General features: G+C 68.6%; 47 protein-coding genes and 4 tRNA genes (1 of these 51 running past the window's edge). 27 read left to right on the top strand and 24 right to left on the bottom strand.

The features are described 5' to 3' along the window. Positions 1-331, bottom strand: partial view of an ABC transporter ATP-binding protein gene (locus ML01_RS20260; protein WP_058557205.1) — the 5' portion only. Its footprint begins 614 nt before the window's first position; the window shows 331 of its 945 coding nt (coding positions 1-331); it begins with the start codon at positions 329-331; its stop codon lies beyond the left edge, outside the window. Continuing rightward, entirely contained in the window at positions 328-1302 is a 975-nt protein-coding gene (locus ML01_RS20255; RefSeq protein ID WP_058557204.1) for an HlyD family secretion protein, read from the bottom strand. The genes ML01_RS20260 and ML01_RS20255 overlap by 4 nt, the downstream gene beginning before the upstream one ends. A 571-nt stretch (positions 1303-1873) precedes the next feature. On the opposite strand from ML01_RS20255, the gene ML01_RS20250 reads away from it, so the two are divergent. The 6 genes from ML01_RS20250 (at position 1874) to phbB (ending at position 10012) form a co-directional block, all read left to right on the top strand. Continuing rightward, on the top strand, positions 1874-3166 hold the full coding sequence (locus ML01_RS20250) for a paraquat-inducible protein A (protein ID WP_058557203.1): 1293 nt from the start codon (positions 1874-1876) through the stop codon (positions 3164-3166). Next, entirely contained in the window at positions 3117-4865 is a 1749-nt protein-coding gene (locus ML01_RS20245) for an intermembrane transport protein PqiB (RefSeq protein ID WP_082674476.1), read from the top strand. Before ML01_RS20250 ends, ML01_RS20245 begins: the two co-directional genes overlap by 50 nt. Next, entirely contained in the window at positions 4865-5569 is a 705-nt protein-coding gene (locus ML01_RS20240) for a membrane integrity-associated transporter subunit PqiC (RefSeq protein ID WP_254045331.1), read from the top strand. Before ML01_RS20245 ends, ML01_RS20240 begins: the two co-directional genes overlap by 1 nt. Positions 5570-6165: 596 nt before the next feature. Continuing rightward, the gene (locus ML01_RS20235) at positions 6166-8460 is read left to right on the top strand and encodes a bifunctional diguanylate cyclase/phosphodiesterase (RefSeq protein WP_058557201.1); all 2295 of its coding nucleotides are present in this window, start codon (positions 6166-6168) and stop codon (positions 8458-8460) included. A gap of 211 nt (positions 8461-8671) precedes the next feature. After that, positions 8672-9043: a phasin family protein gene (locus ML01_RS20230; RefSeq protein WP_058557200.1), complete on the top strand. Its 372-nt coding sequence runs from the start codon at positions 8672-8674 to the stop codon at positions 9041-9043. Between the two features lie 222 nt (positions 9044-9265). Further along, the gene (phbB, locus tag ML01_RS20225; protein ID WP_058557199.1) at positions 9266-10012 is read left to right on the top strand and encodes an acetoacetyl-CoA reductase; all 747 of its coding nucleotides are present in this window, start codon (positions 9266-9268) and stop codon (positions 10010-10012) included. A 226-nt stretch (positions 10013-10238) separates the two neighbouring features. Here the strand turns inward: phbB and ML01_RS20220 are convergent, their stop codons facing one another. The 7 genes from ML01_RS20220 to ML01_RS20190 all read right to left on the bottom strand — a co-directional run bounded on the left by ML01_RS20220 (position 10239) and on the right by ML01_RS20190 (position 18268). Further along, complete coding sequence (locus ML01_RS20220) at positions 10239-11813, bottom strand: AAA-like domain-containing protein (protein ID WP_058557198.1); 1575 nt, start codon at positions 11811-11813, stop codon at positions 10239-10241. A 286-nt stretch (positions 11814-12099) separates the two neighbouring features. After that, on the bottom strand, positions 12100-14667 hold the full coding sequence (locus ML01_RS20215; protein WP_058557197.1) for a type IA DNA topoisomerase: 2568 nt from the start codon (positions 14665-14667) through the stop codon (positions 12100-12102). Positions 14668-14849: 182 nt separating this feature from the next. Then, positions 14850-15425 (bottom strand): HD domain-containing protein, encoded by a 576-nt coding sequence (locus ML01_RS20210; protein ID WP_058557196.1) that lies wholly within the window; start codon positions 15423-15425, stop codon positions 14850-14852. Positions 15426-15522: 97 nt separating this feature from the next. Next, positions 15523-16335 (bottom strand): phosphonate ABC transporter, permease protein PhnE, encoded by an 813-nt coding sequence (gene phnE, locus ML01_RS20205; protein ID WP_058557195.1) that lies wholly within the window; start codon positions 16333-16335, stop codon positions 15523-15525. A 194-nt stretch (positions 16336-16529) separates the two neighbouring features. Further along, complete coding sequence (locus ML01_RS29090; protein WP_156427874.1) at positions 16530-17282, bottom strand: hypothetical protein; 753 nt, start codon at positions 17280-17282, stop codon at positions 16530-16532. A gap of 238 nt (positions 17283-17520) precedes the next feature. Next, positions 17521-17727 carry a hypothetical protein gene (locus ML01_RS20195; RefSeq protein WP_058557193.1) on the bottom strand — a complete coding sequence of 69 codons (207 nt, stop codon included), beginning with the start codon at positions 17725-17727 and terminating at the stop codon, positions 17521-17523. Next, entirely contained in the window at positions 17705-18268 is a 564-nt protein-coding gene (locus tag ML01_RS20190) for a hypothetical protein (RefSeq protein WP_058557192.1), read from the bottom strand. The genes ML01_RS20195 and ML01_RS20190 overlap by 23 nt, the downstream gene beginning before the upstream one ends. Positions 18269-18955: 687 nt before the next feature. On the opposite strand from ML01_RS20190, the gene lysM reads away from it, so the two are divergent. The 5 genes from lysM to ML01_RS20165 all read left to right on the top strand — a co-directional run bounded on the left by lysM (position 18956) and on the right by ML01_RS20165 (position 21900). Then, on the top strand, positions 18956-19393 hold the full coding sequence (gene lysM, locus ML01_RS20185; protein WP_058557191.1) for a peptidoglycan-binding protein LysM: 438 nt from the start codon (positions 18956-18958) through the stop codon (positions 19391-19393). Between the two features lie 145 nt (positions 19394-19538). Then, the gene (locus ML01_RS20180) at positions 19539-19982 is read left to right on the top strand and encodes a hypothetical protein (protein WP_058557190.1); all 444 of its coding nucleotides are present in this window, start codon (positions 19539-19541) and stop codon (positions 19980-19982) included. Between the two features lie 252 nt (positions 19983-20234). Further along, positions 20235-20308: transfer RNA gene (locus ML01_RS20175), tRNA-Cys, on the top strand. A 75-nt stretch (positions 20309-20383) separates the two neighbouring features. Further along, a tRNA-Leu gene (locus ML01_RS20170) sits at positions 20384-20468 on the top strand. A gap of 94 nt (positions 20469-20562) precedes the next feature. Further along, positions 20563-21900 (top strand): DUF3422 family protein, encoded by a 1338-nt coding sequence (locus ML01_RS20165; RefSeq protein WP_058557189.1) that lies wholly within the window; start codon positions 20563-20565, stop codon positions 21898-21900. A gap of 18 nt (positions 21901-21918) precedes the next feature. Here the strand turns inward: ML01_RS20165 and alr are convergent, their stop codons facing one another. Next, on the bottom strand, positions 21919-23004 hold the full coding sequence (alr, locus tag ML01_RS20160; RefSeq protein WP_058557188.1) for an alanine racemase: 1086 nt from the start codon (positions 23002-23004) through the stop codon (positions 21919-21921). Positions 23005-23213: 209 nt separating this feature from the next. Between alr and tig the strand changes: the two genes are divergently transcribed. The 8 genes from tig to ML01_RS20120 all read left to right on the top strand — a co-directional run bounded on the left by tig (position 23214) and on the right by ML01_RS20120 (position 32545). Further along, entirely contained in the window at positions 23214-24518 is a 1305-nt protein-coding gene (gene tig / locus ML01_RS20155; RefSeq protein WP_058557187.1) for a trigger factor, read from the top strand. A 167-nt stretch (positions 24519-24685) separates the two neighbouring features. Continuing rightward, the gene (gene clpP / locus ML01_RS20150; RefSeq protein ID WP_058557186.1) at positions 24686-25327 is read left to right on the top strand and encodes an ATP-dependent Clp endopeptidase proteolytic subunit ClpP; all 642 of its coding nucleotides are present in this window, start codon (positions 24686-24688) and stop codon (positions 25325-25327) included. 196 nt (positions 25328-25523) lie between these two features. Then, positions 25524-26801, top strand: coding sequence for an ATP-dependent Clp protease ATP-binding subunit ClpX (clpX, locus tag ML01_RS20145; RefSeq protein ID WP_058557185.1), 1278 nt, complete (start codon positions 25524-25526; stop codon positions 26799-26801). 306 nt (positions 26802-27107) lie between these two features. Then, positions 27108-29573 (top strand): endopeptidase La, encoded by a 2466-nt coding sequence (lon, locus tag ML01_RS20140; RefSeq protein ID WP_058557184.1) that lies wholly within the window; start codon positions 27108-27110, stop codon positions 29571-29573. A gap of 322 nt (positions 29574-29895) precedes the next feature. Beyond that, the gene (locus tag ML01_RS20135; RefSeq protein ID WP_058557183.1) at positions 29896-30168 is read left to right on the top strand and encodes an HU family DNA-binding protein; all 273 of its coding nucleotides are present in this window, start codon (positions 29896-29898) and stop codon (positions 30166-30168) included. 21 nt (positions 30169-30189) lie between these two features. Continuing rightward, positions 30190-30266, top strand: a tRNA-Val gene (locus ML01_RS20130). 136 nt (positions 30267-30402) lie between these two features. Continuing rightward, positions 30403-30479: transfer RNA gene (locus ML01_RS20125), tRNA-Asp, on the top strand. A 146-nt stretch (positions 30480-30625) separates the two neighbouring features. After that, positions 30626-32545 (top strand): SurA N-terminal domain-containing protein, encoded by a 1920-nt coding sequence (locus ML01_RS20120; RefSeq protein ID WP_058557182.1) that lies wholly within the window; start codon positions 30626-30628, stop codon positions 32543-32545. A gap of 50 nt (positions 32546-32595) precedes the next feature. Here ML01_RS20120 and ML01_RS20115 read toward each other — a convergent pair whose 3' ends face one another. After that, positions 32596-33372, bottom strand: a complete 777-nt coding sequence (locus tag ML01_RS20115) for an enoyl-ACP reductase (protein ID WP_058557181.1) — start codon at positions 33370-33372, stop codon at positions 32596-32598. Positions 33373-33555: 183 nt separating this feature from the next. On the opposite strand from ML01_RS20115, the gene ML01_RS20110 reads away from it, so the two are divergent. The 5 genes from ML01_RS20110 to ML01_RS20090 all read left to right on the top strand — a co-directional run bounded on the left by ML01_RS20110 (position 33556) and on the right by ML01_RS20090 (position 42020). After that, positions 33556-35679, top strand: a complete 2124-nt coding sequence (locus tag ML01_RS20110; protein WP_254045330.1) for an ABC transporter substrate-binding protein — start codon at positions 33556-33558, stop codon at positions 35677-35679. Beyond that, entirely contained in the window at positions 35676-36653 is a 978-nt protein-coding gene (locus ML01_RS20105) for an ABC transporter permease (protein WP_058557180.1), read from the top strand. The genes ML01_RS20110 and ML01_RS20105 overlap by 4 nt, the downstream gene beginning before the upstream one ends. Positions 36654-36669: 16 nt before the next feature. Next, entirely contained in the window at positions 36670-38133 is a 1464-nt protein-coding gene (locus tag ML01_RS20100) for an ABC transporter permease (protein ID WP_058557179.1), read from the top strand. Further along, positions 38130-40196, top strand: a complete 2067-nt coding sequence (locus ML01_RS20095) for an ABC transporter ATP-binding protein (protein ID WP_082674475.1) — start codon at positions 38130-38132, stop codon at positions 40194-40196. The genes ML01_RS20100 and ML01_RS20095 overlap by 4 nt, the downstream gene beginning before the upstream one ends. A gap of 153 nt (positions 40197-40349) precedes the next feature. Then, complete coding sequence (locus ML01_RS20090; RefSeq protein WP_254045329.1) at positions 40350-42020, top strand: glycosyltransferase family 2 protein; 1671 nt, start codon at positions 40350-40352, stop codon at positions 42018-42020. A gap of 159 nt (positions 42021-42179) precedes the next feature. On the opposite strand, the gene ML01_RS20085 is transcribed toward ML01_RS20090, so the two are convergent. From ML01_RS20085 to ML01_RS20050, 8 genes are all read right to left on the bottom strand, one after another. After that, on the bottom strand, positions 42180-43232 hold the full coding sequence (locus ML01_RS20085) for an SGNH/GDSL hydrolase family protein (protein ID WP_058557178.1): 1053 nt from the start codon (positions 43230-43232) through the stop codon (positions 42180-42182). A 127-nt stretch (positions 43233-43359) separates the two neighbouring features. Next, positions 43360-45204, bottom strand: coding sequence for a BatD family protein (locus ML01_RS20080; protein ID WP_058557177.1), 1845 nt, complete (start codon positions 45202-45204; stop codon positions 43360-43362). Then, positions 45198-46736, bottom strand: a complete 1539-nt coding sequence (locus ML01_RS20075) for a tetratricopeptide repeat protein (protein WP_058557176.1) — start codon at positions 46734-46736, stop codon at positions 45198-45200. Before ML01_RS20075 ends, ML01_RS20080 begins: the two co-directional genes overlap by 7 nt. Next, on the bottom strand, positions 46733-47812 hold the full coding sequence (locus ML01_RS20070; protein WP_058557175.1) for a VWA domain-containing protein: 1080 nt from the start codon (positions 47810-47812) through the stop codon (positions 46733-46735). Before ML01_RS20070 ends, ML01_RS20075 begins: the two co-directional genes overlap by 4 nt. Positions 47813-47858: 46 nt before the next feature. Next, complete coding sequence (locus ML01_RS20065; protein WP_058557209.1) at positions 47859-48914, bottom strand: VWA domain-containing protein; 1056 nt, start codon at positions 48912-48914, stop codon at positions 47859-47861. Positions 48915-48936: 22 nt separating this feature from the next. Continuing rightward, positions 48937-49545, bottom strand: coding sequence for a DUF4381 domain-containing protein (locus ML01_RS20060; RefSeq protein WP_082674474.1), 609 nt, complete (start codon positions 49543-49545; stop codon positions 48937-48939). Between the two features lie 260 nt (positions 49546-49805). Next, the gene (locus ML01_RS20055) at positions 49806-50723 is read right to left on the bottom strand and encodes a DUF58 domain-containing protein (RefSeq protein ID WP_058557174.1); all 918 of its coding nucleotides are present in this window, start codon (positions 50721-50723) and stop codon (positions 49806-49808) included. 355 nt (positions 50724-51078) lie between these two features. Continuing rightward, a complete protein-coding gene (locus ML01_RS20050; protein WP_058557173.1) occupies positions 51079-52035 on the bottom strand; it encodes a MoxR family ATPase in 957 nt (318 codons plus the stop codon). Between the two features lie 733 nt (positions 52036-52768). Here ML01_RS20050 and ML01_RS27690 point away from each other — a divergent pair. Both ML01_RS27690 and ML01_RS20045 read left to right on the top strand, forming a co-directional pair. Beyond that, entirely contained in the window at positions 52769-53053 is a 285-nt protein-coding gene (locus ML01_RS27690) for a DUF4258 domain-containing protein (RefSeq protein ID WP_082674473.1), read from the top strand. Further along, entirely contained in the window at positions 53053-53277 is a 225-nt protein-coding gene (locus ML01_RS20045; RefSeq protein WP_058557208.1) for a type II toxin-antitoxin system MqsA family antitoxin, read from the top strand. The genes ML01_RS27690 and ML01_RS20045 overlap by 1 nt, the downstream gene beginning before the upstream one ends. A gap of 332 nt (positions 53278-53609) precedes the next feature. On the opposite strand, the gene ML01_RS20040 is transcribed toward ML01_RS20045, so the two are convergent. From ML01_RS20040 to ML01_RS27680, 5 genes are all read right to left on the bottom strand, one after another. Beyond that, entirely contained in the window at positions 53610-53822 is a 213-nt protein-coding gene (locus ML01_RS20040; protein ID WP_058557172.1) for a type II toxin-antitoxin system HicA family toxin, read from the bottom strand. A 2-nt stretch (positions 53823-53824) separates the two neighbouring features. Then, the gene (locus tag ML01_RS27685; RefSeq protein WP_082674477.1) at positions 53825-54028 is read right to left on the bottom strand and encodes a type II toxin-antitoxin system HicB family antitoxin; all 204 of its coding nucleotides are present in this window, start codon (positions 54026-54028) and stop codon (positions 53825-53827) included. 444 nt (positions 54029-54472) lie between these two features. Further along, a complete protein-coding gene (locus ML01_RS29085) occupies positions 54473-54961 on the bottom strand; it encodes a hypothetical protein (protein ID WP_156427872.1) in 489 nt (162 codons plus the stop codon). A 25-nt stretch (positions 54962-54986) separates the two neighbouring features. After that, positions 54987-55607, bottom strand: coding sequence for a hypothetical protein (locus ML01_RS20035; protein ID WP_058557171.1), 621 nt, complete (start codon positions 55605-55607; stop codon positions 54987-54989). A 902-nt stretch (positions 55608-56509) separates the two neighbouring features. Then, positions 56510-57316 carry a DUF3825 domain-containing protein gene (locus ML01_RS27680; protein ID WP_082674472.1) on the bottom strand — a complete coding sequence of 269 codons (807 nt, stop codon included), beginning with the start codon at positions 57314-57316 and terminating at the stop codon, positions 56510-56512. A gap of 7 nt (positions 57317-57323) precedes the next feature. Here ML01_RS27680 and ML01_RS20030 point away from each other — a divergent pair, with 7 nt between their 5' ends. Beyond that, positions 57324-57650 carry a DUF2887 domain-containing protein gene (locus ML01_RS20030; protein WP_058557170.1) on the top strand — a complete coding sequence of 109 codons (327 nt, stop codon included), beginning with the start codon at positions 57324-57326 and terminating at the stop codon, positions 57648-57650. Positions 57651-57671: the final 21 nt, after the last annotated feature.

The raw sequence follows: 57671 nt of genomic DNA, 5'->3' as shown, positions 1-57671 counted from the left end.
CGTAGACGCTGCCGACGAAGGACAGATTCTCGCGCACGCTGAGATCGGTATAGAGCGAGAAGTGCTGCGTCATGTAGCCGATCTCGCGCTTGAGGCGCTCGGCATCCCGCGGCAGGCTGTGGCCCAGGACAGAGACGGTGCCGGCGCTCGGCGTGAGCAACCCCGTCAGCATCCGCACCGTGGTCGTCTTGCCACAGCCGTTGGGGCCGAGAAAGCCGTAGATGGTGCCGCGCTCGACGCGCAGGTCCAGCGCGTCCACCGCGGTCACGCTGCCGAAGCGCCGGGTGAGTCCCTGCGCCTCGATCACCGCCTCCGCGACGGGCGCGGTCACGGCATCACGACCTGCGCCGGCACGCCGTTGGGCAGGTCGGCGGCGGTGTCGGGCAGCTCCACCTCGGCGACGTAGACGAGGCGGCTGCGGTCCGACTCGTTCAGCGCGTAGTAGGGCGTGAAGGAGGGCTCGGCGCTGATCCAGCGCACGCGCCCGTCGAAGGTCTGCGCAAGGCCGTCCACGCGCACGCTGAGCCGGTCGCCCTCGTTGATCCGGACCCGGTACGGCTCCGGCACGTAAACGCGGGCATAGGGCACCTTGCCGGCCAGCATCACGACCACGGGGCTGCCGACGGTGACGCGCTCGCCCAGGTTCCAGGGCAGGTTGTCGAGCACGCCGTCGCGGGTGGCCTCGATGGTCAGGTCCGCGAGCAGCGCCTGCTGGTAGGCGAGCTCGGCCTCTGCCGCCGCCAACGCCGCCTCGGCGGCCTGGATGTCCTCGGCGCGGGTGCCGGCCAGCAGCTCGTCCAGGTTCTGCTGCTCCTGCTCCAGCCGCGCCCGGGCCGCGTCGCGCAGGGCCTTGCTCTTGTCTACGTCGGCCTCGCTGACGGACTTGGATGTTTCCAGGCTGCGGTTGCGCTCGTAGGTGATCTCGGCCTCGCGCAGCGCCGCCTCGGCCCCTGCGACCAGCGCGCGGGCCGCCGCGATCTCCTGCGGGCGCGGGCCGTGCTTGCGCTTCTCAAGCTCCGCCGTCGCCTGCGCGACCTCCGCCCGGGCGCGCTCTACTTGGGCGCGCTGCTGGCGATCGTCGAGCCTTGCGAGCACGGTGCCCTTGGTCACCGCGGTGCCGCGCGCCACGGGCAGCTCGACCAGCACCTCCGCGACGGTGGCGGTGAGCGCGACCCGGTCGCGCTCCAGCGTGCCGAGGGCGAGGCCGGCCTCGGGGGCGGGCTCGCAGCCGGCGAGCGCAGCGGTGAGCAGGACGGCGGCGGGCGTCAGCCCCGGGTGCGCGGGGATGCCGGGTTGCGGCATGGCGGGGAATCCTGTTTTCGATAGACGAGGGCGGCGAACCGGCTCACACGGCCGGGGGCGCCGCGGTAGGACAACGGTACTGCCGCGCCGGGTTACGGGCAAGACCGCGTGTGCGTTTGCCGTGGCTTAAGGCGATTTCTGTCAAAAAACATACCGCCTGGCTTGTCTTTTCGCCCGCCTTCTGCGTCGCGGCAGCGGGTGCATAGTTTGACTATGCACCCGCTGCCGCTCCTTGAAGGCGGACGAGAATCCTGCGCCATTCGGTACGTTGTTTTCCGGCAATCGCCTAAGGTCGCGCGAGCAAGTCGACATTGCCGCGGTGACGCCCCGGGGCGGGTTCAGGCGGGTTCCGCCGCGCCGACCCGTCGCCGTGCCGAGCTTGCCCTGCGGTCGCGCTAACGACCATGGCGACCCGCGCTACCTCGCAGCATGAAAGGCGCTGGTCGCCATGGCCTTTTTCCCTCACCCCGGCCCAGAGGGCGAGGTGGACAGGGAGCGCGCTGCGCGCGACTTTCATGGTCAAGCCTCGGCACGTCCCCCACCCAACCCCCCACCGCTATACTGCCCGTCTATGTCCGCCGGCATCCCGACCCTGTGTCCGCAATGTGATCTGCTGCAGCAGAGCCCGCCGCTGCCGCCGAAGGGGACGGCCCATTGCGCGCGCTGCGGGCACGCGCTGCATCGGCACCGGCCGAACAGCATCGACCGCACGCTGGCGCTGACGCTGACGGGCTTGGTGCTGTTTGTCGTCGCGAACAGCTATCCGTTCCTGTCCTTCGAGATGCAGGGGCAGATGACGCAGACGACGCTGATGACCGGCGTGCATGACCTCACGGCCCAGGGCAAGGGCGCGGTGGCGGCGGTGGTGTTCTTCACAAGTGTGCTGGCGCCCGGGCTGCAGCTCGTGCTGCTGCTCGCGGTGCTGGCGCCGCTCAAGCTCGGCGGTCGGCTGCCGCCGGGCTTTCCGACGCTGTTTCGCTGGTTCAAGAGCCTCGCGCCCTGGGGCATGATGGATGTCTTCATGATCGGCATCCTGGTGTCGGTGGTGAAGCTGACGGAGATGGCGTCCATCGTGCCGGGCGCGGCGCTGTTCGCCTTTGTCGTGCTGATCTTCGTGCTGGCGGCGGCGCAGGCGGCGCTGGACCCGGACGTGGTCTGGGAGCGGGTGCCGCTGCCGGCCGATGTGCGCCGGTCGCCGGCCGTGGGGGAGCGGGTCATCGGCTGCGATATCTGCGAACTGGTGGTGCCCGAGCAAGCCGTGCTGATGGATCACCAGGGCCGGCAGCGCTGCCCGCGCTGCACCGATGTGCTGCATGTGCGCAAGCCCGAGAGCCTGCAGCGCACCTGGGCGCTCGTCATCACCGCCGCGCTGTGCTATCTCCCGGCGAACCTGTATCCGATCATGTCCGTCACGTCCCTCGGGCAGACGCAGTCCGACACCATCCTGAGCGGTGTGCTGTTCCTGCTGCACCATGGCATGTGGCCGCTCGCGGCCGTCGTGTTCACGGCAAGCATCTTCGTGCCGCTGCTGAAGCTGCTGATCCTGTTTTCTTTGCTGCTGTCGGTGCAGTTGCGCTCGCACTGGCGGCCGCGCGACCGGACCCGGCTGTACCGCATCACCGAGGCCATCGGCCGCTGGTCCATGGTCGATGTGTACGTCGTGACCATCCTGGTGGCGCTGGTGCACCTGGGCAATCTCGCCAGCATCGAGGCGGAGGCGGGCGCCGTCTTCTTCTGTATCGTGGTCATCATCACGATGCTCGCGGCCATGTCATTCGATCCCAGGCTCATCTGGGACGCACTGGAGCAGGACCATGGCGGAGCCCCGCCAACCCGAAGAGCCGACAAACACAACCGCGGCTGAGCCGCCGACCCCCACCGACGCCGACGCGGAAACGCTGGTCGCCCTGCCGACGTCCCGCGTCGTGCGCCGGGAGCGGTTGTCGGTGGTCTGGCTGCTGCCGGTGCTGGCGCTCTTGGTGGGCGGCTGGCTCGCGTACCAGAGCTACGCGGAGCGCGGGCCGAGCGTCCAGGTCGACTTCCCCACCGCCGCGGGCCTGCAGGCCGGCAAGACCAAGGTCAAATACAAGGATGTGGACATCGGCACCGTTACGGCCATCGACGTGAGCCCGGACCTGGACCACGTTGTCGTCACCGCGGAGCTCCGCCACGGCAGCGAGCAGTTTCTCGCTGCCGACAGCCGCTTCTGGGTCGCGCGCCCGCGCATCACCGCGAGCCAGGTGAGCGGGCTTGAGACCCTGCTCTCCGGCGCCTTCGTTGCCGTGGACCCGGGCGGCAGCAAGCAGCAGCGCCGGCACTTCCAGGGCCTCGCGGACCCGCCGGTCATCACCACCGATGCGCCCGGGCGCCGCTACCGGCTGCGCTCGGATGCGCTTGGCTCCCTCAACTTGGGCGTGCCGGTGTACTACCGCGACATCCAGGTGGGGCAGGTGACGAGCTACGAGCTCGACGACGACGGCGGCGCCGTGACCGTGGATGTCTTCGTCAACAGCCCGCATGACGCGCTGGTGCGCACCAACACGCGCTTTTGGAACGCGAGCGGCATCGACGTGCAGCTCGGCGCCGACGGCTTGCAGGTGGACACCCAGTCCGTCATCTCGCTGTTGATCGGCGGCGTCGCCTTCGACACGCCGGATGACCTGGAGGCGACGGGGGCGGTGGCGCCCGCCGATCAGTTCTTTCCGCTCTACCCGAACCGCCGCGCCGCGAGCGAGCAGGTGTATCTGCACAAAGAGCGCTATCTGATGATCTTCAACGGCTCGGTGCGCGGGCTCGCGGTGGGGGCGCCGGTGTCGCTGCGCGGCATCCAGATCGGGCGCGTGCTGGACATTGCGCTCAAGTTCAACGATGAGACGCTGGAGTTCTTCATCCCGGTGCTGGTGGAGGTGGAGCCGGAGCGGGTCGGCCTGACACGCACGCGCGAGGTCGTACTGGCGGAGGACCCGGACGTCGTGCGCAAGATGATCGCGCGTGGCCTGCGGGCGCAGCTCAAGACCGGCAATCTGCTCACCGGCGCGCTCTATGTCGAGCTCGATTTCCATGCCGATGCGCCGCCCGCGACCTTGTCGGAGCACGACGGCTACCGCGTGGTGCCGACGCTGCCGACGCCGCTGGAGGCCGTGACGGCCAAGGTCACGCAGATTCTGGACAAGGTCAACGGGCTGCCCATCGATAGCATCGGCGAAGACCTGCAAGCGACCTTCGCCGGCACCCGTGCACTCGTCGACTCGGCGGACCTCAAGCGCGCCATTGCCGAGCTCGCGAACCTGCTCGGGGAGGTGCGCACGCTAGCAGGGCAGCTCAACACGGACCTGGCGCCGGAGCTGGACGGGGTGCTCGCCACGCTGCGCGAAACGCTGGAACAGGCCACCGGCACGCTCGCGGACGCCAACGCGCTGCTTGGTCCGGACGCGCCGCTCGGCGTCGAGTCGGTGCGTACAATGCGCGAGGTGAGCGCCGCGGCGCGCGCGGTGCGCGACCTCGCGGACTACCTGGAACGACACCCGGAGGCCCTGCTCAAGGGCAAAGGAGGCGGACGCTGATGCGGGCGAAAACATCGATGGGGCGCGTGTGGTCGGCCGTCCTGTGGTCCTGGCTAGCGGCGCTGTTGCTCGCGGGCTGCGCTAGCACGCCGCCGTCGACCTTCTATGTGCTGACACCGATCCCGGAGGCGATGGGCGGCGGCGGCGTCAGGGGCGGCGGGCTCGCGGTGGGCTTGGGGCCGCTGGTCTTTCCGCAGTTCCTGGACCGCCCGCAGCTCGTGGTGCGCGACGGCGCGAACCGCCTCGAGGTGGACGAGTTCCACCGCTGGGGCGGCACGGTGCAGGATGATTTTCTGCGGGTTTGGGGCGAGAACGTCGGCTGGCTGCTCGGCACCAGCCGGCTCGCGCTGTTCCCGTCGGAGTCGCGCATCCCGCTCGACTTCCGCGTGCTGGCGGAGGTGCTCGCGTTCGAGGGCAGCGCCGACGGCGATGCAGTGCTGCGCGTGCGCTGGTCGGTGCTCGATGAGCGCTTGGAGCAGAGTTTCGTGGCGCGTGAGGATGCCTACCGCTGCCCTATCGCCGCAGCGCGGCCCGGGGCCGCGGCAGACGCGAGCGCAACGCTCTGGAACGCCGCCGTCGTCGCGGCCATGAGTCGCTGCCTGGGCGACTTCAGCCGCGATGTGGCGGCCGTCGTCGGCGGCCTGCCGAAGCCGCGCCCGCCGGAGCCCGCGCCCGCGCCGCCGTTGGCGCGCCCGGAGCGCTGACCCGGGCCGGTGCCTGCGCAAGTGGGCCAAGGGCCAACGCAGCCTTCCGCGGCCCTCGCGTTACTTGCGCCAACGAGCGGGTTGCGCAACCAGGCGTTCCCTGCCCGGGTCGCTCCGAGGCTTGGGCGCGCTAGTGGATTTCCCGCATTGCAGCGATCGGCCACTGCTGCCAAAACACTCGTTGATGGCGCAAAATGCGTGCAGATGCGTCAGGTTGCACAACGACACGGCCCTTGGGAAGCCAAAGGGCCGAGGTGCCGTCATTGGCCCTTGGCCCTAAGCCCTAGGGAGGCGAAGCCTCAGACCGACCAGCGCGTCGAGCGCCCTATTTTTGCAACCTGCTCGTTGGCGCAAGTGAGTGAAGGGCCGAGGGCCGAGGAGGGCTCCCATGGCCCTCGGCCCTCGGTCCTATTGCCCTCAGGCGCCTTGTCGCCGTGAAACTTGACTCATTCGCAAGCAGTTGGCGCCGTTAAGCAATGCAATCTAGGGTCACTGGCGACAACAGCCGGGTCGCGCATGACGGCGCTCCCTGCCCTTGTCGGTCTGAGGCGCCGCCTCGCTAGGATTACCGCAGCGGATTAGGAAAGCACCGAGCCATGCCGAAGCCGCCCGCCGAGCGCGCCGACGAGCAAGCCGAGCTCCTCGGCCTGCTGCGGCTTATGACCTCGATCCTGCGGCGCTTCGCCGACGTGGCGGATCAGGACATCGACGCCGGCATCAACGACGCGCTGGCCTCCATCGGCGCCTTCGCCGGCGTGGATCGCAGCTACATCTTCCTCGCCGATGCCGACATGGTGCTGATCCACAATACCCATGAGTGGTGTGCGCCCGGCATCACGCCCGAGATCGACAGCCTGCGCGACGTGCCGTTCGACACCATCTCCTGGTGGCGGCCGCGCTTGCTGCGCGGCGAGAGCGTGTACATCCCCGACGTGCAGCACTTGCCCGACAGCCGCGCGGACGAGCGCGCCATCCTCGCCCGCCAGGGCATCCGCTCGCTCATCGTCGTGCCGCTGATGGGGGCGGATCGGCTGCGCGGCTTCCTCGGCTTCGACGCGGTGCAGCGCCCGCGGGAATGGTCCGAGGCGGGCAACCTGCTGCTGCGCGCGGTCGCCGACATCATCATCGGCGGTCTCATGCGCCACGAGTCCTACACCGCGCTGGCGCAGAGCGAGGAGCGCTTCCGCACCCTGGTGCGCGGCTCCTCGGACGTCGTGATGATCCTCGATGCCGACACGCGGCTCTGCTATCTCGGCTCCTCCGCCGAGTCCGTGCTCGGCTGGCAGGCCGCGACGCGTACCGGCGAGCGCTACCTCGACTTCGTCCACCCGGACGACCTGCCGCCCATCGGCATGCTGCTGGAGCCGATGCAGCCCGCGCAGCCGCCCGCGGGCCACATCCTGCTGCCGGACCACCGCGTCATGTCCGCGGACGGCGGCTGGCGCTGGTGCAGCGCGACGGTCACGGACCTGCGCGCGGACCCCGCCATCGGCGGCATCGTGCTGAATGCCCACGACATCACCCGCCGCAAGGAGGCGGAGATCGCGTTACAGCACCAGGCCCTGCACGACCCGCTGACGGCGCTGCCGAACCGGGCGCTGCTGGCCGACCGGCTGCGCCACGCGCTGCTGCTCGCGGGCCGGCGCGGGCAGTTGATCGGCGTGGTCTTCATCGACCTGGACGACTTCAAGCTCATCAACGACAGCATCGGGCACCGCGCCGGCGATCGGCTGCTGATGGACGCGGCGAAGCGGCTCGCCGACGCGCTGGAGCCCGAAGACACGGTGGCGCGCTTCGGCGGCGATGAGTTCGTGGTGATCTTCGAGCGAGCCACGGCGACGCCCGCGTCTCTGACCGCTGCCGCCGAGCGGCTGCTCGCGGTATTGGCGCGGCCCTTTCGCATCAGCAAGCGCGACTACAGCATCTCGGCCAGCGCTGGGCTCGTGGTCAGCAACGGCGACGCCGGCGTGGATGAGCTGCTGCGCGATGCCGATGCTGCCATGTACCGCGCTAAGGCGCAGGGCGGCGGGCGCGTGCAGCCCTTCGATGCCACCATGCGCGCGCAGTTGCTGCGGCGCGTGGAGCTGGCACGCGCGCTGCGCGGCAGCGAGACCCGCGGCGAGTTGACCCTGCACTACCAGCCGCTGTTCGATGCGCAGGACCAAAGCCTGCTCGGCGTCGAGGCGCTGCTGCGCTGGCCGGGCGCCGCCGGCGAGCTGGCGCCGCCGACGGAGTTCATCCCGATCGCGGAAGAGACCGGGCTCATCGTGCCCATCGGTGCCTGGGTCATCGACCAGGCGCTGGCGCAGGTGCGTGCATGGCTCGACGCCGCGCCGGCGGGGGCCGGGCGCCTGCCGCTCGGTGTCGCCGTGAACCTGTCGGTGCACCAGCTCGCGGCGCCGGGGCTCGAGCAGACGATCGCCGACGCGCTGCATCGGCACCGCATCCCCGCGCGGCTGTTGTGCCTGGAGCTCACCGAGAGCGCGTTCATGACCGAGGCGCAAACCGGCATCGACGTGCTGCGCCGCATCCGCGCACTCGGCGTGCGCATCGCCATCGACGACTTCGGCACCGGCTATTCCTCGCTCGCCTATCTGCGCGACCTGCCCGTGGACGAGCTCAAGATCGACCGCGCCTTTGTGCGCGGCATGGTCGAATCCGACCGCGACCGGCGCATCGTCAACGTCATTGTCACGCTGGGCCGGGAGATGGGGCTCGACACCATCGCCGAGGGCATCGAGACCGACGCCCAGCTCGCGGTGCTGCGCCAGCTCGGCTGCCACCGCGTGCAGGGCTTCGGCCTGATGGCGCCGGCACCGGCGGCGGCCATCACCGCCCTCGTGACGCGCGTCGGCTCTTTGCGCAGCGCGTCCCCGGCGCTGTCGAGCTGAGGCACGGCGCGCGACGGGCGCGTCGGCGGCAGCGGACGTTGGCGGCTTCGGCGGCCCTGTCGAGAACATGGCGTTGACGCGCGTCCGCATTTTTGTGCAGTGCAGCAAAAAACTTCCGGTCCACCCTTGACAGCGGTCGGGGCTCGAACTATTGTGCACTGCAACAAATGCTGCAACGCAGCACGTCCCGCGAAGACACCGGAGACCGAGCATGAGCACCCAAGACGTTATCAAGACCTACACCGACCTGACCAACCAGAACGTCGAGCGGATGAACGCCCTAGGCGAGCTGAACCTGAAGATCGCCGAGAAGGTCGCCAGCCGTAATATGGACGTGATGAACCTGGTGATGGAGCAGGGCGTGCGCCTGATGAAGCTGGCCACCGAGGCCAAGGGCTACGGCGAGCTGTACAAGGGCCAGGTCGAGATGACCAAGGAACTGACCGAGAAGCTGATGGCCGAGTCCAAGACCAACATGGCCCTGGCCGGCGAGATCCGCGACGACTTCCGCGGCTGGTTCGACGCCGCGGTCGCCGACGCCAAGGAAAGCTCCACCGCGGTTCGCAACGCCGTCACTGCCTGAGGGACCGGCCCACGCGTCGGCAGCGCGTCCGCCCCGGTACCCGGGGCGGGCGCAGCCCGCAGATCGGGTGCCGGCGAGGTGGGTGCGGCAGGGACGCTCGCATCGCCGTCCGGAGGCATCAGGGCTCCAGCCGAGCCCTCCGGCTCCGACTTCGGGGCGCTGCCCCTTTCCGGTCCGGCGCAGCCACTGACAGACATTGACGAACGAAAGCGAGAAGCAGCAATGACAGCAGCTCGGGTTGCCCTCATTACCGGCGGCATCGGCGGCATCGGCACCGCCATCTGCCAGCGCTTGGCAGTCGACGGCTATCGCGTCGTCGCCAATCACCATCCGTCGGAGCAGGAGGCGGCCCTTTCCTGGAAGAACGACCAGGCCGGGCTCGGCTTCGACATCGACACCATCGCCGGTGACGTCGCGTCCTTCGAGGACTGCCAGCGCATGATCGCCGAGGTCAAGGAGCGCCATGGCCCGGTGGCCGTGCTGGTGAACTGCGCCGGCATCACGCGGGACAAGACATTCAAGAAGATGGATGCAGACGCCTGGCACGCCGTCATCGACGTGAATCTGAACAGCGTCTTCAACGTCACGCGCAACGTCTGGGAGGGCATGTTGGAGGCGGGCTTCGGCCGTATCGTCAACATCTCCTCCGTAAACGGCCAGCGCGGCCAGTTCGGCCAGACGAACTACTCCACCGCCAAGGCCGGCATGCACGGCTTCACGATGGCGCTGGCGCAGGAAGGCGCCGCGAAGGGTGTCACCGTGAACACGGTCTCGCCGGGCTACGTGGAGACGGCCATGACGCTCGCGATGCGCGACGACGTCCGCGACGCCATCATCTCGGGGGTGCCGATGCGTCGCATGGCCAAGCCGGAAGAGATCGCGAGCGCGGTCGCCTTCCTGGTGGCCGACGCGAACGGCTATGTCACCGGCGCGAACCTGCCCGTGAACGGCGGCCTGTTCATGCACTGATCTGCTTCTCCAGGGTTGCGAGAGCCCCGCCGATCGACGCGAGGGCGTCTCCGGGCGTATCCGGAGGCGCCCGCCGTGGGTCGGTGGGTTGCTTGGCTAGCCCTCGTGCCGCGCCACTTGCCGGCGCGGCCAACCGAGTCCTCCTCGTCTCTCTCATGAGACGTTCCTCTGCCCGGCTCCCCGCCGGGCTTTTTTTGTGCGCGTGGTTGTGGCTGGCGGCTCCGTTTCAGAGCCGAATCACCCGGATGCGCCGCCCGCCGGGGCTGCGCTGTTCAGCCTCGGCCATCCGCTCGGCCAGCGGCGGGGCGCCTGCGCGGCGGTCGAAGATCACCAGCCAGCCGGTGTCCAGGCCGAGCCCGGCCAGGTAGCCGTCGAGCTGCGTCAGGCCCTCTGCGAGCGGGTCCGGGGCGCGGTCGCGCCAGACCTTGAGCTCGATGCCGAGGGTCAGGGCGCCGTAGCGCACGCACAGGTCCATGCGCCCGCGGCCGATGGCGTACTCGCGCTCCAATGTCCCGTTGCCGTTGACCACGCGCTGCAGGAAGGCCATCAGCACCAGGTGCGGCGCGATCTCGTGATAGGGGGCGCTGCCGAGCAGCGGTTCGCCGTGCTGGCGCCAGAAATCGATGAACGCGGCGAGCAGCCGGTCCGGGTCGAGGCTGCCGTCGGGGTTCAGCCAGGTGGGGCTGATCTGCGGCAGGGAGTCGTGCGGGCCGGAGGCTAGCGCGCGCGGCAGCACCTCGCGGTAGATCGGATTGGCGACCACCAAGCCGCCGTCCTCGGTGCGCCGCAGCAGGCCCAGATCGAGCAGGTAGTCGCGATCCGCCTCCGGCACGACACCGAGCGCGGTCCCGGCCAGCATCGGCTCGATGAGGCGGCGCACCCGCGGCTCGCGCAGCTTGTCGGCGAGCTGATCCAGGTGGGTGACGCGGCGCAGGATCAGGTGCTCCTTGGCCTCGTCGATCAGCGCGACGTCGATGGGTCGCGCGCGCTCGCGCCCCGCGGCGATCTCGAAGCAGCTCTCGTAGGCGAGCGCATTGACCAGCCAGGGCTGGCCCCGGGTCAGATGCCAGACCCGCTCCAGGGCCTCCGCCGTGAAGGTCTGCCCGGTCTCGGCCGTGTGCTCGCCGAGCAGCGTGGCCACCTCCTCGGCGGCGAAGTCCCCAAGGCGCAGCGACTTGGCCTTGATGTTGAAGGCGCTGCCGCCGGTGATCGGTGCCGCCTCGGTGCTAGCGTGGATGCGGTAGTCGCGCAGATCCCGCACCCCGCATAGCACAACCGTGGACGGAAAGGCCGCCGGGCGCTGGGTGTAGCCCGCGCGCAACTGGCGCAACAGCGAGATCAGCGTGTCACCGACCAGCGCGTCCACCTCGTCGAGGAGCAGGACCAGGGGCTGCGGGCTCGCGGCGCCCCAGGCCTCAAGCAGGCCGTTCAACACCCCGTCCGGCCCCTGGACCGCGAGCGCCGCTTGGGTCCAGGCAGGCAGGCGCTCCTCGCCCAGCGTGCGCCGGGCGGCACCGGCGATGGCGCCGCAGATGGCGTGCATGCCGCGGGCCACGTCTTCCCGGGCGGTTTGGGCCGTTTCCAGGTTGGCATAGACCGCCCGATAGCGCCCCTCGCCATTCAGATACGCCATCAGCGCCAGCAGGCAGGAGGTCTTGCCGGTCTGGCGCGGGGCGTGCAGCAGGAAATACTTCTGCTGCTCGATCAGCCGCAGTACCTCGGCCAGGTCCCAGCGGTGCAGGGGCGGCAGGCAGTAGTGCATGTCGGGCCGCACCGGACCCTCGGTGTTGAAGAAGCGCATGACCAGACCTCGCTCGGCACAGCGGCAGTGTAGCGCGTCGCCAAAGGCATACCCAGCCGCTGCGGCCAAGAGCAAGAGACGATGGCCGATACGCTCGACGCGGGCGCCCGGGCAGGATCGACCACGCTGCACCGGCAGTCGCCCGCGCGTGCCGGACGCCGCTGCACGGCGGCCCCGGCCAATGGCTCAGCGCAGCCGCTGCCTGCTTGGGGCCCTTCGGGGCGCGGAGCGCCCGCAGAGGCGTGACACCGCTGGAGCGGTGTCACGAGTCGGAAAACCTGTTGCCCTACGTCGGCGCGGAAGGCGCGTCGGTGCCGGGCTTCGCGGCGTCCTGCGCCACCCGGGCGCGCAACTCGGCCTCGGTCAGCCGGTGGCCGTCGGTCTCCTTCGGCACCCGGTAGTCGCAGCCCTCGCGCCAGCGCTCGCAGCCGAAGGCGTGGTGGCCCTCGATGATGCGGCCCTTGCCGCAGCGCGGGCAGATCAGCGGGACGCGACGCAGGGACTCGGCGCTGGGCGGGGCGTCGGCCGGCGGGCTTGGCGGGTCGGTTGGCGTGCCCGCGCCGGGCTTGGCGTCCGCCGGGCGGTCGCAAAAGTCGAAGCCGACCTTGCCGCTGTCGTCGAGGCGCAGGCGCGCGGCGAAGGGCTTGCCGGCCTTGGAGCGGAAGCCGTCGATGACGCCGGTGTGGCCTTGGGTGACGAGCTGCGCGAGCGCCTGCTCGGTGACCGCGTGGCCGGCGATGGTCTTCCAGACCGTGAAGCCGCAGCCGTCGCGCCAGCGCGAGCAGCCGTAGGCCCGGGCGGACTCGACGATCTCGCCCTGGCCGCAGACCGGGCAGGTGCCGAGCGCGGTGGCGCTCGGCGCGGCGTCGCCGCCGTCGAGCTTGCCCTTGCCGGCGCCGGACCTGCCGCGCGCTTGGCCCTGCCGGCCGCCGCGCCCGTTGCCGCCGCCGCCGCGCTGCGGTGCCGCGGCCCTGGCGGCGGCCACCTGCTCCGCGCTCATGGCCGGGCCGGCGGCGACCTGCGGGATCAGCGCCCGCACCTGCTCGCAGATGTCCCGGTAGAAGCCGTCGGCGTCGGCGCCGCCTTGCTCGATATCCTTGAGGCGCTGCTCCCAGGCGGCTGTCAGCTCGACGCTGCGCAGTGGCTCGGCCACCAGCGCGATCAGGGCCTTGCCTTTGTCGGTGGCGCGAAGCTGCTTGCGCTGGCGCTCGATGTAGCCGGTGCGCAGCAGCTTCTCGATGATCTCGGCGCGCGTCGCCGGGGTGCCGAGCCCGGAGGACTTCATCGCCGCGGCCAGCGCGTCGTCGTCGATGTCGCGGCCGGCGTGCTTCATGGCGTTCAGCAGCGTCGCGTCGTCGTAAGGGCGGGGCGGCTGGGTCTCGCGCTCCACCACGTCCAGCGCGTCGACGTGCACGATCTGACCGTGCTCCAGGGGCGGCAGCGGGCGGTGCTCCGATGCGGCTGGCTCCGACTGCGGCGCCGCGCCGTCGGTGCCGGGCGGCTGCGCGTCGGCGCCGCGTGCGCCAGCGGCTTGGCGCCGCGGCTCGACCCGCTTCCAGCCGGGCTCCAGCTCGACGCTGCCCTTGGCGACGAAGGTCTCGCCGCCGATGTCGAGCGTCACGCGGGTCTCCTCGACGCGCTGGTCCGGCAGGAACACGGCGACGAAGCGGGCGGCCACCAGGTCGTAGATCTTGCGCAGCGGGTCGGCCAAGCCCGCCGGCGGTCGCCGGGCCGTGGGCAGGATGGCGTGGTGGTCGGTGAGCTTGGTCTTGTCCACGTAGGCCTTGCCGAGCTTGTGCCCGGCAGCGAGGCGCGCTTGCGCCTCGCCGGCCAGCGGATGATCGACATGCGCCAGAATGCCCGGCAGCTCCGGCAGCAGGTCCTCGCCGATGTGGCGGCTCTCGGTGCGCGGGTAGCTGATGAGCTTGTGGGTCTCATACAGCGCCTGGGCCAGCTCCAGCACCTTTGCGGCCGTGAAGCCGAAGCGGCGGTTGCCGTCGCGCTGGAGGTTGGTCAGATCGTAGAGCGGCGGCGGGCGGTTGTGGCGGATCTTCTTCTCCACTGCCGTGACGGTGCCGGTGCGGTGCGGCTCGATGGCGGCGTCGATCTGGCGCTTGAGCCGCTCGGCGTGCTCTTGCTTCTCGATGCGGGTTTCGCCGTCCTTGCTGTGCTTGGCCTCGAAGCCCTCGGCCAGGCGCGCGATCAGCTCGTAGAAATAGGCCTTGGTGAAGCCGGCGATAGCCGCGTCGCGGGCGACGATCAGCGCCAGCGTCGGCGTCTGCACCCGGCCGATGGTGCAGAGTACGCGGTTGTGCACGGTGTAGGCGCGGGTCAGGTTCATGCCCACCAGCCAGTCCGCCTGGGCGCGGGCGCGCGCCGCGGCGGCCAGCGGCTCGTAGTCCGCCGCCGGGCGCAGCGCCGCCAGGCCGGCACGGATGGCCTCCGGTGTCAGGCTGGAGATCCAGAGCCGCTGCATGGGCTTGCGGCAGTGGGCGTGCTCGGCGATGAGCCGGAAGATCAGCTCGCCCTCGCGCCCGGCGTCCGTTGCGCACACGACGCGCTCGGTATCGGGGGCCGTGAGCAAGGCCTTGACGATGCGAAACTGCGCGGCGGTCTTCTTGTCGGTGCGCAGCCGCCAGCGCTCCGGGATCATCGGCAACTGGCCCATGGCCCAGCGCCCGGCCCAGTCGGGGCCGTAGTCGTCCGGCTCCGCGAAGTGCACCAGATGGCCGAGCGCCCAGGTGACGCACCAGCCGTTGCCGCGCAGGCAGCCCTCGTCGCGCCCCATGGCGCCGAGCACCGCCGCGATGTCGCGGGCGACGCTCGGCTTCTCGGCGACGACGACGGTGGTCATGCTGTTTCTTAAAGGCAGAGCCTTAGACCGACCAGGGCATGGAGCGTCGTCTTGCGCCGCTCGCTCGTTGGCGCAAGTGAATCAAAGGGCCGAGGGCCGAGGGCCGAGGGCCGAGGGCCGAGCGCCGAGGGCCAAGGAGGTCTGCCTTGGCCCTTGGCCCTTCAAGCGAGCTCGCCCCATCATCAGCGCGTCGTGGTCGCGTGCAGCTCCGCGACCACCAGCGCGAGCTCGGCGGCGAGGTGCTCCGGGCCCTGGGCGTTGAAAATGGCCGAGAGCTCGCGGTAGTACCAGAGGATGTCATCGGGGCCGGCGTTGAAGCGTTGCCAGAGGGCGTCGCCGTGGCGGCGGTAGTCGGCGGCGATGGCGCGGGCGTTGTGCAGCTTGTCGGCGCAGGAGACGAGTCGCACCGCCGGCGGGGCGTCGCGCAGGTGTTCCAGGTACGCCCGCTTGCGCGCGTGCCATGGCGGCTTCGGCTCCTCGAAGGTGTCGGAGCAGGCGGCGACGATGTCCGCGACGGCGTCGCCGAAGCGCGCGCGGATCGCGGCGAGGGTCGCGAGTCCGCCCTGGTCTTCGGCCGCGTCGTGCAGCAGTGCGGCGATGGCGTGGTCCTCGCCGCCGCCGGCCTCGAGCACTAGGCCCGCCACCGCGAGCAGGTGGGAGATGTAGGGCACGCCGCTGCCCTTGCGCGTCTGCGTAGCGTGCAGCCGGGTGGCGTAGATGAGGGCGTCTTCGAAGCGGGGGCTGAGCAGGCTCGGCATGGTGGCGGTCTCTGGTCCGGGCGCGGTGGCGTGCGCAGGCGCGACAATGCGTCCAGCATAGCGGACGCGGGCCGTCGGCCTCGCGCCCGCGTGCGGCTCACTGCACCAGCCGCCGCACCCAACCGGAGCTGTACTCGGTGACGAGCACGATGGCGATGATGAGCAAGAGGATGGCGGCGGCGGCGTCGTACTCGTAGCGGTCCAGCGCGGTGTTCAGCGTCGCGCCGACGCCGCCGGCACCGACGATGCCGATCACCGAGGACTCGCGAAAGTTGATGTCGAGCCGATACAGCGACAGCCCGATGAGCCGCGGCATCACCTGCGGCTGGACGCCGTAGTTGAGCACCTGCCACCAGGAGGCGCCGGTTGCGCGGACCGCCTCTGCCTGGGCCTCGTCGATGTCCTCGATGTCCTCGGCCAGGAGTTTGGCCAGGAAGCCGATGGTCGCGAAGCTCAAGGTCAGAAAGCCGGCCAGCGGCCCGAAGCCCACCATGGCGACAAACAGGATCGCGACGATAATTTCCTGCAGCGAGCGCGACACGGCGATGAGCGCCCGGCAGGCCAGGTACAGCGGCAGCGGCGCAATGTTGCGCGCGGCGCCGATGCCCACTGGCACGGAGAGCAGGATGCCGACGGCGGTTGCCGTGACCGTCATGGTCAGGCTCTCGATGAGCCCCTGACGGATGTCCGTCCAGCGGCTGGTGAAGTCGGGTGCCAGAAAGCCGGCTAGGAAGCGCAGGCCTCGCTCCCAGCCCTCGGTGGCGCGGACCCAGTTCACATCCAGGCTCGCGATGCCGAGGACGAGGTAGGCGAGCGCGCCCAACAGCAGCGCCCAGCGCAGGCGCGCGTCCGCGATCAGCGGCGGGCGGCGCCAGCGGGTGGGGTAGGCGGCGGCGTTGGTGGTGGTCATGCGGTGCGCTAGATTGCTTGACGGCGGCGAATGTTTGCAGATGAGTCAAGTTTCACGACGACACGGCGCTTGCAGGCGAAAGGGCCGAGGGCCAAGGGAGCCCGCCTCGGCCCTTGGCCCTTGCTTCAATGCGCCGAAGAGGGGGCGGCGCAAGACTAGGCGCCGTGCCCTGGTCGGTCTGAGGCTCTGCCTCGCTAGGGCGTTAGCCGCCGTCGATGACGGCGTGCGGGATCTCGTAGACCTCCGAGCCGACGCTCAGGGTCCAAAGATCCTCGCGCCGCGTGGTCGAGACCGGGGCCGTCTTGGGCGTCGACCATGCCCCCTGCTGGAAGTCGATCACGCGCTCCGCCCCGGGCGCCGGGTCCGTGCCGGGCGGCACGACGAAGACCGTCGCGCCCTCGCCCATGGGATAACGGACCACCTTGAACGGGCAGTGCGCGGAGCGCACCGGCTGCCCGCCGCGGGCGCAGCCGAGGTCGCCGCGGGCATCCCACGAGCTGGGGCCGAAGTCGTTGGGCTCGCGCGCCGCGCCGGGCTCCGGTGATGTGGATGTCGAGCCGGTAGTCGGCGCGCTCGCCGGCGTCGGCGGCGGCGCGGTAGAGATACACGCGGATCTTCCACTCGCCGTCCAGGTCCAGCTTACCCTCGTAGCGGTTCGGCTCCGCGGCCAGGTGGCCGGCGTAGAGGGCGACGTCCTGCTCATTGGGTGCGATCAGGTTGAAGTAGGCCGCGCTGTTGTCGCTGTCCATGGTCACGCTGAGCGTCTGCCCGGCCTTGGCGCCCAGGAGATAGTCCACCGTCTCGCGCCCTTCCAGGCTGCCGGCGATGACGACGCCGGTGCCGCCGGGCGCGAAGTACACCTGCTCGCGGCGAATGTCGTCCGCCGGCACGGGTGCCGCGGCGAACGCGACGAGCAATGGGGTTGCGAGCAATGCGATCCGGGGCATGGGCTGGCTGGTCCTGTGTTGAAGGGCCGAGGGCCGAGGGCTGAGGGCGGAGGGTCAAGTAGGCCGCGTCCTTGGCCCTCGGTTGCTTGACGGCACCAAATGTTTGCAGATGAGACAAGGCTCGACTGGGCGGCGGGCGCGTCGGGATCGAAATCGAAATCGGGATCGGTCGCCACTCGGTTCGATCTCGATCTCGATTTCGAAAGCCTGCCCTTGTCAGTGTGAGTCCGCACCTTCGCTACAGCCTCCAATGCTCGCCGACGAAGCGCACCGGCTTGTTGCTCCGGTGAAGTTTGGCAGCGGCCGTGGCCCAGCGGCAATAGCGCTCGCGCCCGGCCGGGGTCTGCTCGACGAGGGCGGGGCTGCGCTGCGTCGGCTGCTGCACCCAGCCGCGCGCCGTCAGCGCTTGAAAGGCGGCACGATCAGCGTCGCTGAGCCTGGACATACCAGTCCTCCAAGCGCGCGATCTCCTCCCCGAGTCCGAAGAGGTCCAGATAGTCCCCGATCAGCGTCCAGTCCGGCGGCTGGCCGAGCCCCGCGCCGGCCTCCAGCAGCAGGCGGATGTCCAGCCAGTCTGCGTCCGCGCGCTGCGGGTCGTTGACCGCGGCCTGTACCTTGAGACCGATGATGTCCGCCACCTGCACGACGGGCACCGCCAGCCCCGGGGCCACATCGATGCGCTCGGCCCGGGCCAGCATGCTGAGACTCGGGCCGCGGAAGGCGTGCAGGAAGTCCAGCCGGCCCAGGTCCGCGTGCGCGGACCGGTAATGCGAGACATTGTCGCTGTGATACTCGCGCCGGTAGCCGGCGGCGCGGAGCACCGCGTCCGCCTTGCTCAGGTCGTCAAGCATCAAAATGAAGTCCAGGTCCACGGTCGCACGCTGCACGCCCCGGAGCGCCATCGCGAAGCCGCCGATGAGCGCGTAGCGCACGCCGGCCGCATCCAGCGCGCCGCAGACCTCGCGGATGACCCTCAGAAAATCCACGGTGAGTCACACCGCCGTCGGCAGCCCGGCGCGCTTGCGGGTGCTCCCGGGCTCGACCTGGCCAGGCCCCGCGACGGGCGGCGGGAGCAGGGCGTCGGTGGCGGCTGTTGCGCTGTCGTTGACCACCGCCGTGTCACGGGTGTGCAGGAGAGCGCGTTAAGGCAGTGACGGGTCGGTGAGCGCGGCGCGGACATGGCGCATGGATTGTAGCGCGTAGCAAGATGGTTCGGCGGTCGATGCTGATATTCATCATTCTGTCATTCTCGGTGCGCTAGGCTATTCGGGCGGCAAAGGCAATGCCTAAATATGCATGCAGAAGCGCCCGCATTGCGCATCTGCCCGTCATCGCCCGCCGCGTCGGGTCGCGGTCAAGGTCGCCTAAGCTTGTGCAAAGGGTTGTTGACGATCCGCGGCATCCGGGACGCAAGTGCGCTCCACCGCCCGACACGCGTCCCCGTATTCGGTCCGCCGTGCTTGCCGTAACCCATGGCGGGTGTTAGCTTGCCGGCGGAAAACAGGCGCCGGACGAAACGGTTAGCGTTGACCACCGGTGCGCATGACCGATGCGCATGACCGGTGCGCATGATGACCGGTGCGCATGGCCAGTCTTCCGCAAGCACCTTCCTGAACCGGAGCCGGTGGCCGTTGCTGCCGCAGCTTTTGTTTGCAACGACAGAGGTAACGACGATGGGACTGTTCAACTTCGCGAAGAATATCGGCAAGAGCGTGTTCGGTAAGGAGGCCGAGGCTGGCGAGAAGATCAAGGACGAGATTGAGCAGGACAACCCGGGCATCGAGGGCCTGGATGTCCAGTACGAGAACGGCGTCGCCAAGCTGAGCGGCAAGGCCATGAGCGCCGAGGCCATGGAAAAGGCCGTGTTGATGGCCGGCAATCTCAAGGGCGTGGAGGAGGTCAACGTCGACGGGCTTGAGGCGCCGCCGCAGGCCGAAGAGGTGGACTTCTACGAGATCGAGAGCGGCGACACCCTGTCCGCCATCGCCAAGCGCTTCTACGGCGACGCCAACGCCTACCCGAAGCTCGTCGAGGCCAACCTCGAGGTCATCAAGGACGCGGACAAGATCTTTCCGGGCCAGAAGATCCGCATCCCCAAGGCGGTCGCCTGACGCGACGGCGGGTGGCGGCTCGGTCGAGCCGGCGCCCGTCCAACCATGGCGGTGTTTTCGTGCCTGCCATGCCGGCCGGGCGCGTCGCCTATAATCCCGGTTCCTTTCCAACCCGACCCGGCCGCATCCCGGCTGCTGCATCGCCATGAATATAAAAGTCGTAGCCGGCGTCGTCGCCGGCGTGATCCTGCTTGTCGTGATCGGCGGCTTCCTCCTTGCCGACTGGACCTATTCCGAGGGCATGCGCCAAGGCACGATCTCGAAGATCTCTCGCAAGGGCTTCGTCTGCAAGACCTGGGAGGGCGAGCTCGCCATGGCCAACTTCTCCCGTGACGGCACCCTGAGCCAAGACAACCGCGGTACCGACAACACCTTCTACTTCTCCGTGGACGACAAGAAGGCCGCGAACCGGTTACAGGATGCCATGCGCACCAACACCGTCGTCAACCTGGCTTATGAGCAGAAGCTTTTTCCGCTCAGTTGGTGGCTGCCGGGCACCTGCCAGCGGCGCACCGAGTACGAGGTGCACGACATCCAGGTTGTGGGTTCAGCGCCGACGCTCGGTAACCCGAAGGTGCCGCAGCAGTAGGGCGTTTCGCTTCGGTCTTCGCTCGTTGAGGCAGCGCGGGAACCGCAGCGAGGCGGAGCCTCGGATGGATAAGGGCAAGGAGCGCCCTCTGGCGGAACCCGCTCATCGGCGCAGTTGAACGAGGGCCGAGGGCCGAGGGCCGAGGAAGGCTCCCTCGGGCTTCGGCTCTCGCCCCTTCCCTAGCTCTGGGCCGGTCAGCCGGTCACCCGACAGGTGACATTCCCCGGCAAGTTATCTAAACTGGCGGGCTTCGGCTGAGTGGCAGAGTGGTCATGCAGCGGCCTGCAAAGCCGTGTACGCCGGTTCGATTCCGACCTCAGCCTCCACCTCAAATCTGCCGCCCACCCCATCAGGGCCAGCAGCCTCTGTGCACCGGGCACCCAGAGTGCTCACCGCCACGCGCCCGGGTGGTGAAATCGGTAGACACAAGGGACTTAAAATCCCTCGGCTTCGGCCATGCGGGTTCGAGTCCCGCCCCGGGCACCACGCATCTCTTGTGCTGCCGGACCGCGTCGTCGAGCGGCTCGGCCGCCTTCCGCCTGTTTCCACGTCTCCGTCTTTGCCATACCCATCCGCCGCCATGGCCCTGCCATTTCCGGAACACCCCCTGCGTCAGTTGGTGACGCAGGAGCTGCACGTGCGCACCTTCGAGCCGGTGCACGCGCCGGCCGTCGTCGTCCATTTCGCCTACCAGTGCGCGGAGCGCGGTAGCGGTGCGAACACGGCGCACCTGCTGCGCCTCTTGGCGCACTTCGGCGTCGGGCTGCCGGCCGCGGATGAGGTGGGTCAGTACTTCGCCGCCGATCTCGGCGACACGCGGGTGCGCTGGGAGCGGCACACGGAGTTTGTCACCTACAGCTTTTCTCGCTCCGTGGCACCGTCGGCGCTCGCCGCCCGGCCGTTCTCCGCCGAGCTGCTCGCCGAGCTGCTCGCCGAGCTGCCGCCGGACTGGCTGGCGGCGCTGCCGGGGCAGGTGGTCACGGCGGTGCTGCTCGCGCTGGAATCCCGCGACATGCCGGAGCGCACGCCGGCTGATCTGGCGACGCTCTTCGGCGGCAATCCGGTGATCGGCGCCGGGGTGACGGGCGGTGCCGGGCGCGCGTGGTCTGACCTGCGCATCCATGCCGATGGCTTCGGCCGAATTCTGCTGCGCGACCAGGGGCTCACGGACGCCCAGGCCGGGCGGCTCATCAAGCGGGTGCTGGACGTGAACGCGTACCGCGCCATGACGCTGCTCGGTCTGCCTGCGGCGCGCGAGGCCGCAGTGGCGCTGGCGGACGCGGAGTCGCGCCTCACGGACGCAGCCTTTCGTCTCGGCGTTGCCGCGCCGAACGGCACGGCCGAGGCGCCGCCGTCGGAGCGGGCCTTGCTCGCGGAGCTGACCGATGTCGCGGCGGCCATCGAGTCCGTGGCCGCGCGCACCGCCTCGCGCTTCGACGCGACCGCCGCCTATCACGAGGTCGTGCGCCAGCGCTTGGAGCAGCTCAGGCAGGAGCGCATCGAGGGTCTGCCGACCTTCACCGAGTTCCTGGAGGCCCGGCTTGCGCCAGCGGTGAGCACCTGCCTCGCCACCGGCCGGCGCCAGCAGGCCCTCGCCGAGCGCGCGGCACGCATGACGGCGCTGCTGCGGGCGCGCGTGGAGGTGCGCCTGCAGGAACAGAACCGCAGCCTGCTGGACTCCATGGACCGCCGGGCGCGTTTGCAGCTACGCCTGCAGGAGACCGTCGAGGGGCTCTCCGTCGTCGCCATCAGCTATTACGGCGTCGGTCTGGTGGGCTACCTTCTGAAGGGGCTCGCCGCGGGCGGCCTGCCGCTGGACCCGAGCCTTGCCATCGCCGTCGCGGTGCCGCTCGTGCTCGGTGCGGTGTGGCTCGGGCTCAGGCGCATGCGGCGGCGCCTGCGGCGGGGCGAAGATTAGGCGCGGTGCCCGCGGCAGTCAGCCGGAGCGCTCATAGCTGATCGGCACGCGTCGCGACAGGCTGGTGAAGAGCTGATAAGCGATGGTGTCGCTCGCGGCGGCGACGGCGTTGGCGGGGATCTGGTCTCCCCAGAGCTGCACCGGGTCGCCGGGGCGCGCCTCGGGCTGATCCGTCAGGTCCACCGTCAGCATATCCATAGATACGCGCCCGATGATGCGGGTCGGCTGACCGTTGACGGCGATGGGTGTGCCGTCTTGCGCGTGCCGTGGGTAGCCGTCCGCATAGCCCGCGGCGACGACGCCGACCCGGGTCGGCGCGGCGCAGACGAAGCGCCTGCCGTAGCCGATGGCCTCGCCGGCGGCGAGATCGCGCACGCCGATGAGCCTTGATTCGAAGGTCAGCGTCGGCCGCAGCGCCGCCGCCGACGGGTGCGCCTCGCCGAAGGGGCTCGCGCCATAGAGCATGATGCCGGGGCGCAGCCAGTCGCCGTGCGCCGCGCGGCAGCCGAGAACGGCCGCGGAGTTGGCGATGCTGCGCGGGCCGGGCAGGTGGCCGGCGTGGCTTTGAAAGCTCGCGAGTTGCGCCTCGGTGGCCGCGTGCCCGGGCGTGTCGGCACAGGCCAGGTGTGTCATTAGCACGACATCGGTCACGTGTCGGCAGTCGGCAAGGCGCGCATGGGCGGCCGCGAACGCATCCGGCGCGAGCCCGAGCCGGTGCATGCCGGTGTCCATCTTGAGCCAGACGGCGTGTGCGCGCTCCGGGCGTGCGGCGCAGACCCAATCGAGCTGCTCCTGGTTGTGCACCACCGGTGTGAGCCCGGCACGGTCGGCGCTGGCGAGCTCGTCCGGTTCGAAGACTCCCTCCAGCAGCACGATGGGCGTGCGGATGCCCGACTCGCGGAGCTCCAGCGCCTCTTCGATGCAGGCCACGGCAAAGCCGTCCACCTCGGGCTCCAATGCGCGGGCGACGGCAGTGGCGCCGTGTCCGTAGGCGTCCGCCTTGACCACGGCGAGCGCTCGGGTCCCGGCCGCCTGCGCCTTGGCGTGACGGTAATTGTGGCGGATGGCGCCGAGATCGACGCGGGCGCGGGTGGGGCGGGCCATTGCTTGGAGCGCGCTGCCGAGAGCGGTGGGCGGATGGCGCGATGCTGCCGTCCGCGGCTCCGGCATGCAAGGCGCGCGTGCGGCTCGGGGCCGCGGCCAGGGCACGTTCTTGCGGGTTGTTGCGGGCTGTGCTTGGAGCGCACGGCTTCGCCGCTTATACTGCCCCGTTTTTGCAAGTCGCAGCACAATCGCCCGAGGAGTGGACATCGATGCAAGTGACCGTCGAGGCCGGCGAGGGGCTCGCCCGCCGCATGACCGTGGAGCTGCCGGCAGATGACTTCGAGCAGGAGGTCGACAAGCGGCTGCGCGACGTCGCCCGCCAAGCGCGGCTGCCGGGCTTTCGCCCCGGCAAGGTGCCGATGCGCGTGCTCCGGCAGCGCTTCGGGGAGAACGTTCGCGGCGAGGTGCTCAGCGAACTGGTGCAGTCGTCCTTTTCGCGCGCCGTCGTCGAGCAGGATCTGCGGCCGGCGGGTCGGCCCGAGATCGAGGCGGATATTGACCTCGCCGACCGTCGCTACGGCTACACCGCAAGGTTCGAGGTGCTGCCGGAGATCGATGTCAAGGATCTCACCGGCATGCGGATCGCGCGCCCCGTCGCCGAGATCACCGATGCGGACGTCGAGCGCATGGTCGAGCGGCTCCGCGAGCAGCGCAAGACCTTCGAGACCGTGGAGCGGGCGGCCGAGAACGGCGATCGGCTGACCATCTCCTTCCAGGGCAGCATCAACGGCGAGCGCTTCGAAGGCGGCAGCGCCGAGCACCGGACGCTGGAGCTTGGCAGCGGCGCCTTCGTTCCTGGCTTTGAAGAGCAGTTGATCGGCGCCGCGGCGGGCGATGAGCGCACCCTCGGCATCACCTTCCCGGAGTATTACAGCAACCCCGCGCTGGCCGGCAAGGCGGCGGAGTTTCAGGTCCAGGTGGAGAGCGTCGCCGCGCCGCGGCTGCCCGATGTGGACGCGGACTTCGTGACCGCCCTCGGTATTGAGGGTGGTGATCTAGAGCGTTTTCGCGCCGACGTGCGCGCGAACATGGAGCGCGAGCTCCGCCAGCGCGTCGAAGCCAAGCTCAAGAATCAGGTCATGGACGCCCTGCTTGAGGCCAACCCGGTGAGCCTGCCCGACGTGCTTGTGCGCGAGGAGATCGCCGCGCTCAAGCAGCAGACCCTGCAAGCGGCCGGTGGCGTTCAGGTTGAGCTCCCGGACGCGCTGTTCGCGGAGTCCGCGGAGCGCCGGGTCAAGCTCGGGCTGGTGGTTGCCGAGACCGTGAAGCGGCATGGGCTGACGCCGAGCCCGGAGCGCGTCCGCGAGCTGGTTGAAGGCTTGGCGGCCACCTACGAGCGGCCGGAGGAAGTCATCGGCTATTACTACTCGGACCCGCAGCGGTTGTCCTCGGTGGAGGCGCTCGCCATGGAGGAGCTTGTCGTTGAGCGGATGCTCGCAACCGCCGATGTCGTAGACGAGGAGGCGACGTTCGACGGGCTCACCGAGGCCGGCGAGCGCGGGGCACCGGCCTAGATTGCGACGGGGAAGGGTCGAGGGCCGAGGGTGCTCGCCTCGGCCCTCGGCCCTCGGCCCTTCCTGCAGCCGTTGCGCGGCGCCTCGCGCGGCCCCAACTTACCGTCGTGGCGATGCTTGCCGCGGCGCCCCATCCGCCCCCCCGCCCACATCGAGGTTTCCCAGCGATGACCCAGATTTCCGACCAGATGCCACCGGCGACCCGTGCGCTCGGCCTGATTCCCATGGTGATCGAGCAGACCGCCCGCGGGGAGCGCTCGTTCGACATCTTCTCGCGCCTGCTGAAGGAGCGTGTCGTGTTCCTCGTCGGGCCGGTGGAAGACCACGTGGCCAACCTGGTCGTCGCGCAACTGTTGTTCCTGGAGTCCGAGAACCCGGACAAGGACATCCACTTCTACATCAACTCCCCGGGCGGCGCGGTGACCGCGGGCCTGGCCATCTACGACACCATGCGCTTCATCCGTCCCGACGTCAGCACCATGTGCATCGGGCAGGCGGCGAGCATGGGCGCGCTGTTGCTCGCGGGCGGTGCCCACGGCAAGCGCTTCTGCCTGCCGCACTCGCGGATGATGATCCACCAGCCGCTGGGCGGCTTTCAGGGGCAGGCGACGGACATCGACATCCACGCCCGCGAGATCCTGCACATCCGCGACCAGTTGAACTACATCCTGGCGCATCACACTGGGCAGCCGCTGGAGAAGATCGCCGAGGACACCGAGCGCGACCGCTTTATGGGCGGCGACGCCGCGGTGGAGTATGGGCTGATCGACCAGGTGCTGCACGAGCGCGCCGGGCCGGCCGGAGCCTGAAGGCGGGCGCGGCGATGGCAGGCGCAGAGCGTGGGCGCGCGGCAAGCTAGCAACGGCCGTGCCGGTCGGGGCGCACTTGCCGTCCGCTCGGCCCCCGTCAGCTTGCGATATCGTCGTGAACCGTTATGATAAACCGTCACAGGAGGCGAGCTTCGGCCTCCGATAGTCGGACTGTCCCGCGGAGACCTCGTGAGCTATGAGCGGAAATAACCACGGAAAGAGCGACGAAGGGAAGCTGCTGTATTGTTCATTCTGCGGCAAGAGCCAGCACGAGGTACGCAAGCTGATCGCCGGGCCATCGGTGTTCATCTGCGACGAGTGCGTCGAGCTGTGTAACGACATCATCCGGGAGGAGATGCAGGAGGGCATGGGGGAGGCCACGAGCCGTCTGCCCAAGCCACGCGAGATCAAGGAGAGCCTCGATCAGTTCGTCATCGGCCAGGAGCAGGCGAAGAAAGTCCTGTCTGTCGCCGTCTACAACCACTACAAGCGCCTGGAGGCCGCCGATGCCAAGGAAGACATCGAAATCTCCAAAAGCAACATCCTGCTGATCGGCCCCACCGGCTCCGGTAAGACCCTGCTCGCCGAGACGCTGGCGCGGCTGCTGAACGTTCCGTTTACGATCGCCGACGCGACCACGCTCACCGAGGCGGGCTACGTCGGCGAGGATGTCGAGAACATCATCCAGAAGCTGCTGCAGAAGTGCGACTACGACGTCGAGAAGGCGCAGACCGGCATCGTCTACATCGACGAGATCGACAAGATCTCGCGCAAGTCCGATAACCCGTCCATCACGCGGGATGTGTCCGGCGAGGGCGTGCAGCAGGCGCTCCTGAAGCTCATCGAGGGCACCATCGCATCGGTGCCGCCGCAGGGCGGGCGCAAGCATCCACAGCAGGAGTTCCTGCAGGTCGACACGAGCAACATCCTGTTCATTGTCGGCGGCGCGTTCGCGGGGCTCGACAAGATCATCGAGCGTCGCTCGCGCAAGGGCGGTATCGGCTTCTCGGCCGAGGTGCATTCCAAGGAAGACAGCAAGAAGATCGGCGAGCTGCTGAGCGTCGTTGAGCCCGAGGACCTGATCCGCTACGGGCTGATCCCGGAGTTCGTCGGGCGCCTGCCGGTGATGGCGACGCTGGACGAGCTGGACGTGGACGCCTTGATCCGCATCCTGACCGAGCCGAAGCATGCCCTGTACAAGCAGTACGCGCGCCTGTTCGCGATGGAGGGCTGCGACCTAGAGCTCCGCGACGATGCGCTGGGCGCCATCGCAGTGAAGGCCATGGAGCGCAAGACGGGGGCGCGCGGCTTGCGGACCATCATGGAGCAAGTCCTGCTCGACATCATGTACGACCTGCCCTCGCTTGACAGCGTTAGCAAAGTGGTCGTGGACTCGTCCGTCATCGCGGGCGAGAACACGCCCTTCATCATCTACGACGGTGTCGAGCAGCAGCGCGCTGCAGCGTCCGATTGATCGCTCCGTCGTCGGCGCCCGGGGCTCGGGCGCCGCGCCCCCATCTCTTCGGCATCAGCCACCGCCCACCGCCCACCGCCTTGCGATCGCCGCACCATGCCGGTCCGCCGCGGCCGGACTTCCGTTCCGCGGCCCCGCCGCCGCCGATGCAGCGCAGCGGTTTCGGCCCGCCGACTCGATTGAAGCGTCCGCGGTCCGCCCAAACCTCAATCGTCATCTTAGATTTCTGCAACTGCCGTGGCGGCGGTTCGCGGGCTGAGCCCCGCAACACGCCAACGTGACACGGCTCAACGGAGCACAGATTCCATGGGCGAAACCGTTCAAGACAACACCGATCCGACGGCTGTCGAGCAGGAGGTGCCGGTCCTGCCGTTGCGCGATGTCGTCGTCTACCCGCATATGGTCATCCCGCTGTTCGTCGGGCGCGACAAGTCCATCAGGGCGCTCGACGCCGCGATGTCCGCCGACAAGCAGATCCTGCTGATCGCGCAAAAGAATGCGGACGTGGACGACCCCGCGGTGGGGGATCTGCACGGCATCGGTACGCTCGCGAACGTGCTGCAGCTCCTGAAGCTGCCCGACGGCACCGTCAAGGTGCTGGTGGAGGGCCATCGCCGCGCCAAGGCCAAGCGCTTCATCACCACGGCAGGCGCCTTCTCGGCCCTCGTGGCGCCGATGGCGGACCAGTTGGAGGCCGACGAGCGCGAGCAGGAGGTGCTGATGCGCTCGGCGGTGACGCTGTTCGACCAGTACGTGAAGCTGAACAAGAAGGTCCCGCCGGAGGTGCTCACATCGCTGTCGAGCATCGACGAGCCGGGGCGGCTCGCCGACACCATGGCGGCGCACATGTCGCTCAAGCTCGACGAGAAGCAGCACGTGCTGGAGATGGTGGACGTGCAGCAGCGCCTCGAGCACTTGATGGGGCTGATGGAGGCCGAGAACGACATCCTCCAGATGGAGAAGCGCATCCGTGGCCGCGTCAAGCGCCAGATGGAGAAGAACCAGCGCGAGTACTACCTGAACGAGCAGATGAAGGCGATCCAAAAAGAGCTCGGCGAGCTTGAGGACGCCCCCAACGAGCTCGAAGACCTGGCCAAGCGCATCGAGGCCGCCGGCATGCCGAAGGAGGTCAAGGCCAAGGCCACCACGGAGCTGAACAAGCTCAAGCTCATGTCGCCGATGTCCGCCGAGGCGACGGTGGTGCGCAACTACGTCGATACGCTGGTCTCGGTGCCGTGGAAGGCGCGCACGCGCATCCGCAACGACATCCGTCTGGCGCAGAAGGTGCTGGACACCGACCACTACGGCCTCGAAAAGGTCAAGGAGCGCATCCTCGAATACCTGGCCGTGCAGCAGCGGGTGAAGAAGCTGAAAGGCCCGATCCTCTGCCTGGTGGGTCCGCCCGGCGTCGGCAAGACCTCGCTGGGGCAGTCCATCGCGCGGGCGACCAACCGCAAGTTCGTGCGCATGTCCCTGGGCGGCGTGCGCGACGAGGCCGAGATCCGTGGTCACCGGCGCACCTACATCGGTGCGCTGCCGGGCAAGATCATCCAGAACCTGGCCAAGGCCGGCAGCCGCAACGCCTTCTTCCTGCTCGATGAGATCGACAAGATGGCGATGGACTTCCGCGGCGACCCGGCGTCGGCGCTGCTGGAGGTGCTGGATCCGGAGCAAAACCACACCTTCAACGACCATTATCTGGAAGTGGACTTCGACCTGTCCGAGGTGATGTTCGTCGGCACCGCCAACACGCTGAACATCCCGCCAGCGCTGCTCGATCGCATGGAGGTGATTCGTCTCGCCGGCTACACCGAGGACGAGAAGGTCAACATCGCCCAGCGTTACCTGATCCCGAAGCAGATGAAGAACAACGGGCTCAAGAAGGGCGAGCTCACGATCCGCGAGCCGGCGCTGCGGGACATGATCCGCTATTACACGCGCGAGGCGGGCGTGCGCAACCTGGAGCGCGAGTGCTCCAAGATCTGTCGCAAGGTGGTCAAAGAGGTGCTGCTGAAGCAGCGCGGCGATGGCGCCATGGTCGTGACGCCGAAGTCGCTCGACAAGTATCTCGGCGTGCGCCGCTTCCGCTTCGGCCGCGCGGACGAGCACGACCAGATCGGCCAGGTCACCGGGCTCGCGTGGACCGAGGTCGGCGGCGAGCTGTTGCGGATCGAGTCCGCGCTGGTACCGGGCAAGGGCAAGTTCACCTACACGGGCCAGCTCGGCGACGTGATGCAGGAGTCTATCCAGGCGGCGCTCACAGTCGTGCGCAGCCGCGCGCCGACGCTCGGCATCGATCCGGACTTCCACCAGAAGTTCGATCTGCATATCCATGTGCCCGAGGGTGCGACCCCGAAGGACGGGCCGAGCGCCGGCGTGGCGATGTGTACGGCGCTGGTGTCCGCGCTGTGCAAGATCCCGGTCCGTTCCAGCGTGGCCATGACCGGGGAGATTACGCTACGCGGCGAGGTGCTGCCCATCGGCGGGCTCAAGGAAAAGCTCCTGGCCGCACACCGCGGCGGCATCGAGACGGTGCTGATCCCGCATGAGAACGAGCGCGACCTGGTCGAGATCCCGAAGAACATCAAACAGAGCCTCGACATCCGCTGTGTGCGCTGGATCGACGAGGTGCTTGACCTGGCGCTGGTCCAGTCGCCGCGGCCCGTCGTCGAGGCGGACGGGGCGGATGGCGAGCACGCTGAGGTGGAGGAGGTGCCGCCGGCCAAGGCAGCCAACGCGGAGGAGCAGCCGGCCGCCGGCACACGCCACTGACGGTGGAGCTGGCTAGCGTGGTCGCGGCGCTTGCAATGCTGAGCGCCGCGGCCGGCAAGCGTCGGTCGTGCACGATAAGTGCTTTCACGTCTGCGTTTACAAGTCGTTCATGTGTTCCGCAAGTGGCCGTTGTCGTACATTGACGGCGGGGATCGTGCCGCTTGATCGGCGGCTGGTCAGGGTGAGTCTCAATCGCTCTCGATTCGCTTGACAGCCCAGCGTGCACTCGACAACATTCGGCAACGGCTGTGGCGCCGCCGGCGCCGCCGCCGCTCAACTGCATGAGCGGTTTCCACGGTCATTCGAGACATCTGGGGGGAGAATGAACAAATCGGACCTTATCGATGCGATGGCGGAGGGAGCAGACATCTCGAAGTCCGCCGCCGGACGGGCGCTCGACGCACTAACGGACTCCATCGCCGTCGCACTCAAGGATGGTGACACTGTCTCCATCATCGGTTTCGGCACTTTTCTGGTGAAGGAGCGCGCTGCCCGCACCGGCCGTAACCCGCAGACCGGCGCCAGCATCCAGATCGCCGCGTCAAAGACGCCTTCATTTAAGGCTGGTAAATCGCTCAAGGACGCCATACAATAACCGGCTTCGTTGGGTGGTCCGGGGTGCTTAGCTCAGTTGGCTAGAGCATCGCCCTTACAAGGCGAGGGTCGCAGGTTCGAGCCCTGCAGCACCCACCACTGGTGGCCGAACGCCTGTATGATCAAACAACAGGCGCGTCAGCATGCACAGACGCTCACGGGCGGCCGCAGTCCCGTTGAGATCCAGTGTCAATCGTCAAGGCACGCCGCCCTGGATCGCGCTCGATACACGCAAGGAGTGGTAGTTCAGTTGGTTAGAATACCGGCCTGTCACGCCGGGGGTCGCGGGTTCGAGTCCCGTCCACTCCGCCAAATCTAGTAAGGGCGCGCCCCGCCATCCAAGGTGGGGCGCGCCTTTTCGTATCCGCCCGATGATGCTCCGCCGCCGTCCGGCTGCGGAACCGCTCCCGATCCCCCACCGCGGGCTTCGTTTCAACTCCAACGCTCTCTCTCAAGCCATGTTGCAGGCGATCAAAGAACGTGCACAGGGATGGGTCGCTTGGGCCATCGTCATCCTGATCAGCATCCCGTTCGCGCTCTGGGGCATCCAGTCCTACCTCGGCGTGGGTGCCGAGCCCGTCGTCGCGACGGTGGACGGTGCCAAGATCACCGAGCGCCAGCTCGACCAGAACGTCCAGCGCTCGCGGATGCAACTGCGCGAGCGCCTCGGTGCCGCGTACAACCCAGACCTCTTCGAGTCGGCGCAATTGCGCGGCCAAGTGCTCGATCGCATGATCCGCGACCTCGTGCTGCTGGAGTCGTCCTACGCGATGGGCCTGCGCGTATCGGACGCCGCCGTGCGGGCCGCGATCCTGGCCGAGCCCGCCTTCCAGGGCGACGGGGTCTTCGACAAGGACACCTACGAGCGCGTGCTGCGCTTGCAGGGGTTCACGCCGGCGGCCTACGAGGAGGAGCTGCGGCGCGGCCTGCTCAGCACGCAGTTGGCCCGTGCCCTGACCGAGAGCGCCTTCGCGACGGCTGCCGAGGTGACGCTGGCGACGCGGCTGCTGCGCCAGCAGCGCGATATCGCCTACGCCCTGGTGCCGCGCGCAGGCTTCATGCCCGAGGCAGACCCGCCGGCTGATGACATCCAGGCCTTCTATGAGGCGAACCCCGAGCGCTTCCAGTCCCCGGCGCGCGTCAAGCTGTCGTACATCCTGCTCGATGCCGACGCCATCGCCGCCGTCGAGGTGGACGAGGCGACGCTACGCGAGACCTATGAGGCGCGGCTGGAGGAATTCGTCGAGCCCGAGCGACGCGCCATGCGGCACATCCTGCTGACCGTGCCGGCGGACGGCGACGCGGAGACCATCAAGGCGCGCGCCGCCGAGCTGAAGGCGCAGATCGACGCCGGGGCCGACTTCGCCGAGGTCGCACAGGCCGAGTCCGAGGACCCGGGCAGCGCCGCGCAGGGCGGCGATCTCGGCATGGTCGATCGCGGCATCATGGACCCGGCCTTCGAGCAGGCCGCGTTCGATCTGGACGTGAATGCGGTCAGCGAGCCCGTCCGGAGCCGCTTCGGCTATCACCTCATCGAGGTCACGGCCGTCGAGGGCGGCGCGGCCAAGCCCTTCGACGACGTCCGCGAGGAGCTGGCCCGGGAGCTCGGCCGCGGCGACGCGGAGGCGGCCTATTTCGAGCTCGCCGAGCAGCTCGCGAACCTCACCTACGAATCCCCCGACAGCCTGATCCCGGCCGCCGAGGCGCTGGCCCTTGAGGTCCGCACCAGCGACTGGATCGAGCGCGACGGCGGCGAGGGCTTGTTCGCGCAACCGCGGCTCATGACCGCCGCGTTCAGCGACGACGTGCTGGTCGTGGGCAACAACAGCGAGCTGATCGAGCCTGACCCGGACCGCATGCAGGCGGTCGTGCTGCGGGTCGATGAGCATGAGCCGGCCAGCGTCCGGCCGCTGGACGAGGTCCGCGACGAGATCGTCGCCGCGCTCAAGGCGCAGCAGGCCGCCACGGCCGCCCGCGCCGAGGCCGATGCCATGGTGGCGCGCCTGCGCGCCGGCGAGAGCCTGGATGCCGTGGCCGCGGAGCTGGAGATCAAGAGCCCGGGCGAGGTCTCCCGCAGTCAGGCCGATGTGCCGCCGACGGTGCTGGAGCTGGCCTTTTCTGCGCCACGCCCGGCCGAGGACGGCGTGCCGAGCTATGCGAGCGGGGCGGAACCGGGCGGCGACGCCGTCATCGTCGCCGTGCGCGCCGTCGCGGACGGCAGCGCGGAAGCCATGGACCCGGCCATGCGCGATGCCGAGCGCCGGCTCCTGGCGCAGATCCAGGGCGAGCATGGCTTCAATGCCGTGCTGGACGACCTGGTGGCCCGTGCCAAGGTGGAGCGTAAGCCGCTTACCGTCGGCAGCGAGGAGACACCCTGACGCGATGGCTCGGCCAGCCGGGCGCGACGCCGTCGCCGCGCCCGCCAGGGTCAGCCGAGGCCCAGGATGTGATACCCGGTATCGACGTACAGCACATCGCCCGTGATGCCGGAGGCGAGATCGGAGCAGAGGAAGGCCGCGGCGTTGCCCACCTCCTCGATGGTCACGTTGCGCCGCAGCGGCGTGCGCTCTTCAACCTGTTTCAGCATGCTGCGGAAGTCCGCGATGCCGGCCGCCGCCAGCGTGCGGATCGGCCCCGCGGAGACGGCGTTGACGCGGATACCCTCCGGCCCCAGCGCCGCCGCGAGATAGCGCACGTTGGCCTCGAGGCTCGCCTTGGCGACACCCATGACGTTGTAGTTCGGCACCGCGCGCACCGCACCGAGGTAGGTCATGGCCACGAGCGCGCCGTTGCGCCCGGCCATCATCGCCCGCCCGGCCTTGGCCAGCGCCGCGAAGCTGTAGGAGCTGATATCGTGCGCCATCGCCGAGCCCGCGCGGGTCAGGACGTCGACGTAGTTGCCCTCCAGCTCCGCCTTGGGCGCGAACGCGATGGAGTGCACGATGCCGTCGAGCCCGTCCCAGTGCTCGCCGAGCGCCTGGAAGCAGGCGTCGATCTGCTCGTCGCTGCCGACATCCAGCGGCAGGACGATATTGGAATTACAGGCGGCGGCCAGATCTTGCACCCGCCCCTGAAGCTTCTCGCCCTGGTAGGTGAAGGCGAGCTCGGCACCCTCGCGGTGCATGGCCTGCGCGACGCCCCAGGCGATGGAGCGGTTGCTCGCGACGCCGGTGATGAGAAAGCGCTTGTCGGTCAAAAACCCCATCAGTTGGTTCTCCAAGGTCTGCCGGTGTTCGTTGGTCTTGCTGTCGTGAGTCGGGCGCCGTCGCCATGCCCGCGTTCGCGGCGTGGTCACCTTACCGAAAGGTTTCGGGCGGCGAAAGCGTCTGCGGTCAGGCTTCTCAGGGCCGCGTCCGACTGCCCGCGGGCGCTTGTCGCCGGCCTGGCCGTGCTGACCCTCGCCGGCTGCGGCGAGCCACCCTGGAACAACCCCTATCCGGAGCACCAGGCGGGCGAGAGCATCCTCTACGGCGCCTTCACCGAGCGCCCGAAGCACCTGGACCCGGTGCGCTCCTACAGCTCGAACGAATACTCGTTCATTGCGCAGATCTACGAGCCGCCGCTCCAGTACCATTTCTTGAAGCGGCCCTACACGCTGGTGCCGCTGACGGCCGAGGCCGTGCCGGAGCCGACCTTTCTGGACGCGGCCGGCGCGCCGCTGCCGGCCGACGCGGACCCCGAGCGCACCGCCGTCAGCGAGTACCTGATCCGCATCCGCCCCGGCATCTACTACCAGCCGCACCCCGCGTTCGCGACGGGGCCGGACGGTGCGCACCTCTACCATGACCTGTCTCCGGCCGAGATCGCGCGGCTCGACACGCTGTCCGACCTGCCCGAGACCGGCACCCGCGAGCTGACCGCCGAGGACTACGTGTATCAGATCAAGCGCCTGGCGGCGCCCTGGCTGCACTCGCCCATCGCGGGCCTGATGGGCGATCACATCCTGGGCTTCAAGGACTTCTCCGCGCGGCTCGAGGCCGCGGCGCCGGCGCCCGTGAACGGGGAGCGGCCGTTCTTCGATCTGCGCGCGGTCGATTTTCCGGGCGCCGAGGTCGTCGATCGCTACAGCTACAAGGTCCGCATCGACGGGCGCTATGCGCAGTTCGTCTACTGGCTCGCGATGCCCTTCTTCGCGCCGATGCCCTGGGAGGCGGAGGCGCTGACCAACCAGCCCGGCATGCGGGCGAACAACATCACGCTGGATTGGTTTCCGGTGGGCACCGGCCCCTTCATGCTCGCGGAGAACAACCCGAACATGCGCATGGTGCTCGCGCAGAACCCCAACTTCCACGGCGAGACCTATCCCGCCGAGGGCATGCCCGGCGACGCAGAGGCGGGGCTGCTGGCCGACGCGGGCAAGGCGCTGCCGCTGGTGGACCGGGCGATCTACAGCCTGGAAAAGGAGAGCATCCCGTACTGGAACAAGTTCCTGCAGGGCTTCTACGATACCTCCGGCATCAGCGCCGACGCCTTCGACCAGGCCGTGCAATTCAACTCCGGCGGCGAGGCCGGCCTCACCGAGGCGATGCGCGAGAAGGGCATCGAGCTGTCTACTGCCGTGAACACGTCCATCTGGTACATGGGCTTCAACATGGAGGACGACGTCGTCGGCGGCGACTCGGAGCGGGCGCGGCTGCTGCGCCAGGCCATCAGCATCGCCGTCGATTTCGGCGAATTCATCTCGATCTTCTCGAACGGCCGCGGCATGCAGGGGCAGGGGCCGATTGCGCCCGGCATCTTCGGCTACCGCGACGGCGAGGCCGGCATCAACCCTTACGTGTTCGATTGGGACAACGGCCGGCCCGTGCGCAAGTCCATCGACGCGGCCCGCGCGCTGCTGGCGCAGGCCGGCTACCGGGACGGGCGCGATCCGGCGACGGGCCGGCCCTTGAGCATCTACTACGAGGCCATGGACGCGGGCCCGGACGGCAAGGCGAGGCTCAACTGGATGCGCAAGCAGTTCGCGAAGCTCGGCATCGAGCTCATCGTCCGCGCCACGGACTACAACCGCTTCCAGGAGAAGATGCGGGAAGGCACGGGCCAGGTGTTCATGTGGGGCTGGAACGCCGACTATCCGGACCCGGAGAACTTCTTTTTCTTGCTCTATGGCCCGAACCGCAAGATCGACGGCGGCGAGAACGCGGCGAACTATCAGAACGCCGAGTTCGACCGGCTGTTCGAGCAGATGAAGAACATGCCGGACGGCCCGGAGCGCCAGGCGGTCGTCGACCGCATGACCGAGATCGTGCGCCATGACGCGCCTTGGTCCTTCGGCTTCTATCCGGAGTCCTACAGCCTGCGCCACGCCTGGGTCGGCAACGTGAAGCCGAACCTGATGGCGAACAACACGTTGAAGTACATCAGCCTTGATCCCGCGCAGCGCGAAGAACGCCGCACGGCCTGGAATCCGCCCATCCTCTGGCCGATCGGTGCCGTGGTGGTGCTGCTGGCCGCGGGCGCGGTGCCCGCCATCATCATCGCCCGCCGGCGCGAGCGGAGCGCCGCGCTGTGACCGCGTACATCCTGCGCCGGCTGCTGTACGCCATCCCGATCTTGATCGGCGTCAACCTGATCACCTTCGTGCTCTTCTTCGTCGTCAACTCGCCGGACGACATGGCGCGGATGCAGCTCGGCGACAAGCGCGTGACGGAAGAAGCCGTGCAGTCCTGGAAGGCGGACCACGGCTACGACCGGCCGCTGCTCTTCAACGCCGAGGCAGCAGGCATGGACAAGCTCAGGGACACGATCTTCTACCAGAAGTCGGTGAAGCTCTTCGCCTTCAACTTCGGCACCTCCGACAGCGGGCGCGACATCGGCTACGACGTCCGCCAGCGCATGTGGCCGAGCCTGGCCATCGCGCTGCCCGTGCTGCTGGTGGGGCTCGCCATCAATATCAGCTATGCGCTGATGATCATCTTCTTCCGCGGCAGCTACATCGACGTCGGCAGCGTCGTGCTGCTGGTGGCCATGATGTCCATCTCCGGGCTGTTCTACATCATCGGCGGGCAGTTCCTCATCGGTAAGCTCTTTCATCTGGTGCCGATCTCCGGCTACGACACGGGGCTCAATGCCGGCAAGTTCCTGATCCTGCCCGTCATCGTCGGCGTCATCGGCGGCATCGGCACCGGCACGCGGCTGTATCGGACCTTCTTCCTGGAGGAGGTCAACCGCGACTACGTGCGCACCGCCCGGGCCAAGGGGCTCCGCGAGCGCGTCGTGCTGTTCCGGCACGTGCTGCGCAACGCGCTGATCCCGATCCTGACCGGCGTGGTCGCGGTGCTGCCGCTCCTGTTCATGGGCGCGCTGATCACGGAGTCCTTCTTCGGCATCCCGGGGCTTGGCAGCTACACCATCGATGCCATCAGCCGGCAGGACTTCTCCATCGTCCGCGCCATGGTGTTTCTGGGCTCCGTGCTCTACATCCTGGGCCTGATTCTGACCGACATCTCCTACACCCTGGTCGATCCGCGGGTGCGGCTGTCGTGAGCGGGGGAGTCGACGCATGCCGGTAATCCTCGCCACGGACGCGCTGATCTTCCTGCTCGTGGCCGTCAGCCTCGGCTACGGTATCTACGCGTCGCAGCACGAGCACCTGCGGGCGCCGTGGCGCAGCGTCGCGCGCTCGAAGGTGGGCGTCGCCGCGCTCGTGATCATCGCCTGCTACGTGCTGATCGGGCTCTTGGATTCCATGCACTTCCACCCGCGCATCGAGCCCGCGGCCGCGAGCGTGCCGGCGGCCGCGAGCGACGTCGGCGAGGCGGACGCACAAGCGCCAGTTGATGCCCCGGTCGAGGCGCGCCACTCGACCCAGGTGCTGTCCGTGCTGGACGTGATCCTGACGGGGCTGCGAGAGCGGCAGGAGAAGACCTTCTCGGCGCCGTTCGCGACGCATCTGTTCGTCAAGGAGCCCATCGAGCAGCCGGACGGGACCATCGTGCGCGGCTATCCGCCGCTCGTGCACGGCGGCGCGCACCTGCGCGACCCGTCGCTGGCCGGCATCGACATCGCCGTGCGCGCCGTGCTCGGGGCCATCCGCGGGCTGCTCGCGTGGATGCTGCTGACGGCGGGGCTGGTGTGGCTGGTCGCCCACGCCCGTGGCGAGTCCTTCGACGACGGTGCCCGGTCCATCTGGCAGGGCCGCACCGAGGTGCCCTGGCGCGTCGCGCTGATCACGCTGGCGGCGGTGCTGATGCTCGGCTTCGCCGCCGCGGAGCTCGCCGCCGGCTATCACATTCTGGGCACCGATCAGGTCGGCGAGGATGTCTTCTATCAGAGCTTAAAGAGCATCCGCACCGGGCTCGTCATCGGCACGCTGACGACGCTCGTCATGCTGCCGGCGGCGGTGATCCTCGGCATCATGGCCGGCTACTTTCGCGGCGTCACCGACGACATCATCCAGTACCTGTACACCACGCTGAGCTCGATTCCGGGCGTGCTGCTCATCGCCGCCGCCATCCTGATGCTGCAGGTGTACATGACCAACAACGCCGATCAGTTCGAGAGCCTGGTGGCGCGGGCCGACCTGCGGCTCTTGTTCCTGTGCATCATCCTGGGCGTCACGAGCTGGACCGGGCTCTGCCGGCTGCTGCGCGGCGAGTCGCTGAAGCTGCGCGAGCAGGATTACGTGCAGGCGGCCGTGTCGCTCGGCGTCGGTCATGCCACCATCATCGCCCGGCACATCCTGCCGAACGTGCTGCACATCGTCATGATCACCGTGGTGCTCGACTTCAGCGCGCTGGTGCTCGCGGAGGCCGTGCTCTCCTACGTCAACATCGGTGTCGACCCAACCATGAATAGCTGGGGCAACATGATCAACAGCGCGCGCATGGAGCTGGCGCGGGAGCCCATCGTCTGGTGGTCGCTCACCGCCGCCTTCGTGTTCATGTTCACGCTGGTGCTGGCGGCCAACCTGTTCGCCGATGTCGTGCGCGACGCCTTCGATCCGCGCCTCGCGAGGGTCCAATGAGCCGCGCCGCCGCCGTGTCCGCCGCCGCCCCGCGCGAGCCCCACGCCGCCGACATGCTGCTTGAGGTCACCGGCCTCACGGTGGAGCTGCCGCCGAGCCGCGGCGGCGAGCGGCCCGTGCGCGTTTGCGACGATGTGGCCTTGAGCATCCGGACCGGCGAGACGCTCGCGCTGCTCGGCGAGTCCGGCTGCGGCAAGTCCATGACGGCGCTGGCGCTGATGCGCCTTCTGCCCTTGGGCGGGCGCATCCTGTCCGGCTCCGTGCGCTTGGGCGGCAACGAGCTGCTCAAGCTGCCGGAGCGCGACATGCGGCGCGTCCGCGGCGGGCGCATGGCCATGATCTTCCAGGAGCCGCAGACCTCGCTGAACCCGGTGCTCACGGTCGGCGCGCAGATCGCCGAGGCGGTGCGCGTGCACGAGGGCATGCCGCGTCGGGGCGTGCCGGCGCGCGTCGTGGAGCTGCTGCGGGTCGTCGGCATCCCGGACCCTGCCCGACGCGCGGAAGAGTACCCGCACCAGCTCTCCGGTGGCATGAAGCAGCGCGTCATGATCGCGATGGCGCTGGCCGGCGATCCGGACCTGTTGATCGCGGATGAGCCCACCACGGCGCTCGACGTCACCATCCAGGCGCAGGTGCTGCAATTGCTCAAGGGCGTGCAGCAGGCGCGCGGCATGGCCGTGCTGCTGATCACGCACGATCTCGGCGTCGTCGCCGAGACGGCGGACCGGCTCGCGGTCATGTACGCGGGTCAGATTGTCGAGCAGGCGAGCATCGAGGGCTTTTTCGCCGGCCCGGCGCACCCCTACAGCCGCAAGCTCATGGAGAGCGTGCCGGACGCCGCCAAGCGCGCCGGCGAGCTCGCGGTGATCCCGGGCCGGGTGCCGCCGCTGGATCGGGACTTCGGCGGCTGCCGCTTCGCACCGCGCTGCTTCCGCGTCATGGACCGCTGCCACGACACCGTGCCGGGCTGGTTCCCGGCCGGCGGCGACCAGCGCGTGCGCTGCCTGCTGTGGGACGGCGACACGCCGACCTTCGCGCCCGCGGTCGAGCAGGCGCCCACGGCGCCCGCCGCCGACGCGGTGGAGGGTGGCGCTGCGCTGCTCGACATCAGCGGGCTCAAGGTTCATTTCCCGATCCGCCGCGGGCTGTTCAAGCGCACCGTCGGCCACGTCAAGGCGGTGGACGGCGTGGACCTGGCGCTCCAGGCCGGCCGCACGCTCGCCCTGGTCGGCGAGTCCGGCTGCGGCAAGACCACCGTCGGCAAGGGCATCCTGCAGTTGGTGCGGCCCACGGCCGGCGCCGTGCGCTACGACGGCGCGGACCTCGCGCGGCTCAAGCCCGCACGGCTCCGCCCCTATCGCAAGGACTTGCAGATCATCTTTCAGGACCCCTTCGCGTCCATGAACCCGCGCATGCTGGTCGAGGACCTCGTCGGCGAGGGGCTGCTCGCGCTCGGCCTCGCGCCGAGCCGGGCGGAGCGCCGCAAGCGCGTCGCCGCGCTCTTGGACCAAGTCGGGATCGGCGAGCAGGCCATGGGCCGCTACCCGCACGAGTTCTCCGGCGGGCAGCGCCAGCGCATCTGCATCGCCCGCGCGCTGGCCGTGGGGCCCAAGGTCATCGTCTGCGACGAGCCCACCAGCGCCCTCGATGTCTCCGTGCAGGCGCAGATCCTGAACCTGCTGAAGCAGCTCCAGCGGGATCTGGGGCTCAGCTATCTGTTCATCACGCACGACATCTCCGTCGTCGCCTACCTCGCGCACGAGGTGGCCGTGATGTACCTCGGCCGCATCGTCGAGCGGGGCAGCACGGCGCAGATCTTGGACAACCCGCGCCATCCATATACGAAGGCGCTGCTCTCGGCCGTGCCCATGGCCGACCCGGCGCGGCGCCGCGACATCATCCGGCTCGGCGGCGACATGCCGTCGCCGGCCAGCCCGCCCGCCGGCTGTCACTTCCATCCGCGCTGTCCGGAGGCCACCGATGCCTGCGCTGCGGCCTACCCCGAGGAGCGAAGGCTGACGGACGGGCGGGTCGTTCGCTGTATTCGAGTTGAGGACGACTGACGCGGCAGAACCGCCTGCGAGCGGCGCCGACCGGCCGCCGGGGCGCCGCTACCGACCGTCCAGCAACGGCCGTTCAAGCCCTGAAAGCCTTTGCGTCGCGCGGCGCCCGGCCGTCAAATCGTCGGTTTGTGCGCGTTGTTTGCGGGGTGTCGAGTGGATTGGCTCGTGCTGTTGCTGTCGGCGTTGTTGGAGGCGGTCCTGATCGCCGGGCTTGCCGCGCTGGCGTTGCTGTCGCTGCATCTCGCGCTGCTCACGGCGCTGCGCGTGCTGTGGCCTGCCCGCCCGCGCCGGTGCGCGCTGCCGACGGACGCCGATCTGCCGACGGTGCTCGTGCAACTGCCGCTCTACAACGAGGGCGCGCTCGTGGAGCGCCTGCTGGTCCACGTCACCGCCTTCGACTGGCCGCGGGAACGGCTCCTGATTCAGGTGCTCGACGACAGCACGGACGGCTCCGATGCGCTCAGTCGGCGCGCGGTCGAAGCGCTGCGGCAGCGGGGCTGGCCTATCTCGCTGCTGCACCGCACTGAGCGCGACGGCTTCAAGGCCGGCGCGCTGGCGGCGGGGCTGCGGCACGCGGACGCGCCCTTGGTCGCGCCCTTGGTCGCGATTTTCGATGCCGACTTCATGCCGGCGCCGGACTTTCTGCGCCGCACCGTCGGCGTGCTCTGGGCGGACCCGAGCCTCGGCCATGTGCAGGCGCGCTGGGCGCACGCGAATGAGCAGCACTCGCCGCTGACCCGCGCCCAGGCGCGGCTGCTCGACGGCCACTTCCGCATCGAGCAGGAGGTCCGCCACCGCCTCGGCCTGCCGGTGCCGTTTAACGGCACTTGCGGCGTCTGGCGCCGGACCGCCATCGACGCTGCCGGCGGCTGGTCCGGCGACACGCTGACCGAGGACTTGGATCTCAGCCTGCGCGCGCGCCTCGCCGGCTGGGGCTCCGCGTACCTCATCGACGTCGCCGTGCCCGGCGAACTGCCGGAAACCGCTCGCGCCTGGCGGACGCAGCAGTTCCGCTGGAACAAGGGCTTTGTCGAATGCCTGGTGAAGCTCGCCCCGCGGCTTTGGCGCAGCCCCTTGCCGGCTTGGCAGAAGCTGCTGATCACGTTGCAGCTCGGCCAGCCCTTGAGCTTTCTCGTCGGCGGTGTCTGCCTGCTCGCAGGGCTGCCCTTCATCGCGGGCCTCGCGCCCGGACCCCTGTTGCTTCCGGTGGCGCTGGCGGCCACGGGCATCGGCATTCTCGGCCCCTTCGGGCTGCTTATCGCGGGCGGCCGCGCAGCGGAGCGCCCGCGTGGCCCCTGGCGTGCCCTGTTGCGGGATGCGGTGCTGGCGTTTCTGTTGTCGACGGGGCTCCTGTTGTCCAACGCGCGGGCTAGCCTGGAGGCCCTGCTCGGGGTGCGCAGCCCCTTCGTGCGCACGCCGAAGGCGACCACCGCGTCGGCGCAGCCGGCCGGCGGCGCCCTGGTGCGTCGCGGGTCGCTGCGGCGGCTGGTGCGGTCCGCGACCGCGGGTCTGGCGGAGCTGGCCGCGGGTGGCGCGCTGCTCGTGTTCGTGCTCGTGGAGCGGCCGCTGGCCCTGCCGGCGCTGGCGCTCGCCATCGGCGGGCTCGGCGTGCTCGGCGCATTGCTGCGGCGCGACGACGCGGCGCCCACCTGGCGGGCGCCGGCTGCACCCTCCGTCTTGGGTCCGCCCGAGCACGCCCTGTCGGCCCCTGTTGTGCTGCCGCGGGCCGTGTCCTCGGAGCGGCCGGCACCGCACTCCGCCGAGCCCCATTGGCCTGCCGAGGCACAGGGCGGGCCGGAGATGAGCCATCACGCGGCCGCCTAAGGGCCGGGCTGCTGCGGCGGCTCGCAAGCTCGCGGTGCGCGAGCGACATCGCTCTCGAAATCGAAATCGGGATCGGGATCGCTATCGGGATCGACACGACAGGAGACCGGGTAGGGCGATGCGAGGCGCTCGATTTCGATCCCGATTTCGATCCCGATGTCAGATCCCGACGAATGGCTGGCGGAGTGTCAGTACCCACCCGGATGTCGCCGCCCCCGAAGGCCGCCCGTGCGTTACCGCTGCGTTCGCATGCGACGGTCGGGCACCACGGCGCAGCAGCAGCAACAGACCGGGGGCGAGGAGGACGAGGGGGGATGGCAGCGGCACGGCCGCATAGGCGACGTCACCGAGGATGCGATGGGCGGCGGTGGTGAAGTGCAGCGCGTCCCAGAACAGGTATTCGTCCGGGTTTGTGCATTGGGTCGGGGGCAGGCTGGGGCCGAATATCAGACAGGGGGTGGCGCTGTTGGTGAGCCCAAAGTCGGCCGGGTTGAAGGCAATGGCTTGGGAGAGGGCGAAGACGTCGAGCGTGATGAGGTCGATGCCCGGCAGGTCGGTCATCAGGCTGGTCAGCATCAGGTCGAGCTCGGTATTGAATTGCCGCGACAGGTTGGTCATTGCAGCGCCGAACCCGGCTTCGGCGAACACCGGCGCCAGCCCGGCATCGCCGAGGTTCGGCACCAAAAAGTGCCGGGCGCCGGCGGCAACCAGACCGCGCAGGATAACGTCGAGCGCAGTGATGGCGGTTGTGATGCGGGTCGGATCGTTCGTGTCCAGGGCCTGGAAGGTGTCGTTGGCGCCGCCCCACACGGCGAACAGCGCGTCGGGCGGCAATGCGCCGCCGAGGTCGGCCAAGAGTTCCACGGCCTGGGCCTCCAGGCTGATGGCCGGCGTCGTCCCGCCGGTGATCGCGGCGGTGCCAACCGCGTAGTTGGTGCCGCCCGCGCGCGAGGGCGCGGCACGCTTGCCGAGACGCTCGGCGAGGTATTCGGCCCAGACCGGGCCGTTCGTGAGGCGTCCGTTCGGGTATGGGGCATCGGGCACCGGCGCGTAGGGCGGCTCGGCGCGATCTGGCGTCAGCAGCGCGCCGTTGCCGGAATCGCTCTGGCTGTCGCCGAGCACATACAGGGCGCTGAAGGGGCCGGCCCAGACCGGGCCGGCGATGTAGCACAGGAGGAGTAGGGTCAGGGTCAACAGGCGGCGATTGGACATGGTCGGCGCGGCGTGTCTGACTTAAACGATCGGGTATTGCCGACGTTATACCAGGCGGCGACCCGTTGCCAAGCTGCACCAGATCAGCCTGGGTCGCTGCCGGTCTGCTCGACCGGGGCGCCGCCGCTTAGGCCGCTGGGCGCGGATTCAGCTCGGGCAGCTTGGCGCGTTGCACGCGCCCCGAGACGAAGCTGCCCAAGGCGCCGGCGCCGGGTCGAAGCGCGCGGCGGAAGTCGCGCTTCCAGCGCGCAAAGTCGATGTCGGCGCGGTTGTAGAGGGCCTGATCGAGCTCCTGCATTAAACCTTGGACCCGGGCGCGGTCGGCGCCAGGGCGCAGCGCCGTGATGCGGTCCGCCATGCGCGGCAGCGGCTCGCGCGCGGTGGCGGCGAGGCGCCGGCAGGCCTGGCGCTGGAACGCCAGGCACCACTCGGCGGGGTTGTCCTCCACGGCCGCGGCGCGCGCGCATTGATAGACCCGTGTGCTCGGCGGCGCCAGGCGCGCGAGCGCCGCGCGCAGCGCCCGCAGCAACGGCGCCGGATTCAGCGCGCGGGCGAGCAGCGCCAGGCCCTTCGCGGCGCCGCGACCGGTCAGCGCAACGCCGTCCTGCACGAGCTGCCACAGCGGCGCGCGGCGGCCCGGACTGCGGCTGCGCAGCCAGACGCCGCCCCAGTAGCCGAGCAACAGGAGCCCGAGCCCGGCTACCGGCAGCCAGTATCTTTGCCAATCGCCGCTGGTGCGGGCGCCGGCCGAGTCGGCGAAGCCGAAGGGACCGGACTCGCCGGCGACATTGAACACGCGGATGGGCACGGAGGACGCCTCGCGCGTCGCCGTCTCGACGTTCCACCAGGCGAGCCGGAGCTCCGGCAACTGCAGCCGCCCGCCCGAGTGCGGCACCAGCGTGTAGACCTCGATGCGCTTGCCGATCAGCGTGTTGCCGCTGTCGGCGAGGCGCGTGTCGGTCATGGTCTGCTCGCGGTAGACGCGGAAGTCCTCGGAGCGCAGCATCGATTCCACCGACGGCAACTGGCTGCCGACGGCACCTTCCGCCTCCAGCTCCACGGTCAGCGTCGCCGGGCGCCCGCGCGCCATGCCGTCCGCATCCTTGAGGTCGGCGGCGATGCGCAGGGTCTTGAGCGGCAGCCAGGGGCGCAGCGTCGCGATGGGCGGGCGCACGTCGAGCTCCACCGGCCGCGCCGTGCGGGCGGTGAAGGGCACGCCGCCGGCCAGCGTGCCGCTCACCTCGATGGGGCCGACCTCCATCGGGCCCGCGCGCAGCGGCGTCATCGTGACAACGTATTCGTTGACGATCTCCTGGCGGTTGCCGCTGCCGCGGGTGCTGGTGTTGGGGCCGTCGACCTGCTCGAACAGCACGTCCGCGATGCCGTCGAGCGCCGGCGATGCGGTGGCGAGGTTGCCGAAGCTGACGACGCGAAGGCGTACCAGCACGTTCTGCTGCACGTAGGGCCGGCGCTCGCCGACCACGACCTCAAGCTGCGGCTGGCCGGCCCCGAGCGCGCCCGGGCCGTAGTAGCCGCTCCCCGGCGCTGGCCGATAGCCGGGCTGGAACTGCCCGGGCTGCATCGCCTGCGGCTGACCCCGGGGTGGCGGGCCGTAGCCGGACTGGCCCGGCGGCTGCCCGTAGGGGTACTGCGGCTGCGCGCCGGGCTGGAAGCCGCCGGGTTGGCCGTAGTGCGACTGCGGCTGCCCCCGGGGCGGCCAGGCGGGCGGCTGGCCAGGCGGGCTCCCGGCGGCGTCGCGCGCGGGCTCGCCACCGGGATACGGCGGCGGCACGCCGCGGGCGTTGCTCGGCTCCACCGGCCGGAACTGCCAGGGCTGGTAGGGCGGCTGGGCCAGGGCGGCGGCGCTGTGGCCGACGGCCAGCAGGATGGGCGCGAGGGCAACGATGGCGCGCGCGAGCGCCGACATGCTGCGCCACCGGGCTTGGCTCCAGCGGGCTCGCGCGCTCACCATGGACGACTCTCCTGCACGCGCTCGCCGGTCGCCTCGATCAAGCGCATATCCTCCAGCAGGAATTGGTTGCGCATCAGCATCGACGGGTCGCCCTCCACCTGCTCCAAGCGCTGCTCCATGATGGCCATGCCGGGGCCTAGGGCCTGCTCGCCACCGAGGGCCGGCGAGGTGCCGCCATCCGCGTCCGCTCCGAGCCAGGGCTGCTCGCCCTGCTGGTCGAAGCGCTCCACCGCGTCGCGGTCGCCGGCGAGGTCGTCCGGGTCGGGTCCGCGGTCGCGGTCGGTACCGATGCCGGTGCGGCGCTTGCGCGCGTCGGGCGGCTCGCGCTCGCCGGCGGCGTTGCCGGGCTGCTCGGCGTCGGGCGTGTCGTCTTGGCCGCCGCCGGACTCGGGGTCGGGCGGCTCGGGGCCTTCGCCGCCGCCGGGCTCGGTGTCCGGCTCCGGCGGCTCGTCGCCGCCGGCAGCGGGCATGAGCCGCTCGTCGTCGGCCGCGGCGGCACGGCCCTCGTCGTCGCCGGGCTCTTCGCCGCCGCGCTCGGCCCGCTGCTCGGTGTCGGTCTGGTCCAGGTCGAAGGCGCCGTCGGCGTCGTCGCGCTCGTCCCGGTCGCCGCCGTCGCTGTCCTCGTCGCCATCGCGATCGCCTGAGTCCGCGTCGGTGTCGTCGCGGTCGCCGCCCTCGCCGGTCTGCTCGCGCTCGCCGCCGCGGCGGCCTTCGGTCTCGTCGCCGCGCTCGCCGCGGGCCTCGTCGCTGTCTTGGTCGCCGCCGCCGGACTCCTGCTGCTCGTCGCCGCCGCCGGACTGGGCCTCGCCCTGCTGCTGGCCCTGCTCGGACGCTTGCTGCTGCTCGCCGCCTTGCTGGTCTTGCTGTGGTTCGCCTTCGTCGCCCTGCTGCTGTTCCGAGTCTTGCTGCTGGTCGGATTGCTGCTGCTGCTCGGATTCCTGCTGCTGGTCGGACTGCTGCTGCTCGGATTCCTGCTGCTGTTGGGCCTCGTCTTGTTCCTGCTCGGACTGCTGCCGGGTCTCAGCGTCCTCGGGCTGCTGGGCGGACTGATCCTGCTCGGTTTGATCCTGCTCCTGGTCGGGCGCCGGGGACGCCTCGTCCTGCTCCTCGCGGGTCTCCGCCTCGAAGGCCTGCTGCTCCAGCTTCGCCAACAGGGAGCGGGCGAGGGTGAGGTTGTAGTGGGCGTCGGCGTGGTCCGGCTGTTCGGCCAGCACTTGCTCGTAGGCCTCGATGGCGCCGGTGTAGTCGCCCTGGCGGAAACGGGCGTTGCCCAAGTCGTAGCGGGCCGGGATGCGCACCGCCGCGCGCTCGACCTCGGCGAAGGCGACTTCCGCGGCGCGGAACTGTTCGGCGCGATAGAGTGCGACGCCGCGGCGGTAGGGGTCGGTGAAGCCCTCGGCGGCGGCCTCGTAGTCGCCGGCGCGGAACTGCTCCAGCGCCGCCTGCTCGCTGTTGCGGAACATGCCGGCCTGGCCGACGCCGACCCCGAGCCCGGCGAGCACCAGCAGCAAGACCGCGATGCGGGCGCTCACGCGGTCTCCTCCCGGCGGTCGCGCGGGGCAGCGGGCGTTGCCGCGGTGGCGCCCGTGCTGCCGGCCGGCCGCCGGGCGCGACCGCGGAAGCGCGGCAGCAGCAGCGCGGCCAGCAGCAGCACCGGCAGGTAGTAGCGCTCGTGCCAGACGCGCGTGCGCTCGTCGGTGGCCTGCGGCGGCAGCTTGCTGACGGCCGCGGCGCGCAGGATGTCCGCGATGTCCTCATCGCGGTAGTCGGCGCGCCGGTAGAGCCCGCCGCCGGCGTCGGCCAGGTCTTGGAGCGCCGCCTCGCCGAGCCTCGATCGCACCGGCTTGCCGTCCGGTCCGACGAGCGCGCCGTCGCCGGGACCGGGCACCTCGCCGCCCTCGCGGGTGCCGACGCCGAGCACATGCAGCGTGATGCCGCTGCGGGCGAGCTCGCGCACCCGCTCGGTGAGGCCGGGCTCGTCGAAGTCGCCGTCCGAGATCAACAGCAGCGAGCGTGCACTGTCCGCCGGCACCGCGTCGAGCAGGATGCGGGCGCGGTCCAGCGCCTCGTGCAGCCGGCTGCCCTGGAGCCGGGCCAGGTTGGTCGACAGGGCCGGCAGCGCGAGCAGGATGGTGCGGCTGTCCTCGGTGACCGGGGCGATCACGTGCGGCGATGACGCGAAGGCGATGAGCCCGAGCTTGAGGCGGCGGTTCTGCAGGATCAGGTCCTGGACCTCCTGCCGGGCGCGGCCGAGACGGCTCGGGGCGACGTCGGCGGCCTCCATGGAGCGGGACACGTCGAGCAGAATCAGCAGGCTGTCGCCGGGCTGGAACAGGCGCACGTCGGTATAGCCGAAGCGCGGCCCGGCCATGGCCGTGAGCAGGATGAGCCAGAGCCCGGCCCAGCCGAAGAAGCGGCCCCAGCGCTCGGCGCCCGCGAGCGCGCGCGTGCCGGAGAGGTGCGGCAGCAGGTGCGCGTCCGCGTAGCGGTGCACCGGCGCCTTGGCCGCCTTCGCGGCGCTGCGCCAGAGCCACCAGGCCACCGCCGGCAGCAGCAGAAGACCGAGGAACCAGGCGGGCTCGGCGAAGTGGAAGCCGGTGTCGGTCATCGGGACTCGGGGCTCGGGTTCTGCATGGCGGGGGCGCGCGCTGCGCTCAGCGGCTCGCCTGCCGCACGATGAAGCGCCGGCGGCCCTCCGGGAAGAGGCCGAGCGCCAACAGCGCCAAGAGCGACAGCCCGAGCGGCCAGCGGAACAGCGGCTCCGGCAGGTAGGCCGTGCGGGTCTCGGTCTCGGTCTTTTCCAGCTCGGCGACGCGGCGGCTGATTTCCTCCAGCGCGCTGGTGTCGGTGGCGCGGAAGTAGGCACCGCCGGTGACCTCGGCGACGCGCCTCAATGTGTCCTCATCCATGGTGAGGTCTTCCCAATACTCGATCTTGCCCTCGTGCAGGATCGGGATGCGCTGCTGATTGCTGCCGACGCCGATGACATAGATGCGCACGCCGGCCATGCGCGCGAGCTGTGCGGCCTCCAGCGGCTGGAAGCTGCCGGCGGTGTTGTCGCCGTCGGCGATCAGGATCATCACCCGCGAGCCGGGCGGGCGGTCGCGCAGCTTCTTGACGCCGAGGGCCACGGCATCGCCGAGCGCCGTGCTGCCGCCGGCGATGCTCGGCACCACGCGCTCCAGCAGCATGTGCACGGCGGCGCGGTCGATGCTGAGCGGCGAAAGCACATAGGCGCCGCTGCCGAAGATGATGAGCCCGACGCGATCGCCGGCGCGGGCATCGATGAAGCGGCCCATGACGCCCTTCACCACCTGCATGCGGCTCACCTGCCGGCCCTCGACGGTGAAGTCGAGCGCGTCCATGGAGTGGGACGCATCCACGGCCAGCATCAGGTCGTAGCCCGGTGCCGAGACCTCCGTGTGCGGCACCAGCCACTGCGGGCGCATCAGCGCGAGCACCAAGCCGGCCCAGAGCAGCAAGAGCAGCACCCGATGCAGCGAGCCCGCTAACTGCCGGCGCGGGCGCCGGGCCTGGTAGGCGGCCTTCAGTTCATCCAAGTGCGGATGCAGCAGCGTGATGCGCTCGCCTTCGAGCTGCTCCTCCCGCGGCGGGCTGCCGTCCGCCGGCGGCTGCTCGCGCCACACCAGCGGGAGCAGCAGCGGCACCGGCAGCAGCAGCGCGAACCAGGGCCATTGAAACTCGAACAGCGTCATGGTCCGGGGTCCGGGGTCACGCGGCTTCGCGCTCTGGGGTTTCGGCGCTGCGCGCGGGTCGGCGCAGCCGCCGCAGCAGCTTCGACAACGCGCCCGGCAGCCGGCGCGTGGCTGGCCGCCGGGCAGGGCGCGGCGGCTTGGGGTCGGGGGCGGCGACCCACTCCATGGCCGCGTCCACGAGCGCCCGGATGCTCTCGCGCTCCGTGTTGGCCGCAGCGGGCTGCGCATAGGGCGCGATCAGCAGCGCCCGGGCGTTGGCAGTCCAGTCGAAGCCCCGGGGGTCGTTGGCCGTGAGCCACGCGAGCCAGGCCTCGCCATGCAGCCCGGCGCATGCGGCGCGGCCGTGGCGCGCCATGGCGATGCGCCGCAGCAGCTCCGAGAGCTCCGCCGCGGCCGGCTTCACCGGCTCGCGGACCAGGCGCCGGCGCAGCGCGCGCAGGCCTTGCGCTGCCTCCCAGCGCCAGGTGCCGAGCGTGATCACCGGCAGCGGCACATACAGCCGCCAGCGCGGGTCGTAGCGCCAGAGCAGGAACCCGAGCAGCACCAGTGCCGCGAGCACGATCCACCAACCGGGCGCCGGCGGCCACCAGGGGTGACCCATGTGGATGTGGATGTCGCGAAGCATGATGGAAAGTTTGAAGTTTGAAGTTTGAAGGGTGAAAAGGAGGTGGAAAGCTTGAAGCTTGAAGTTTGAAGTTTGAAGGGTGAAAAGGAGGTGGAAAGTTTGAAGTTTGAAGTTAGAAGGGTGAAAAAGAAGAATGCTGGTATGGCTTGCGCGTAATTGGTCGCTGGGCGGGATTGCCGCCGCAGGCGGTGCCCCTTTCAAACTTCAAACTTCACCCTTCAAACTTCACCCTTCACCCTTCACCCTTCGCCCCCGACGCTTCAAACGCTTCTTGACCGCGCCCTTTGCTCCAGACTGTGAATCAGGCTCAAATGAATCTCCCGGTCGGTGCGAATCGGCATCAGGATGATGTTCAGCCGGACCGTGATGGCCTTCAGCGTCTCGCGGCGGCGTCGCCAGGCATCGGAATAGGCCCGTTGCGCGGCGCTGTCGTCGGTGTCGATCTCCACCAGCGTACCGTCCGTGGCCGTGAAGGTGACGCTGCCCATCGCCGGGATCTCCCAGTCCGCCGGGTCGTCCACCGGCAGCAGCACGACGGAGTTGCGTTGGGTCAGGTTGCCGAGCACGCCCTCTAGGTCGCGCACGTCGCGGTTCATGTCCGCGATCACGAAGACCAAGGAGCCCGTCGGCAGTCCGCGCGTCGCCCGGCGCAGGGCACCGGCCAGGGCGTCGATGGACGGGCTCTGCTCCGCGGCCGGCTGCGTCAGCGTGCGCAGCAACTGCCACAGCGCGCGGCGCCCGCGGGCGGGGCGAAAGTGCTGGAGCCCGGCCACCGGATCGCCGAAGGCCATGCCGCCGACGCGGTCGTTGAGCCGGCTTGCGGCCCAGCCGATGAGCGCCGCGGCGCGCGCCGCCTGCACGCACTTGAAGGTGCCGCGGGTGCCGAAGCCCATGTGCGGGCCGCGGTCGATGCAAAGCACGACGCTGCGCTCGCGCTCCTCGCGAAACACCTTGAGGTGCGGCTCGTTGAAGCGCGCCGTCACCTTCCAGTCCATGTGCCGGATGTCGTCGCCCTGGCGGTACTCGCGCACCTCCTCGAAGTTGATGCCCGCGCCGCGGAACACCGAGGCGTAGAGCCCGGCGAAGGTCGAGTTGACCAGGTGGTGCGACGGCACGCCGAGCGTGTGCGCCTGGTGGCGCAGCTCCAGGAGGTCGTCGAGGCGGGGATAGAGGCTCATGGCTGGGAAGTACGTAGTACGGAGTACGGAGTACGGGGGCGCCCGTTGGCCGGCGCGGCGCCTGCACCACCGAGCTCCGTACTCCGGACACCGTACTTCCGCCCCCGAGCAAGGGGGCGCTCAATGGCCGGCACAAGCGTAGCGCCCGGCCCACCGCACTCCGTACTCCGTACCCCGTAATTCCGCCCCCGAGCACGGGGTCGCTCGATGGCCGGCACAAGCGTAGCGTCCGGCCCACCGTACTCCGTACTTCGTACCCCGTAATTCCGCCCCCGAGCACGGGGTCGCTCAATAGCCGGCACAAGCGTAGCGCCCGGCCCACCGTACTCCGTACTCCGTACTCCGTACTCTCCTCTCACGGAATCGCCACCAAATTCAGCAACCGATTGACAAACTCGTCCGTCGTGATGCCCTCGGCTTCGGCCTCGAAGGTGAGCAGCAGCCGGTGGCGCAGGATCTCGGGCGCGACGAGCTGGATGTGGTGCGGCGCGACGAACTCATCCCCGTCGAGCCAGGCCCGCGCCCGCGCGCAGCGCGCCAGCGCGATGCTCGCGCGCGGCGAGGCGCCGAAGCGGCACCAGCGGCCTAAGTCCGGGTCGTAGAGCTTCGGGTTCCGCGTCGCCTGCACCAGGTCCACGATGTAGCTGTTGAGCTTCGGGTCCAGGTACAGCTCGGCGACGTGGCGGCGCATCTCGAACAGCGTCGCCTGACTCAGCGGCTCCGCCGGCGGCGGCTCCGGGTGCTGCTGCTGGCTGCTGTCGAGCTCCAGGATCCTCAGCTCCTCCTCCCGCGTGGGGTAGGTCACCGTCGCCTGCATCAGAAACCGGTCCAACTGCGCCTCCGGCAGGTGATAGGTGCCTTCCTGCTCCACCGGGTTCTGCGTCGCGAGCACCATGAAGAGCTTGGGCAGCGGATAGGTGCGCTGGCCGACCGTAATCTGATGCTCCGCCATGGCCTCCAAGAGCGCCGACTGTACCTTGGCCGGCGCGCGGTTCACCTCGTCCGCGAGCAGCACGTTGTGGAACAGCGGCCCCGGGCGGAACTCGAACTCGCCCTGCTCGTGGCGGTAGATATCCGTGCCGATCAGGTCCGACGGCAGCAGGTCCGGCGTGAACTGGATGCGGTGGAAGTCGCCCTCGACGGCCTCGGCCAGGGCCTTCACGGCCGTGGTCTTCGCGAGCCCGGGCATGCCCTCCACCAACAGGTGACCGTCGCTCAGCAAGCACACGAGCATGCTGTCGATGAACTTGTGCTGGCCGATGATGCGCGAGGCGATGTGCGCGCGGACGGGGGTAAGGTCTGCCGGGGTCATGCCGTACTGCTCGGCTCCGTGAAGGGGTGAAAAGGGAAGCCCGTCGGGCGGGCTGCCGCCGCGGCCGTGCGCTTTGCGCCGAGCGCCGCACGGGGCCAATGCTCAGCATTGCAGCCGGCAGCCAATGCTGCGGGTTTTGGGGGATTGGCGCAAGCGGGTTGCGGCTTACGGGGACATGAGTCAGGGTTTCCTGAATATTGGAATATGCTGATGCTCTCCCTCGTTGTCGTTGTCGTTGTCGTTGTCGTTGTCGTTGTCGCTGTCGCTGTCGCTGTTACGAGTCTTGCCGTGCGAGCGGCGCGAAGCGCAGGATGCCCCCGATGGGCCTCGCTCATCATTCCGGCCAAGCGACGGGCATGGCATGGGGCCGAAGGGATGCGCCTGCTGTCCCGCGCCATCAACGCAGCCACTGGCGCGACTGGCTCACTCTCTGGTGACACCGCTCCCGCGGTGTCACCGCCTCCCGGCGCTCCGCGCCCACCCGCCGCGCTCGCTGTCCCAAGGCCGCTGCCGACCTCGTCGCCCCGTTACGCCCCGCGGGGCGCAGAGCGCCGAAGAGCGCGTGACACCGCAGGAGCGGAGTCACGAGCAGGACCTCGGGTCATCGCGGCCGGTACGATGATCAAGGCCCCCCCGATGACCATGGCGACTGGACAAAGATGCGACACGAAGCCGGCCGCCGAGCGCGAGGCTCGCGTCCACGATGTGGTGGTGAAGGGGCTCGGCTGATGCACTGTACTGTACCGGCATCAGCTTCAGCGGCCATGCGGTGCGCAAGATGTTCGAGCGGCGCATTTCGCGAGACGCGGTACTGATGGTGACCGCGTTCGGCGAGGTCATTGCCGGCTATTCTGACGACAGGCCTTATCCAAGCGCACCTTTGCTGGGGCTGCCCGGCGGGCGCCCGTTGCATGTCGTGGTTGCCCGCAACCGGGTTGACGGCACCTGCACGGTGGTCACCGCTTATCGGCCCGATCCGACATTGTGGTCCGACGACTTCAGAACCCGGAGACGATGATGCATTGCGTGATCTGCAAGCTGGGCGAAACCCGACCCGGCACCGCGACCGTGACGCTGGAACGGGACGGCACGACCGTCGTCATCAAACAGGTTCCGGCGATGGTCTGCGACAACTGCGGCGAATATTACCTGGACGAGGCCATGACGGAGCGCGTGCTGGCGATGGGGGAGGAAGCGGTGTCGCAGGGCGCTGAGATCGAAGTCCGGCGATTCGCGGCCTGATACCGGGTGGCGAGCCCCGGCCGCCCGATTATTCGCCGCGCCCGACGAGAGCCCGCGTCAAACGAAGACCGGGTCAGAACTCGAGCAAAGCAGCGCATCTACGATTTGACGCTTCTTCATTTCGTGAACTCCCTAGAAAGAATGCCAAACAGCGGCGTGGCTGTGAGTGCGGATGCGCAGTCCCGGGGACGGTTTACTGATCGCTCCACCGCGCGCAGAGAAGGTGTTAAGTAAACTGTCCCTGGAATTCCGAATCCGTCACCAATCGGTCGCTCCGCTTCCCGATAGCCAGCACGCGGTCAGGTTGACGCTTTTGTTAGCGCATGGATGGGTCAAATCAGCTTCTTGAATTGCTCTTCCGTCAGGCCCGCGTCTTTGACGATTCCGCCAAGCGTAAAGGCGTCCACAGGATTGCCCCTCGGGATGGTCAATATCCGCGTTCCGTCCGACATGATGACGTGTTTGCTCTCGCGTACAACGCGAAATCCTGCTTTCTGAAGGGCGCGGACTGCATCGCGGTGTTTGACGCCGGGGATTTTGGGCATCCCTACGCGGCCACTTCAACTTCCCGCACCTCGGCATCCTCTGCCTGAGCTAGTTCAGCGGAAACCGCAAGATACTCGGCTATTGCCTCCGCGATGTTCTCAAGCGCCTCATGCTCCGTGCTGCCTTGCGACCAACAGCCCGGTAAGCCAGGGCAGGAGACACTGTAGCCTTCTTCGGTCTTCTTGAGAGCAACTTTATATCGCATGATCTGCACGTGGCTGTGGATGGAAGCGCTTAATTGTAGCGCTAACAATTGACTCTACCGTTTCCGGCTATCCTACCACTTGCCCCCGCCGGTCGAGCGAAAGACGCGAAGCGCCAGGCCCCTCTCGTCTAACCCGCCGAACCGGCGTGATAGACGGAAGAAGGATTAGCGCCCCACGCAGCCAGCCCTCCCGGCCTTCGCCGGGACGGTCCCGGGCACCGCGCGGCCGTGTAAGGAGTGTACGGTAGAACCCGGTGAGGGATAGTACCTGGCATCTTGCCGGTTCCCGGTTCCCGGTTCCCGGTTCCGGTGACAGTTTACTTAACTCGCTCTCGGCGATGTACGGGAGATGAGTAAACTGTCCCCGGAACTCCCAATTTCACTCATTCGACTCGCCAAAAATTGAGCCTGGCGCCTCTATCTCCATTACTCGTTCGGGGCTTCTCATAGCTTGCCGAGATAGTACGTCAAGGCGGATGCGAATACTGCCGAAAAGATTGCAATCAATAAAGTAAAGCGCCTTTCATTGCTGTTGCTCCTGATTTCATCTAGATACAAATGACCTGCTCCGGTCAAAGAATACAGTTGATCTTTCAGTTTCTCTCCTTGTCCGCCGATAAGCCAACTGTGCCCCTTGTATTCAGCCTTATGGTCTGCGTTCGACGTTGCAAACAGCTTCCAGCTGAGCGCTTGGAGTTTTAGGTTTCTGTAATCCGGATTTTTGTCCATCGTATCGGCTGCAAGCACTGCATCTTCGACGAATCCTTGAGTAATCAACGCCGCCAAAGGGTAAAAATCTCGATGGTCTCCATACTTCTTTCGCAGCAGTAGTGAGATGTTCGCTAGCGTGACTTCCCCATCTCTCTCAAGTCTTCGAAGAATTGTTAGCGATGCATTATCCATTTTCTGAGTGCCTGTTAAGCCAAACAGCATTTTTGGAAGTCGATCGGTAAGGCCGCTACCTGATCTCCTCAGTGGAGCCATTGGAATAGAGAATCTTCCGAGGTTTAAACCAAACCTTTAGATTTTCGAACGCAGCATTCCTGAGGCGTTGATGAGAATCGATGAACTGATTGTAGTTAAGCTCTCCATCCCAAACAAGTTCACCGTGGGCCGCGACAGGATCGTTTATTGAGAGCTTCGCCGAGAGAACCTCGTTGTCGAGGAGATCGGTGAAGCCGAGCACCCCATCAAATGCACGAATGTCCTTATCGGTCTTGTTCAGAAACGCCACCCGAAACATTACCGCTTCCTGGACGCCGGCGGTGTAATTCGCTTCTCGAAATTCCTTAGCTCGCAAAGATACATCGAAGTACGCTGGAGCTACGACTGGGGCCGACTTTTTGTCGCGAACCGGGCCTGAGCCAGCAGAAGCTGGGGGACTCGAGAGTTGTTCCAACCCCATTTCTGTGCGATACACGCCTAAGCCTACGCCTAAGAACAGCGGTACGGCGATAGATAGCAGGAGCATGGGTATGCCTTGGCCGAGGCGCCGCTGAGCGATAGCCACGATTGAAAGAACAAACGACGCCAAGAAAAGCGGCAAGTAGAAGAAAAACGAGAACAGCGTCCAGAACATGAACGCAGTTCCAATGGCCAAGCAGACCCAGCCGCCAATCACCGCCCCTTGGGCCGGAACAAGCGGCCGTGCGTCGGATGATGCCCGCGAAGAATTAACCTGTCTGCTCTGTGCGGAAGCGGCTCGCGCCGGTTGGCGTGCGGCCGTCTGCGCCGCCCTCTCTTGAGCAGCCTCAAACTTTGCGTATACGATCTTGCAGCTCGGGCATTCGTAATCTGGACCCGTATCCGCGTGTGTCCGCGTGTACCCGCACTTCGGGCATGTTTTCATCATAGCCTCCCTCCGGATGGTCGTCCGACTTTGCACTGACGCCGGTAGCGCCGCCCAACAATTGATTCTACCGTTTCCGGCTATCCAACCCCTTGCCCGCGCCGGTCGAGCGAAGAACGCGAAGCGCCAGGCCCCTCTCCTCTAACCCGCCGAACCGGCGTGATAGACGGAAGAAGGATGAGCGCCCCACGCTAGCCACGCCTCCCGGCCCTCGCCTGGACGGCCCCGGGCACCGCGCGGTTGTGTAAAGAGTGTACTGTAGAACCCCATGAGGGATAGTACCTGGCATCCTGGCGTTGATGCAGGTCAAGTTTGGCGGTGCCGGCGAAGCTCCGAGTGGAGTCAGGCGGCGCTCGGGGTCGGATCGTCGTTTCTTGCGTCGCCCCCGCGACTGGAGCGTCGAGGCGGATCGTGCGCCGCGCCGGTGGGTCTCGGCTGCGCAAGCTTTGCTGGAGCGGCTGCCGCGCTGTGCCGGCGTTGCGGCGCGGGCACCAGCACTCGCGGACCGCGACGATCTCGGCCGTAGACGGCTGGGACTACCGGGGACAGTTTACTCAATTGCGGCTGGCGACGGATTGAATTAAGTAAACTGTCCCCGGAACTGCGGTCGGGCCGAGCCGTAAGTTATGTGATTACGCTGTTTCTGGGTCTTCAATCTGTTGATTGGTGGCCTGTTGAGCAATAGATGCCCAAGCGTCGAGTAGCCAAGGTGGAAGTTGGTCGTGCCGGTGGACGGCAACTCTAGCGTTAGCGTATGGCATCGACGGCCTTAGAACTGTTCGAACTAGCATGTTCGTAGGGCTGACTTGGATGGGAGCAACAGCATCAGGGGCGAGGGCAATATTCTCTCTGTTCTTGAGATACAGCGGTACGAGGTATTGCATACGCCCATAGTACCAGTACGACATTTGCAGCTTTCTGTTCAGCGACCACTGAATGGCACCGGAAACCGCACACATTTGCGCCACGGGCGGAGTGTCCGCCAGGAACGGAACGCGCTCAGCATTCTCGCCCAAGATGTGATCGTGCATCATCACGATCTCTCTTCCCATTGGAATTGTCGGCGGGTCCGGAATCTCCGGAGCGGGTGGGAGTTCCGGGGCGGAAATGCTTGATCCCGCCGTGACAAGGCGCCAAGGCTGTTGCGCGTTTTGGTTTTCTCCGAAAACCAAGTAGAGGGGTGTTCCGTACCGAGTCTGGAGATGACCTGCAGTGACGTAAAACTGATTGTGGCTGTGGGTGAACTTGCCTTGTTCAATAGCCCACGGAATGTGAACAGCAAGGTACTTTTCTAGGACGTAGTTGTTCGTTCCCCATTCCTCAGACAGCGAGAAAATGGGGACGGACCACGTTTTTATGAAGGGGGCAAAGCGGCGCCCCGAAAAACGTGGTCTGTCCCCTATTTTTTGATCCGGGGAATTACGGTGACACTTTACCATTTACACCGTGTTCCGCTCGCCCCAACGGCGCCTTTGCCACGCCCGGTGCCGCGGTGAGGCGCTGGAGGTCAAAGGGCTCGACCGTCGCACCGACGGCGTGCTGCTGCCGGATGCGCCGGAGGAGCCGATCTGGGTGATCGAGGTGCAAGGCCGGGACGACGCCAACATCTACTACCGGCTGCTGGTGGAGCTGGGGCTGGTCGGCGAACGTCATCCGGGCCGGGTCGTGCGCGGGCTGATTCTGTTCGCCACACCGGCGCTCGATCCTCGCACCGAGCCCTGGCACGGCGCCGCCCGGCACCCGGACGCCCCGTTGCCCCCTGTGTCAGGCTAGTTGTCGCCTCCACCTTGTAAG

The sequence above is a fragment of the Thiohalocapsa sp. ML1 genome, from assembly GCF_001469165.1.
Taxonomy (GTDB): domain Bacteria; phylum Pseudomonadota; class Gammaproteobacteria; order Chromatiales; family Chromatiaceae; genus Thiohalocapsa.
This window is presented reverse-complemented; position numbering and strand designations above follow the sequence as displayed.

Coding starts and splice junctions, on each gene's coding strand:
- ML01_RS20135 (WP_058557183.1), top strand. CDS start 29,896: ATGAACAAATCGGACCTTATCGATGCGATGGCGGAGGGAGCAGACATC.
- ML01_RS20080 (WP_058557177.1), bottom strand. CDS start 45,204: ATGGTGAGCGCGCGAGCCCGCTGGAGCCAAGCCCGGTGGCGCAGCATG.
- clpX (WP_058557185.1), top strand. CDS start 25,524: ATGAGCGGAAATAACCACGGAAAGAGCGACGAAGGGAAGCTGCTGTAT.
- ML01_RS20230 (WP_058557200.1), top strand. CDS start 8,672: ATGAGCACCCAAGACGTTATCAAGACCTACACCGACCTGACCAACCAG.
- ML01_RS20250 (WP_058557203.1), top strand. CDS start 1,874: ATGTCCGCCGGCATCCCGACCCTGTGTCCGCAATGTGATCTGCTGCAG.
- lysM (WP_058557191.1), top strand. CDS start 18,956: ATGGGACTGTTCAACTTCGCGAAGAATATCGGCAAGAGCGTGTTCGGT.
- ML01_RS20060 (WP_082674474.1), bottom strand. CDS start 49,545: ATGCTTCGCGACATCCACATCCACATGGGTCACCCCTGGTGGCCGCCG.
- ML01_RS20215 (WP_058557197.1), bottom strand. CDS start 14,667: ATGACCACCGTCGTCGTCGCCGAGAAGCCGAGCGTCGCCCGCGACATC.
- ML01_RS20045 (WP_058557208.1), top strand. CDS start 53,053: ATGCATTGCGTGATCTGCAAGCTGGGCGAAACCCGACCCGGCACCGCG.
- ML01_RS27680 (WP_082674472.1), bottom strand. CDS start 57,316: ATGGTAAAGTGTCACCGTAATTCCCCGGATCAAAAAATAGGGGACAGA.
- phbB (WP_058557199.1), top strand. CDS start 9,266: ATGACAGCAGCTCGGGTTGCCCTCATTACCGGCGGCATCGGCGGCATC.
- clpP (WP_058557186.1), top strand. CDS start 24,686: ATGACCCAGATTTCCGACCAGATGCCACCGGCGACCCGTGCGCTCGGC.
- ML01_RS20180 (WP_058557190.1), top strand. CDS start 19,539: ATGAATATAAAAGTCGTAGCCGGCGTCGTCGCCGGCGTGATCCTGCTT.
- ML01_RS20115 (WP_058557181.1), bottom strand. CDS start 33,372: ATGGGGTTTTTGACCGACAAGCGCTTTCTCATCACCGGCGTCGCGAGC.
- ML01_RS29085 (WP_156427872.1), bottom strand. CDS start 54,961: ATGCTGTTTGGCTTAACAGGCACTCAGAAAATGGATAATGCATCGCTA.
- ML01_RS20100 (WP_058557179.1), top strand. CDS start 36,670: ATGCCGGTAATCCTCGCCACGGACGCGCTGATCTTCCTGCTCGTGGCC.
- lon (WP_058557184.1), top strand. CDS start 27,108: ATGGGCGAAACCGTTCAAGACAACACCGATCCGACGGCTGTCGAGCAG.
- ML01_RS20245 (WP_082674476.1), top strand. CDS start 3,117: ATGGCGGAGCCCCGCCAACCCGAAGAGCCGACAAACACAACCGCGGCT.
- ML01_RS20165 (WP_058557189.1), top strand. CDS start 20,563: ATGGCCCTGCCATTTCCGGAACACCCCCTGCGTCAGTTGGTGACGCAG.
- ML01_RS20220 (WP_058557198.1), bottom strand. CDS start 11,813: ATGCGCTTCTTCAACACCGAGGGTCCGGTGCGGCCCGACATGCACTAC.
- ML01_RS20055 (WP_058557174.1), bottom strand. CDS start 50,723: ATGAGCCTCTATCCCCGCCTCGACGACCTCCTGGAGCTGCGCCACCAG.
- ML01_RS20095 (WP_082674475.1), top strand. CDS start 38,130: ATGAGCCGCGCCGCCGCCGTGTCCGCCGCCGCCCCGCGCGAGCCCCAC.
- ML01_RS27685 (WP_082674477.1), bottom strand. CDS start 54,028: ATGCGATATAAAGTTGCTCTCAAGAAGACCGAAGAAGGCTACAGTGTC.
- ML01_RS20210 (WP_058557196.1), bottom strand. CDS start 15,425: ATGCCGAGCCTGCTCAGCCCCCGCTTCGAAGACGCCCTCATCTACGCC.
- ML01_RS20240 (WP_254045331.1), top strand. CDS start 4,865: ATGCGGGCGAAAACATCGATGGGGCGCGTGTGGTCGGCCGTCCTGTGG.
- ML01_RS29090 (WP_156427874.1), bottom strand. CDS start 17,282: ATGCCCCGGATCGCATTGCTCGCAACCCCATTGCTCGTCGCGTTCGCC.
- phnE (WP_058557195.1), bottom strand. CDS start 16,335: ATGACCACCACCAACGCCGCCGCCTACCCCACCCGCTGGCGCCGCCCG.
- ML01_RS20050 (WP_058557173.1), bottom strand. CDS start 52,035: ATGACCCCGGCAGACCTTACCCCCGTCCGCGCGCACATCGCCTCGCGC.
- ML01_RS20040 (WP_058557172.1), bottom strand. CDS start 53,822: ATGCCCAAAATCCCCGGCGTCAAACACCGCGATGCAGTCCGCGCCCTT.
- ML01_RS20255 (WP_058557204.1), bottom strand. CDS start 1,302: ATGCCGCAACCCGGCATCCCCGCGCACCCGGGGCTGACGCCCGCCGCC.
- ML01_RS20070 (WP_058557175.1), bottom strand. CDS start 47,812: ATGACCGACACCGGCTTCCACTTCGCCGAGCCCGCCTGGTTCCTCGGT.
- ML01_RS20195 (WP_058557193.1), bottom strand. CDS start 17,727: ATGTCCAGGCTCAGCGACGCTGATCGTGCCGCCTTTCAAGCGCTGACG.
- alr (WP_058557188.1), bottom strand. CDS start 23,004: ATGGCCCGCCCCACCCGCGCCCGCGTCGATCTCGGCGCCATCCGCCAC.
- ML01_RS20120 (WP_058557182.1), top strand. CDS start 30,626: ATGTTGCAGGCGATCAAAGAACGTGCACAGGGATGGGTCGCTTGGGCC.
- tig (WP_058557187.1), top strand. CDS start 23,214: ATGCAAGTGACCGTCGAGGCCGGCGAGGGGCTCGCCCGCCGCATGACC.
- ML01_RS20085 (WP_058557178.1), bottom strand. CDS start 43,232: ATGTCCAATCGCCGCCTGTTGACCCTGACCCTACTCCTCCTGTGCTAC.
- ML01_RS20235 (WP_058557201.1), top strand. CDS start 6,166: ATGCCGAAGCCGCCCGCCGAGCGCGCCGACGAGCAAGCCGAGCTCCTC.
- ML01_RS20035 (WP_058557171.1), bottom strand. CDS start 55,607: ATGTTCTGGACGCTGTTCTCGTTTTTCTTCTACTTGCCGCTTTTCTTG.